This window comes from Baaleninema sp. (assembly GCF_049974805.1).
Classification (GTDB): domain Bacteria; phylum Cyanobacteriota; class Cyanobacteriia; order Cyanobacteriales; family Geitlerinemataceae; genus Baaleninema.
The window spans coordinates 1-57,671 of the sequence record NZ_JBNGCO010000009.1; the positions used below are offsets into that span (position 1 = coordinate 1).

The 57,671-nt window shown below is 53.7% G+C and carries 46 protein-coding genes (1 of these 46 running past the window's edge); 25 read left to right on the top strand and 21 right to left on the bottom strand.

Annotated features, from left to right (window positions below; genetic code table 11):
• Positions 1-471 precede the first annotated feature (471 nt).
• The 3 genes from ACP5D4_RS03285 (at position 472) to tftA (ending at position 4,258) form a co-directional block, all read left to right on the top strand.
• Positions 472-1,032 carry an adenylate kinase gene (locus tag ACP5D4_RS03285; RefSeq protein ID WP_428010197.1) on the top strand — a complete coding sequence of 187 codons (561 nt, stop codon included), beginning with the start codon at positions 472-474 and terminating at the stop codon, positions 1,030-1,032.
• 78 nt (positions 1,033-1,110) lie between these two features.
• Positions 1,111-2,865, top strand: coding sequence for an arginine--tRNA ligase (gene argS / locus ACP5D4_RS03290; RefSeq protein WP_428010198.1), 1,755 nt, complete (start codon positions 1,111-1,113; stop codon positions 2,863-2,865).
• Between the two features lie 46 nt (positions 2,866-2,911).
• Entirely contained in the window at positions 2,912-4,258 is a 1,347-nt protein-coding gene (gene tftA, locus ACP5D4_RS03295; RefSeq protein WP_428010199.1) for a hormogonium tapered terminus morphoprotein TftA, read from the top strand.
• Between the two features lie 47 nt (positions 4,259-4,305).
• On the opposite strand, the gene ACP5D4_RS03300 is transcribed toward tftA, so the two are convergent.
• From ACP5D4_RS03300 to ACP5D4_RS03315, 4 genes are all read right to left on the bottom strand, one after another.
• Complete coding sequence (locus tag ACP5D4_RS03300; protein WP_428010200.1) at positions 4,306-5,088, bottom strand: hypothetical protein; 783 nt, start codon at positions 5,086-5,088, stop codon at positions 4,306-4,308.
• 188 nt (positions 5,089-5,276) lie between these two features.
• Entirely contained in the window at positions 5,277-5,804 is a 528-nt protein-coding gene (locus tag ACP5D4_RS03305) for a hypothetical protein (protein WP_428010201.1), read from the bottom strand.
• An 80-nt stretch (positions 5,805-5,884) separates the two neighbouring features.
• Positions 5,885-6,793, bottom strand: a complete 909-nt coding sequence (gene truB, locus ACP5D4_RS03310; protein WP_428010202.1) for a tRNA pseudouridine(55) synthase TruB — start codon at positions 6,791-6,793, stop codon at positions 5,885-5,887.
• Between the two features lie 110 nt (positions 6,794-6,903).
• Entirely contained in the window at positions 6,904-8,694 is a 1,791-nt protein-coding gene (locus ACP5D4_RS03315; RefSeq protein WP_428010203.1) for an aspartate kinase, read from the bottom strand.
• A 269-nt stretch (positions 8,695-8,963) separates the two neighbouring features.
• Between ACP5D4_RS03315 and ACP5D4_RS03320 the strand changes: the two genes are divergently transcribed.
• On the top strand, positions 8,964-10,268 hold the full coding sequence (locus tag ACP5D4_RS03320) for an LCP family protein (protein WP_428010204.1): 1,305 nt from the start codon (positions 8,964-8,966) through the stop codon (positions 10,266-10,268).
• A gap of 462 nt (positions 10,269-10,730) precedes the next feature.
• On the opposite strand, the gene ACP5D4_RS03325 is transcribed toward ACP5D4_RS03320, so the two are convergent.
• The 3 genes from ACP5D4_RS03325 to ACP5D4_RS03335 all read right to left on the bottom strand — a co-directional run bounded on the left by ACP5D4_RS03325 (position 10,731) and on the right by ACP5D4_RS03335 (position 13,272).
• The gene (locus tag ACP5D4_RS03325) at positions 10,731-10,934 is read right to left on the bottom strand and encodes a hypothetical protein (protein ID WP_428010205.1); all 204 of its coding nucleotides are present in this window, start codon (positions 10,932-10,934) and stop codon (positions 10,731-10,733) included.
• A gap of 194 nt (positions 10,935-11,128) precedes the next feature.
• Complete coding sequence (locus tag ACP5D4_RS03330; RefSeq protein ID WP_428010206.1) at positions 11,129-11,890, bottom strand: DUF6816 family protein; 762 nt, start codon at positions 11,888-11,890, stop codon at positions 11,129-11,131.
• A gap of 146 nt (positions 11,891-12,036) precedes the next feature.
• On the bottom strand, positions 12,037-13,272 hold the full coding sequence (locus ACP5D4_RS03335) for a D-alanyl-D-alanine carboxypeptidase (RefSeq protein ID WP_428010207.1): 1,236 nt from the start codon (positions 13,270-13,272) through the stop codon (positions 12,037-12,039).
• Between the two features lie 105 nt (positions 13,273-13,377).
• Here ACP5D4_RS03335 and plsX point away from each other — a divergent pair, with 105 nt between their 5' ends.
• The 9 genes from plsX (at position 13,378) to rfbB (ending at position 22,088) form a co-directional block, all read left to right on the top strand.
• A complete protein-coding gene (gene plsX / locus ACP5D4_RS03340; RefSeq protein WP_428010208.1) occupies positions 13,378-14,388 on the top strand; it encodes a phosphate acyltransferase PlsX in 1,011 nt (336 codons plus the stop codon).
• Between the two features lie 157 nt (positions 14,389-14,545).
• Positions 14,546-15,547, top strand: coding sequence for a beta-ketoacyl-ACP synthase III (locus ACP5D4_RS03345; RefSeq protein ID WP_428010209.1), 1,002 nt, complete (start codon positions 14,546-14,548; stop codon positions 15,545-15,547).
• A gap of 180 nt (positions 15,548-15,727) precedes the next feature.
• Positions 15,728-16,615, top strand: a complete 888-nt coding sequence (gene fabD, locus ACP5D4_RS03350) for an ACP S-malonyltransferase (RefSeq protein ID WP_428010210.1) — start codon at positions 15,728-15,730, stop codon at positions 16,613-16,615.
• A gap of 601 nt (positions 16,616-17,216) precedes the next feature.
• On the top strand, positions 17,217-17,855 hold the full coding sequence (locus ACP5D4_RS03355) for a lysophospholipid acyltransferase family protein (RefSeq protein WP_428010211.1): 639 nt from the start codon (positions 17,217-17,219) through the stop codon (positions 17,853-17,855).
• 108 nt (positions 17,856-17,963) lie between these two features.
• Positions 17,964-18,704 carry a 6-phosphogluconolactonase gene (gene pgl, locus ACP5D4_RS03360; protein ID WP_428010212.1) on the top strand — a complete coding sequence of 247 codons (741 nt, stop codon included), beginning with the start codon at positions 17,964-17,966 and terminating at the stop codon, positions 18,702-18,704.
• A 94-nt stretch (positions 18,705-18,798) separates the two neighbouring features.
• Entirely contained in the window at positions 18,799-19,395 is a 597-nt protein-coding gene (locus ACP5D4_RS03365) for an FHA domain-containing protein (protein WP_428010213.1), read from the top strand.
• Positions 19,396-19,468: 73 nt separating this feature from the next.
• Complete coding sequence (locus ACP5D4_RS03370) at positions 19,469-19,921, top strand: FHA domain-containing protein (RefSeq protein WP_428010214.1); 453 nt, start codon at positions 19,469-19,471, stop codon at positions 19,919-19,921.
• Positions 19,918-20,853 (top strand): type IV pilin-like G/H family protein, encoded by a 936-nt coding sequence (locus ACP5D4_RS03375; RefSeq protein WP_428010215.1) that lies wholly within the window; start codon positions 19,918-19,920, stop codon positions 20,851-20,853. The genes ACP5D4_RS03370 and ACP5D4_RS03375 overlap by 4 nt, the downstream gene beginning before the upstream one ends.
• Before the next feature lie 155 nt (positions 20,854-21,008).
• Positions 21,009-22,088: a dTDP-glucose 4,6-dehydratase gene (gene rfbB / locus ACP5D4_RS03380; RefSeq protein WP_428010216.1), complete on the top strand. Its 1,080-nt coding sequence runs from the start codon at positions 21,009-21,011 to the stop codon at positions 22,086-22,088.
• A gap of 23 nt (positions 22,089-22,111) precedes the next feature.
• Here the strand turns inward: rfbB and ACP5D4_RS03385 are convergent, their stop codons facing one another.
• Positions 22,112-22,609: a hypothetical protein gene (locus tag ACP5D4_RS03385; RefSeq protein WP_428010217.1), complete on the bottom strand. Its 498-nt coding sequence runs from the start codon at positions 22,607-22,609 to the stop codon at positions 22,112-22,114.
• Positions 22,610-22,838: 229 nt separating this feature from the next.
• Between ACP5D4_RS03385 and ACP5D4_RS03390 the strand changes: the two genes are divergently transcribed.
• Entirely contained in the window at positions 22,839-22,997 is a 159-nt protein-coding gene (locus ACP5D4_RS03390) for a hypothetical protein (RefSeq protein ID WP_428010218.1), read from the top strand.
• Positions 22,998-23,006: 9 nt separating this feature from the next.
• On the opposite strand, the gene ACP5D4_RS03395 is transcribed toward ACP5D4_RS03390, so the two are convergent.
• Positions 23,007-23,447 (bottom strand): ATP-binding protein, encoded by a 441-nt coding sequence (locus tag ACP5D4_RS03395; protein ID WP_428010219.1) that lies wholly within the window; start codon positions 23,445-23,447, stop codon positions 23,007-23,009.
• 58 nt (positions 23,448-23,505) lie between these two features.
• Between ACP5D4_RS03395 and ACP5D4_RS03400 the strand changes: the two genes are divergently transcribed.
• Complete coding sequence (locus ACP5D4_RS03400) at positions 23,506-24,651, top strand: PP2C family protein-serine/threonine phosphatase (RefSeq protein WP_428010220.1); 1,146 nt, start codon at positions 23,506-23,508, stop codon at positions 24,649-24,651.
• Positions 24,652-24,708: 57 nt separating this feature from the next.
• Here ACP5D4_RS03400 and ACP5D4_RS03405 read toward each other — a convergent pair whose 3' ends face one another.
• On the bottom strand, positions 24,709-25,038 hold the full coding sequence (locus tag ACP5D4_RS03405) for an STAS domain-containing protein (RefSeq protein WP_428010221.1): 330 nt from the start codon (positions 25,036-25,038) through the stop codon (positions 24,709-24,711).
• Positions 25,039-25,435: 397 nt separating this feature from the next.
• Here ACP5D4_RS03405 and gap point away from each other — a divergent pair, with 397 nt between their 5' ends.
• Positions 25,436-26,452 (top strand): type I glyceraldehyde-3-phosphate dehydrogenase, encoded by a 1,017-nt coding sequence (gene gap, locus ACP5D4_RS03410; RefSeq protein WP_428010222.1) that lies wholly within the window; start codon positions 25,436-25,438, stop codon positions 26,450-26,452.
• 243 nt (positions 26,453-26,695) lie between these two features.
• Here gap and ACP5D4_RS03415 read toward each other — a convergent pair whose 3' ends face one another.
• A complete protein-coding gene (locus ACP5D4_RS03415) occupies positions 26,696-27,457 on the bottom strand; it encodes an ABC transporter ATP-binding protein (RefSeq protein WP_428010223.1) in 762 nt (253 codons plus the stop codon).
• Between the two features lie 533 nt (positions 27,458-27,990).
• Between ACP5D4_RS03415 and ACP5D4_RS03420 the strand changes: the two genes are divergently transcribed.
• A complete protein-coding gene (locus tag ACP5D4_RS03420; RefSeq protein ID WP_428010224.1) occupies positions 27,991-30,462 on the top strand; it encodes an ATP-dependent Clp protease ATP-binding subunit in 2,472 nt (823 codons plus the stop codon).
• 617 nt (positions 30,463-31,079) lie between these two features.
• Here the strand turns inward: ACP5D4_RS03420 and purH are convergent.
• Positions 31,080-32,627 (bottom strand): bifunctional phosphoribosylaminoimidazolecarboxamide formyltransferase/IMP cyclohydrolase, encoded by a 1,548-nt coding sequence (purH, locus tag ACP5D4_RS03425; protein ID WP_428010225.1) that lies wholly within the window; start codon positions 32,625-32,627, stop codon positions 31,080-31,082.
• A 263-nt stretch (positions 32,628-32,890) separates the two neighbouring features.
• Here purH and uvrA point away from each other — a divergent pair, with 263 nt between their 5' ends.
• Entirely contained in the window at positions 32,891-35,836 is a 2,946-nt protein-coding gene (gene uvrA / locus ACP5D4_RS03430) for an excinuclease ABC subunit UvrA (RefSeq protein WP_428010226.1), read from the top strand.
• 528 nt (positions 35,837-36,364) lie between these two features.
• On the opposite strand, the gene pip is transcribed toward uvrA, so the two are convergent.
• On the bottom strand, positions 36,365-37,312 hold the full coding sequence (gene pip / locus ACP5D4_RS03435; protein ID WP_428010227.1) for a prolyl aminopeptidase: 948 nt from the start codon (positions 37,310-37,312) through the stop codon (positions 36,365-36,367).
• 90 nt (positions 37,313-37,402) lie between these two features.
• On the opposite strand from pip, the gene ACP5D4_RS03440 reads away from it, so the two are divergent.
• The 4 genes from ACP5D4_RS03440 to ACP5D4_RS03455 all read left to right on the top strand — a co-directional run bounded on the left by ACP5D4_RS03440 (position 37,403) and on the right by ACP5D4_RS03455 (position 45,566).
• Positions 37,403-39,733, top strand: coding sequence for an ATP-dependent helicase (locus ACP5D4_RS03440; RefSeq protein WP_428010228.1), 2,331 nt, complete (start codon positions 37,403-37,405; stop codon positions 39,731-39,733).
• Between the two features lie 245 nt (positions 39,734-39,978).
• Positions 39,979-40,518, top strand: a complete 540-nt coding sequence (locus ACP5D4_RS03445; protein ID WP_428010229.1) for a PadR family transcriptional regulator — start codon at positions 39,979-39,981, stop codon at positions 40,516-40,518.
• A gap of 266 nt (positions 40,519-40,784) precedes the next feature.
• Positions 40,785-42,335, top strand: coding sequence for an efflux RND transporter periplasmic adaptor subunit (locus ACP5D4_RS03450; protein ID WP_428010230.1), 1,551 nt, complete (start codon positions 40,785-40,787; stop codon positions 42,333-42,335).
• Positions 42,336-42,470: 135 nt separating this feature from the next.
• Positions 42,471-45,566 (top strand): efflux RND transporter permease subunit, encoded by a 3,096-nt coding sequence (locus tag ACP5D4_RS03455; protein ID WP_428010231.1) that lies wholly within the window; start codon positions 42,471-42,473, stop codon positions 45,564-45,566.
• A gap of 81 nt (positions 45,567-45,647) precedes the next feature.
• Here ACP5D4_RS03455 and ACP5D4_RS03460 read toward each other — a convergent pair whose 3' ends face one another.
• The 5 genes from ACP5D4_RS03460 to ACP5D4_RS03480 form a co-directional block, all read right to left on the bottom strand.
• The gene (locus tag ACP5D4_RS03460) at positions 45,648-47,903 is read right to left on the bottom strand and encodes a transglutaminase family protein (protein WP_428010232.1); all 2,256 of its coding nucleotides are present in this window, start codon (positions 47,901-47,903) and stop codon (positions 45,648-45,650) included.
• Positions 47,904-47,912: 9 nt separating this feature from the next.
• Positions 47,913-48,485, bottom strand: coding sequence for a zinc ribbon domain-containing protein (locus ACP5D4_RS03465; RefSeq protein ID WP_428010233.1), 573 nt, complete (start codon positions 48,483-48,485; stop codon positions 47,913-47,915).
• A gap of 538 nt (positions 48,486-49,023) precedes the next feature.
• The gene (gene lysS, locus ACP5D4_RS03470) at positions 49,024-50,280 is read right to left on the bottom strand and encodes a homocitrate synthase (protein ID WP_428010234.1); all 1,257 of its coding nucleotides are present in this window, start codon (positions 50,278-50,280) and stop codon (positions 49,024-49,026) included.
• Positions 50,281-50,573: 293 nt separating this feature from the next.
• Positions 50,574-50,804: a methyltransferase domain-containing protein gene (locus ACP5D4_RS03475; RefSeq protein WP_428010235.1), complete on the bottom strand. Its 231-nt coding sequence runs from the start codon at positions 50,802-50,804 to the stop codon at positions 50,574-50,576.
• 497 nt (positions 50,805-51,301) lie between these two features.
• Complete coding sequence (locus tag ACP5D4_RS03480) at positions 51,302-52,252, bottom strand: TIGR01212 family radical SAM protein (protein WP_428010236.1); 951 nt, start codon at positions 52,250-52,252, stop codon at positions 51,302-51,304.
• Between the two features lie 124 nt (positions 52,253-52,376).
• On the opposite strand from ACP5D4_RS03480, the gene acsF reads away from it, so the two are divergent.
• Positions 52,377-53,453 (top strand): magnesium-protoporphyrin IX monomethyl ester (oxidative) cyclase, encoded by a 1,077-nt coding sequence (gene acsF / locus ACP5D4_RS03485; protein ID WP_428010237.1) that lies wholly within the window; start codon positions 52,377-52,379, stop codon positions 53,451-53,453.
• A gap of 447 nt (positions 53,454-53,900) precedes the next feature.
• Here acsF and ACP5D4_RS03490 read toward each other — a convergent pair whose 3' ends face one another.
• Positions 53,901-54,116 carry a hypothetical protein gene (locus ACP5D4_RS03490; RefSeq protein ID WP_428010252.1) on the bottom strand — a complete coding sequence of 72 codons (216 nt, stop codon included), beginning with the start codon at positions 54,114-54,116 and terminating at the stop codon, positions 53,901-53,903.
• On the bottom strand, positions 54,116-55,963 hold the full coding sequence (locus ACP5D4_RS03495) for a S8 family peptidase (protein WP_428010238.1): 1,848 nt from the start codon (positions 55,961-55,963) through the stop codon (positions 54,116-54,118). The genes ACP5D4_RS03490 and ACP5D4_RS03495 overlap by 1 nt, the downstream gene beginning before the upstream one ends.
• Positions 55,964-56,151: 188 nt before the next feature.
• Here ACP5D4_RS03495 and ACP5D4_RS03500 point away from each other — a divergent pair, with 188 nt between their 5' ends.
• Both ACP5D4_RS03500 and ACP5D4_RS03505 read left to right on the top strand, forming a co-directional pair.
• Positions 56,152-56,556: a hypothetical protein gene (locus ACP5D4_RS03500; protein ID WP_428010253.1), complete on the top strand. Its 405-nt coding sequence runs from the start codon at positions 56,152-56,154 to the stop codon at positions 56,554-56,556.
• A 396-nt stretch (positions 56,557-56,952) separates the two neighbouring features.
• Positions 56,953-57,402 carry a late competence development ComFB family protein gene (locus tag ACP5D4_RS03505; RefSeq protein WP_428010239.1) on the top strand — a complete coding sequence of 150 codons (450 nt, stop codon included), beginning with the start codon at positions 56,953-56,955 and terminating at the stop codon, positions 57,400-57,402.
• A 68-nt stretch (positions 57,403-57,470) separates the two neighbouring features.
• Here ACP5D4_RS03505 and ACP5D4_RS03510 read toward each other — a convergent pair whose 3' ends face one another.
• Positions 57,471-57,671 carry the final stretch of a DUF445 domain-containing protein gene (locus tag ACP5D4_RS03510; RefSeq protein ID WP_428010240.1) on the bottom strand. Its footprint extends 1,044 nt past the window's final position, so the window shows 201 of its 1,245 coding nt (coding positions 1,045-1,245); its start codon lies beyond the right edge, outside the window; the stop codon is at positions 57,471-57,473.

Sequence of the window (57,671 nt, forward strand, 5' to 3'; positions counted from 1 at the left end):
CTTTTTGGAAAGTCGCCCTAAAAGGGGCGAGGCTTTAGACCCAATTTTTTGGTAATGTTTGCTTCGCCAATGTTCAGAGTCGGTACTTTCCAAATTGCACGTCCTTAAACCCCTTAGAGATGTTTAACAATTCGGTTCTAGAGCCTGGAACTAGCAAGCATTCCAGGGTAGGACTTTAACTCTTGCTCTGAACGTAGCCAGTTAAGGCGATGGCTGGTCAGCTACCTGAAAGGGGGTACGAAGCCCCCGTGTTTCAGCCGGGGGTGCTGACTGCTTCGAGAGAGTACCCAGCAACTTACTAGGATATCGCGTTGGAGATCGCTTTTGACGATCGATTTTGGGGAAGAACGAGTTTTGGTGAAATCGCCCGGTCTCGGGTCGCGGTCGATTTCGTTACGAGATCGATCGTATACTTGACGGGGACACGCGCTCGTCTGAAACGTCCGAGTTGTCTAGTGTAGGAGAGAATTTGTGAGATTGGTCATTTTGGGCGGCCCTGGTGCCGGAAAAGGGACGCAAGGTCGGATGTTGTGCGAAAACTTGGGGATTCCCTGGATTGCGACGGGGGAAATTTTTCGCGCGGCGATCGAAGCGGATACGGAACTCGGTCGTCAAGCGGCGCCCTATGTGGAAAAAGGCGATTTAGTCCCCGATCCGATTACCATCGAACTGATTCGCGATCGCCTCACGCAAGCGGATACGGAAAATGGCTGGCTTCTCGATGGCTACCCGAGAACGGCGTTTCAAGCTGAAGAACTGGATTTTCTGTTGGGAGATCTCGGACAGGAATTAGATTGGGCGATTTGGTTAGACGCCCCGGTTCCGGTGTTGATGCAGCGATCGCTCGATCGCTCCCGCGACGACGACGCCCCAGAAATCATCCGACGGCGGATCGATTTGTTCCACCAGCGCACGATTCCCATTACCGGCTACTATAAACCGCGCAACAAACTCCTTCGCATCGACGCCGATCGCTCTCCAGAAGTCATCCAACAGGATTTACTCGATACCCTGGCGGCGAAACAGGTGTAATATCTCCGTTTCTCTCCTCCATCTCTTGAACGTCTCGATTTCAAGTCTCGATTTCAGGTTTCGATTTTTTAACGCTCCATGTCTTCCATTCCCGAACAGCTTCGTTTAAAGTTCGATCGCGCTCTCGTAGACGCCTTCGGTGAGGAACTCGCCGGAACCGATCCCCTGTTAGCCTCGACAAACAACCCCAAATTTGGCGACTATCAAGCTAACCTGGCCATGTCGCTGGCCAAACGCCTCAAACAGAAACCCCGCGACATCGCCCAACAAATTGTCGATCGCCTCGAGGTGTCAGATATCTGCGAACCGCCGGAAATCGCCGGACCCGGATTCATTAACCTACGCTTGAAACGGGAATTCCTCGAAGCGCAACTGCAAAAAATGCAAGGGAGCGATCGCCTGGGAATCGACCCCACAGAAACCCCTCAGACGACAGTTGTAGACTTCTCCAGTCCCAACATCGCCAAAGAAATGCACGTGGGACACCTGCGATCGACCATTATCGGCGATGCGATCGCTCGCGTTCTCGAATTCCACGGCGATAACGTCCTCCGCCTCAACCACGTGGGCGACTGGGGAACCCAATTCGGGATGCTGATTACCTACCTACGAGAAGCCTATCCCGACGCCCTCACCCAACCCGACGCCCTCGACATTGGCGACTTAGTGGCGTTTTACAAAAAAGCGAAAATCCGCTTCGACGAAGATCCCGAATTCCAAGAAACCGCCCGCAACACCGTCGTCAAACTGCAATCGGGAGATACCGAAACCCGTCAAGCTTGGGAATTACTCTGCGATCAGTCGCGGCGGGAATTCCAGAAAATCTACGATCGCCTGGACGTGCGGCTTCAGGAACGGGGCGAATCCTTCTACAACGAAATGTTACCCCAAGTCGTCGAAGACCTGGAAAAACAGGGGTTAGTTGTCGAAGACCAAGGGGCGAAATGCGTCTTTCTCGAAGGCTATAAAAATAAAGAAGGAAACCCCCAACCGCTCATCGTTCAGAAGTCTGACGGCGGTTACAACTACGCCACCACCGACTTAGCCGCCTTGCGCTACCGCATTCGCGAAGACGGGGCGCAGCGGGTAATTTACGTGGTGGATGCGGGACAAGGAACCCACTTCGACCAAGTGTTTCAAGTGGCTAAACGGGCGGGCTGGATTCCCGAAGGCGTCGAAGCGACGCACGTTCCCTTCGGTTTGGTACAAGGGGAAGACGGGAAAAAGCTGAAAACCCGTTCTGGGGAAACGATTCGCCTGAAAGATTTGCTGGACGAAGCGGTACGTCGCGCCCGTGCGGATTTGGAAAAACGCCTCCAAGAAGAAGGACGCCAGGAAGGCCAAGAGTTTATCGAAAACGTGGCGAACGTGGTGGGACTCAGTTCGGTGAAGTACGCCGATTTGAGTCAAAACCGCACCAGTAACTACATTTTCAGTTACGACAAGATGCTCTCGTTGCAGGGGAACACCGCCCCCTATTTGCTGTATGCGTTCGTGCGGGTTCAGGGAATCAGTCGTAAGGGCGATATCGATTTCGAGAATTTGGGCGAGGTGTCGATGTCGTTACAGGAAGAACCGGAATTCGTCCTGGCGAAACACTTGCTGAGTTTGTCGGAGATTCTCGACGAGGTCGCTTCGGAGTTGTTACCGAACCGTCTGTGTCAGTATTTGTTCGAGTTGAGTCAGAAATTCAACCAGTTTTACGATAAATGTCCGGTGTTGCAAGCGGAGGAACCGTTACGCACCTCTCGCCTGGTGTTATGCGATTTGAGCGCCCGGACGTTGAAATTGGGATTGTCCTTGTTGGGAATTGAGGTGTTGGAACGGATGTAAGTTGAGATGAGGGGATGATGGGATGATGAGGTGAGGGATCGAAATCATGGGACGAGTTTTTATTTCCGCAGGTCACGGGGGATACGAGAACGGACAAATCGATCCCGGAATTACCGCAGGCGGTACGACTGAGGCGCAGGAGATGATTTTGTTGCGCGATCGCGTGATGAGCGAACTCCAAGCCCGAAAAGTAGACGTTCTCTCGGTTCCCGACGACCTCAGCCAGCAGCAAACCATCGATTGGATTAACAGTCGCGGTCGTTCCGACGATGTGGCGGTGGAATTACATACGAACGCCGCTCTCAACTCGGAAGCGAAGGGAACGACGGTGTATTACATCACCAATAACGCCGAACGCCATCAGGAAGCGGAAAGGCTACTTCGCGCCCTGTTACAGCGGGTTCCGCAACTGACGAATCGCGGGGCGCGTCCGGATGCGGTAACGGGAACGGGGAGTTTGTTGTTTTGTCGGGCGATTTCAATTCCTTCGTTGTACTTGGAAGTGGGGTTTCTCACGAATCCTGAAGATCGCTATTTGATTCAAAACCGTCGCGATGAGATTGCGGCGGGGTTGGCGGATGGGTTGCTGTCTTGGGTGAATCGATCGCCCGAAAAACCCCCGGATACTATCGTGTACTCGCAGATTAACATCCGCGTCAACGGTCACGAGTACGGGGAACCGGGAATCGCTGTTAATGGAAACTCCTATATTCCTATTGCGATCGCGGATAGTTTTGGGGTGGATTTGACGCAGGCGCCGTTCGTGCGTCGGATTTACTATCGCAATATTGTTTATGTGAAAGCGGTGGATTTGCGCGAGTTCAATATTGCGGTGGGATGGGACAATCAGAGTCGGGCGGTGACGCTGCGATCGGTTCTTCCGATTTGTAAGGGACAGATCGATCGCATCATGGGAATTGGAAACACGACGGACGTTCAACTTCTGGTGTTTCTGAAGAAGGACAACCCTCAAGCTGCGACGCAGTTTCCCGATATCGCTACGTTATATCGTGAAGAGGCCAGTATCGAAGGGGTTAATTACGATATTGCTTTTTCGCAGATGTGTTTGGAAACAGACTATCTGCGGTTTGGAAAGGGCGTTAGTGCGGCGCAAAACAACTTTGCGGGATTGGGAGACGCCGCCGGAAGTGCGGGTGGGGCGTCTTTCCCTAGCGCCCGCATCGGCGTCCGCGCCCACGTTCAGCATTTGAAAGCTTACGCCAGTACGGAACCGCTGGTACAGGAAATTGTTGACCCTCGATTCCGCTTTCTCACGCGAGGAATTGCGCCTTTAGTGGGTCAACTTTCGGGGCGTTGGTCTTCTGATATCACTTACGGCGATCGCATTATGGCGATTCTCCGCCAACTTTACGAATCCGCCGGGTTGCTATAAAAAACTCCTGAAAATTTACCACTCTCAACTATTAACTATTAACTCCCCTAGGCTTCTTTGAAAAAGCGAATGAGTTCGCGGACGCGATCGAGGAATTGGGCGTCTGCACTCAGTTGAGAAATGGCGTTTTGGGCGTCTCTCGCAATCCGGGTATGTTCGGCGTGGTTCTCGGCTTTCAGGGTTTCGTGAGAACTCGCCAGACGGCTTAAGTCGTGGCGAATTCCGTCGAGTTGACGCTGTTGAGTAGAAACCACAGAATCGGGGTTTTCGGGATCGAGGCGATCGCACAAAGACTTGACATTTTCTTCGATTTGTGCTATATGTTCTCGTAATTCGATGATATCTTGACGAGGATATTTGAATTCTCGCCCGATCGCCGTGAGACGATAAGCCAAATATTGATAAAAGGCGACGGCGGGGCGCAATCCGGTAAACAGCAGCGTGGCGACGGAACTGATGTAGCCGATGGCGCTGATTCCGGTGGCGGCGAGGAGATACAAGCCGAGGGCAGAGATGACGTGAAGTCCGAGGGCAATCCAAAGCGATCGCCGCACGACGACTTTCACGTAACGGATTTGTTTTTCGTCGAGGGGAATGCCTCTTTCGCGAGATCGATCGGCGTCTGCAAGGACTTGTTTGGCGTTGAAGTAAACGTTCCAGGGAATGGTGACGATGGCGACTAACCACCAGAAACTGGCGACGCCGACTATCCAATCGACAAAGTTTCCGGTGGGAATCCCCAACCACTGCAAAATCCCGAAGGTGAAGAGAACGAGGATAACTAACAGGATCGTAAATCCGGCGAAGTTATTGATTTCTCTGGCGTTCATGGCACTTATGGAGGAAACGAGATTAGTTCGATCGTGGCTGCGGTTTGGCGATCGAACCCCGTTTCCTGTGCCAGTTTCTCAGATGTTCTCCACTGATTCTATGCGGCTAATTCTGGCCTCGAGATCCCCGGCATCTCCAAGATGCCGGGGATCTTATAGTATGTCAAAGATGTCAAAGTCTAGTTCGGCTAATTCTGTAACGACGCTTCCACGCGACGGCGCAATTCGAGGAGTTGTTGGCGAACCGACTCGTGAGTATATTCGTCTTCGGGATGGGGGGATTGGTGAGGACGTTGAAAATGGGGGCGTTCGTCGTTCATTTCGCCCCACTTGACATCGACTTGTCGCACGAATTCGTACAGCATTTCAGAATTGTTCGTGAGGGAGTCGAGGAGTTCTAACAACGCCTGTAAGGGGGTTTCGAGATTTCGCGCGACTCGGATGGTGTCCTCGTCAACCCACCGTTGCAGAATCGCTTGTAACGCGCCGGAAATGTCCGATAAGTTTCGATCGATAAAATTATGAATCGTCGCCTTCGCCCGTTCCAACCGGGGAACGGGGGAATCTCCTTTGAAAAAAGAACCCCCCTCCTTGGCGATCGCATCGGCTAAGGTGAATTTTCGACCCCGGAAAACGTCAAATTGAAACTGTTCCTCTTCTTCTTCGGGGTTGGGTTGGGAATTGCGGGGTTCCTCGGGGGAGTTTTGGGAAGTCATCGATTGCGGCCAGAAAGACGATAGGCTTTACTGCTAAGCTAACACACTCGAAATTACACGAAACCCAGTTTCTAGAAATATTACCGATCGAATACCATTTTCGGGGCGAGAACCGGGAGAGCTTGGTTCGGTTTCCAAGTTCCCACGCCGAGGAAGGTTCCCATTTCGTCAAAAACTGCGACGAATTCACTTTCCGGTTGAACGTCGTCGAGTTGCAACCGTTGTCCTTGACGCCACCGTTGCGCCAACGTTTCGGGAAGCGAGAGAGAGGGGAGGTGTTTCAACGCCGATTCCGGGGGAAACAGTTGCAACTCTTGATTTTCGACGGTTTCGGCGAGGCGATCGATCGTCCAACTCTCCGCAATCGAAAAGCCGCTGCTGTGGGTTCGTAGCAGTTGCGCCAGGGTGGCGCCACATCCGAGGACTTCTCCCAAATCTCGAGCGATCGCGCGAATGTAAGTTCCGCCGCCACAGTCGATCGCTAAATCCACTTCCGGAAATTCACCGTTGCGCCAATCGAGAATCTCAATTTGGGAGATTTCCACCTGTCGCGAAGGAACCTCAACCGCTTCTCCCGCCCTGGCTAAATCGTACAGCCGTTTTCCGTCCACCTGAATGGCGCTGTATTTCGGCGGAATTTGTTCGATCGATCCGATAAATTGCGGAATCACCTGACGCAGGGATTCCAACGTCACCCCCGAATTCGGATTAACTGAAATCGTCTCCCCATCGAGATCGTCGGTTGTGGTTCGCACCCCAAAGCGCACCGTCGCGTTATAAGCTTTCCCCGACGGGAGATATTGAATCAACCGCGTCGCTTTTCCCACCGCGATCGGTAAAACCCCCGTCGCCAGGGGATCGAGAGTTCCCCCATGGCCGACTTTTTTCAATTTCAACAGACGCCGCACCTTGGCGACGCAATCGTGAGATGTCCAACCTTGAGGTTTATCCAGGTTGAGAAATCCCGCCAGAGATTTAGTATCAGTCATCGATCGATCCGAATTACTGCGATGAGGAGGTGATGAGGTGATGAGGTAATGAGGTGAGGAGGTGGTGAAATTTCTCAGTCATCCCATCATCCCATCACCCGGTCATCCCCTCATCCCTTCGACAAGCCAAAGGCTGCGTGAACCGCTTGTAAAGCCTTCACGCCGTCTTCTTCAGGAACGACGCAGCTAATTTTGATTTCCGAGGTGGCGATAGTTTGGATGTTGATTTTTTCCTGGGCGAGGGCGGCGAACATTTTCGCAGCCACCCCAGGTTGTCCGATCATCCCCGAACCGACGATACTCACTTTAGAAATGGATTTGTCAACGACTAACTCGCCGCATCCCATTTCCTCCAACAAGGGCGTCAAGAGTTCCCGCGCCGCTTCCGCGTCGGTTTGGGCGACGGTAAAGGCGATGTCGCGGGTGGGGATGTTGTTGAGGATGCGACAGCGTTGGGATTGGATGATGGTATCGATGCTGATTCCGTGTTCGGCGAGGAGTTGGAAAATTCGCGCGGCGCGTCCGGCGAGATCGGGAACTTGTAAAATGGCCAGGCGAGCTTGTCCGCGATCGAGCGCCACACCCCGCACCACGGGCGGTTTCACGGCGTCGGTATTGGCGATTTCCCGTTCGCGCACGGTGGAGATGTGAACGTCGAAAGTCTCGCACAGGGCTGCAATGGCGCGATCGCCGTCTGAAGCATCAATCACGCAACTGACTTTGACTTCCGAGGTGGAAATCATTTGAATGTTGACCCCGGCTTTTCCGAGGGTACTGAACATTTCCGCCGCCACGCCAGGACGTCCGATCATTCCGGCGCCGACGATGCTGACTTTGGCGATGTCGCGATCGACGATGACGTCGGTTTGGTTGTTCTCGCTTTCCGGAGACAGGGCGGGAACGATCGCCGCCGCGACAGATTCAGCGCGATCGAGGATGTTTTTAGTGACGGTAAAGGCGATGTCGTTGGTGTTTCCTTCGTGAATCGACTGCACGATTAAATCCACATCGACCCTTTGACGGCCGATTTCGCCGAAGAGCGTGGCGGCGATACCGGGGCGATCGCACACCCGCAACAGCGCCACTTTCGCCTGATCGGCGTCGAATTCCACCGCGTCCACCGGATGCACCAGTTCCAACCCTTCTAACTTGCGCGGGGTACGTTCCGGGGCGACGACGCGAGTACCGGGATCGTCGGTCCAACTCGATCGCACCACCAACGTCACGCCGTAATTGCGGGCGATTTCCACGGCCCGAGGATGCAAGACTTTCGCCCCCAAACTGGCCAACTCCAACATCTCGTCGCAGGTAATTTCGTCCATGAGTTGGGCTTCGGGAACCAAGCGAGGATCGGTGGTGAGGATACCGGGAACGTCAGTATAGATTTCGCAGCGATCGGCGTTGAGGGCGGCGGCTAACGCCACGGCGGAGGTATCGGAACCCCCCCGCCCCAGGGTAGTAATTTCTAATTCTTCTCCGAGGGCGATTCCCTGGAATCCCGCCACGACGACGACTTTACCGGCGTTGAGGTGGCGTTCGAGTCGATCGGTTTGAATTTGCAGAATGCGGGCGCGACTGTGGGCGGCTTCGGTGACGATTCCCACCTGCGCCCCCGTCATGGAAATGGCGGGAACGCCCCGTTCTTGCAATGCCATACTCAACAGGGCGATGGACACCTGTTCCCCGGTTGACAGCAGCATATCCATTTCTCGCCGACAGGGATTCGACGAAATTTCGTTGGCCATTTGCACCAGGCTGTCGGTGGTTTTCCCCATCGCCGACACCACCACCACGACAGACTGTCCGTCTTTGGCGGTATTTGCGACACGCTGGGCAACCGCTTGCAGTCGTTCGATCGATCCGACAGAGGTTCCCCCGTATTTTTGGACGATTGGCGCCATACCCTCACCCCATTAAACTTCCGTTGGCGATCGGCTATTCTCTCATACTACTCGCTGGATTGGGGGGCGATGTGGTGATGTGTTGACCTGACGATCGCCGGGATAGCCCGGATCGAATCCCAAGCCGCAGCGATCGCCACCGATCCGGATTTGGCGTTGTCTTGAGGAATGGTCTTAACAAAGAAAGCCGCGATCACCCCCTCGACTTCGCCCCCCCACTGAGCCAGAGATGGCAAAATCGATAGTGTCTGACCCTAGAGGAAATTGTGGTGAAAGTCCCCCCCTCGCGACCTGGAAACGTTTCCGCCTTGCTGTGGTGGAGTGTCATCGCCACGGTCGCCATTCTAACTTCTGCCATTTTGGGAGCGGTGACAGCCTTAGTGATGCCCGCTTCCTCCTTTGTGCGCTCTCCCTGGCGTCAAGGGCAATTGTGGGACAATTTCGGGTACGAACTCTCGCGTCCGGTTAATATTCTCTTGTTGGGGGTCGATCGCGACCCGGAAATTGCCGACGATTCTCCGGAACTCTTCAACGGACGCAGCGATACGGTGTTAGTGATGCGCTTCGATCCCAACGACGACAGCCTCAACGTCGTTTCTCTGCCTCGGGATACGCAAGTGGAAATTCCCAGTTACGGCGTCGCGAAACTCAACCAAGCCAACGCTCTCGGTGGCGTCGAACTGGCGGAAGCCACGGTTCGAGGGCTGACAAACGATTTGACCGTCGATCGCTACGTGCGCGTCAATACGGATGCCCTCGTCGAACTGGTGGATATGCTGGGGGGAATCGAGGTCTTCGTTCCCTATCCTATGTCTTATCTCGATCGCACTCAGCAACTCGTTATCGATCTCGATCCCGGTTGGCAACTCCTCAACGGCAGACAAGCTCAGCAGTTCAGCCGTTTTCGTCAGGGGCGTTACGGGGATGTGGGACGGGTGCAACGACAGCAAATCCTCATCGAGGCGTTGCGAGATCGCCTCACCAACCCCACTGTCATTCCTCGCCTTCCGGCGATCGTGCGCGTCATGGAAAAGTACGTCGATACGAACCTCACCCTCGAGGAAATGGTGGCGTTAGCAGGCTTTGGCGTACAACTCGACCCGCAACAGTTTCGCATGGTCTTGCTTCCGGGGCGTTTCAGTACCGCCGCCGAAGCCGACCGCAGTTATTGGCTTCTCGATGAGGCGGAACGCGATCGCATTGTGGCGGAATTCCTCGATCGCACGCCCTCCGACGCCTTTATCGATCGCCCCAGTTCTTCGACGGCGTTCAACCAAACCCCCAGCATTCCCCGCATCGCCATTCAAAACGCCAGCGGAAACCCGCAAACCCTCGAGAGCGTGCGATCGCAACTCCAACAACTCGGGTTTACCGATGTCTATGTCGCCCCCAGTTGGAACGAAGTTCGACACCATACGGAAATTGTCGTTCAAACGGGGAATCTCGACGCCGCCAAACGGTTACAACAGGCTTTAGGCTTCGGACAAATCGAATCCCTCTCCACTGGCGATCTCGATTCCGATTTGACGCTGCGCGTCGGTGCTGATTGGATGTCTGTCTTCTCAAGCCCGTAAGCTCTGTAAATCCCTTCAGACGGGAATTTACGCCTCGACGAGCTTCGAGGTTCGCCATGTTGATTTTTTATTCTATTTCAAAATGTTAAAAAAGCCTCGGTCGGGTTGACAGTTGAGCCAACCCAGGGCGATACTAATATCGTAGCCATTTTATTTCTTTTGTCTATATTATTGATTTTTTATTCAACACTCTCGAGTATCGAATCTCTAGTCTCTAAAAAAAGACGATATCTTAAATATCTTAAAACTTAAAAAAGATAAGCTTTCAAGCGGTCTTTTAAAAAAGAGTATTGCAGGCAACAAACCCAGTTTAAACTGCCACGCGATCGCCTTAATCTTGTTCAGTTAAAAAACGGCAAGCGAACGCGGTGTGAGGGGCGATTCAAACCCTTAAGAATCTCCCACCCCTTAGCCCCAAAAAACACCCAACCCAACCACCGAGAGCGAGAAACTCTCAGGAGTTTAGCCAAGAATAGACAACTCGTTTTCAACTTTCACTTTGCCTTTGAGAACCGCTCTCAGCAATCGATCGATAGCCCGTCGTTCCTCTTCAGAGAGTGTTTCATCCAAAATAGCTGTCTGCAACCCGTATCGATCGGCAACCGCAATTTTGCCAGTAGTTCGGGCTGACACGAGCATTTCACCGATCGCTCCGGGGATGAGCATCGCTCGTTCAAACGTATATTCACGCATTCTAAACTATGACCCGGAGAAGACACTTTAATTGTGAAGAATCCAACTCAAGATTTCTGTGATTTCCGGCGACTTGCCCGTGTGAGTTCGATCGAGATTTCGCGCGATCGTAAGTACCACCCGAAAGCGATCGCGATCGCTGCAAGTTTTAGAAAATTAAGCTATGGCTAAAAGAGAAAAGAGGTTCGATCGTCTCCGCCCGTCTCGCGCTCGAGTTGTAGGCGATAGCGATACAAGGCAACGGGGCGTCCGTTGGCGCGAAAATAATTCGGATCTTTCGGCGACAAATAAATCGCCGTCATTTGATTTCCCTCGAGGCGAGTCGGAGACTTGCGATCGTAAACCGTCGTCGTTTCGACCTCGTTGAGATAAATTTGTGACTTCGTGCGAAACACCTGGTAAGAAACCTCAGTCGCCACAAAGCGATCGGGGGTGGGCCGTTCGCTGCTGCGGCCTCTCACCACCGAAACTAACTTGCGGTTAGGCGGAATCCGGGTAATTTGACGGTTGGGATCGTCAGGATCGACGCGAACCGAAACGTCGCGTTCGGAACCCAAATAAGCGCGGGCGATACTTTCACCGTTGAAAGCGCGATCGGCAACAATCCGAGAACGGCCGTCTGACTCAGACGCCGATGTTTGAGTTGATTTCTCAGTCGATTTTCCGGTCGATTTCGCTTCAGAGGGCGACTGAGGTTGAAAGCGAACCTGAAAGTTCAGCGATCGATCCAAATAACGACGGTTCACCTCGTATCCCGGCGTCACGATCTCCGGCGCCAAGGGCGCCACCGCATCCACGAGGGTACTGGTAACGTTCCAAGTGCCTTCCATCCATGGCGGATAACCCAAATCGCCTCGGACTGGGCGAACCGGGGGTTTTTCCTGCCAGTGGGGAAACGCCGCCGCGCGATCGCTCAAAACCCCAGCCATCGCCATTGGCATCCACAGACACCAAAGTCCAACAATCCCAAAAATTCCTCGAAACACGATCTTAGTAATTGACAGTTGACAGTTGATAATTGATAACGAAAGGTGACGAGGCGAGTTTCCCCTCATCTCCCTATCTCCCCCTCTCCCTATCTCTCTATCTCCCCATCACTGTATTGCGTGGCGAGGCGATCGAGGAACTCGTCTTGAGCTTGTCGGAAGGGGAGAACAAAATCCTCGCCGCTGTTGATGATGGCGAACCACACCCAGCCGCGATCGCCAGTGGGAATCGCCCCGGCGAGGGCGCTAACGTTCCACAGCGTCCCCGTTTTGACGATCGCTCCTTTGGGAATCCGGCGGTCTTCGAGAGTTCCCACATCGAGACCGGAGACGGGAAACACATCGGCCACCGTCAACCCGTCAGCCGCGAGGCGACGTTGAATCGCCGCAAACAGAGCGCAAACCGCGCGGGGGGAAATGCGGTTGTCTTGACCCAATCCCGAACCGTTAACCAGTTGAATTTCAGCCGGGGGAACCCCAGCCAACCCAGCGGCGCGACGTGCCACCGTCGCCCCACCCCCTAATTGCGTCGCCAACATCTCCGCCATCGCATTGTTGCTGTAGACGTTCATCAGTTTGAGGAGCGATCGCAAGGGCTGCGATCGATGGCGGTATCGTAGGTTCCCCGCCGAACCCTCTGCCTTTCCCGGCCGGATTTCCCCAAGAATTGCCAATTGGGGCGGAGCAGCAGTTTCAGAAGACGGCGTCGCCAAACGCTGGTAAGCGTCCCGAATCGCTGGCGTCCACTGTGCCTCGTCGAAAGCCTGTTTGAGGAGCGTTCCGGCCGTGGTGGGGTCGTCCTTCCCATTCATCGAGAACGCACCTTCAACAATTAAATCTCCAGTAATCTCTTGAATACCTTGACGGTGTAACGCCAGGGCGACAGCGATGGCGTCTTCCCAAACAAACAACGGATCGCCGCCTCCCACAACGGTCAAATCGCCATCGAGGATGCCGTTGTCCAGAGAACCCACCGTATAAACAGACGTATCGAAAGTGCGATCGACCCCCCAGGTTTCCAAGGCTACCAGAGACGTAGCCACCTTCGTAATCGAGGCGGCCGGTCGAGGCACCGTCCCGCGATGGGAGGCTAAAACGCGAGTTCCCGTTTGCAGCCAAATGCCCTGATTGTCCGCCGCGATCCCTCGGGAAGAGAGCCGTTGTAAATAGCGATCGAGGATCTCTTGGCTGGGCGGGTCGCCTTGGCGGGAAAAGGTCAAACCGGGCGCCTCGAACAAGGGCGAGAGCGATCGCCGAGACGGTAAAGACATCCCCGTAGTTTCTAACCAAAGGGCTAAAGTCCCCGACGCTACCAAACTCAGCATGGTTGCCCCCTCCGTCCGATTGGAGAACGCTTGTTTTCAATCCAGTGACTCATTGCAGTTAAAGTGGTCTGGTAAAATTTGGGAGGCTTATACAAGATTCGATCGATGGCATTGAACAGGGCAAGGATTGCAGTAGATGCGATGGGCGGTGATTATGCCCCAGATGAAATTGTTTCCGGGGCATGGCGAGCGCACGAGGAACTCGACGTAGAGGTTCTGCTCGTAGGCGACCCGGAAACTATCGAAGCATCCCTAGAACGACAAGGTCTGTCTTCCGATATTCAGATTATCCCCGCTGATGGGGTCGTCGAAATGCACGAAGAGGCGTTAACGGGGATTAAGCGCAAGCCCAAAGCATCCGTCAACGTTGCCATGGAGTTGGTCAAACAAGGGCAAGCCGATGCGGTGGTGTCCGCCGGCCATTCCGGGGCATCGATGGCGTCAGCTCTCTTGCGCTTAGGACGGCTTTCCGGGATCGATCGTCCGGCCATCGGCGCGGTCTTTCCCACGATGGAACCCAACAAATCCGTCTTGATTTTAGACGTCGGCGCGATCGTGGACTGTCGCCCCAAATATCTCGAACAGTTCGCCCTTCTCGGCACGATTTACAGTCAATACGTCCTCGGACGTCCCGAGCCGAAAGTCGGATTGCTCAATATTGGCGAAGAAGCTTCCAAGGGTAACGACTTGGCCGTTCGCACCTATCAAATGCTTCAAGATAACCCTCGCATTCCCTTTGTGGGGAACGCCGAAGGTCGCGATGTCTTATCCGGTAACTTCGACGTCATTGTTTGCGACGGCTTCGTGGGCAACGTTTTGTTGAAATTTGCCGAAGCGATCGGCAACGTCCTGTTGCAACTGTGTCAAGAAGAGTTGTTGCGGGATCTTGACGAGCGCGATCTGGCTCACCTCAACCCCAACCTCAAACGGCTCCGACAGCGTATCGATTACGTCGAACACGGGGGGGGCTTGCTCTTGGGGGTTAACGGCATCTGCGTGATCGGACACGGTAGCTCTCACGCGATGACGATTTTCAACGCCGTTCGTTTGGCGAAAGACGCTGTAGATAACCGCGTCATCGAACGCATTCAAGAAAAACACCTCGTCGAACAGTAAACGCCTTCAGCGCCAAGTTCGTCGAGGCGTTTCTCGTACCAACACTGGAACCCGAGCCAAGTTTTCGATGACACCGACCGAACTCAGTTCTTTCTCTCCGAGAGTTTGACCTCGCAGCGAGGACGGTGAGGGACATACAAAAGAGATCGAATAGCAGATGACGACATTGGGTATAGCAATTACGGGTAGTGGCGGGGCAACCCCGGACACGAGTTTAGACAACGATACGTTAAGCCAAATCGTAGAAACCTCAGACGAGTGGATTGCCACGCGCACGGGAATCCGCCAGCGGTGTTTGTCCGGTCCGGAGATGCCTCTGTCAGACCTGGCGGCCGCCGCCGCCAGGGAAGCCTTGGAGATGGCAGGGTTGAATCCGTCCGAGGTGGACTTGGTGGTTCTCGCGACCTCGACGCCGGACGATCTCTTTGGAAGTGCCAGTCGCGTCCAACACAGCATCGGGGCCTCGCAAGCGGTGGCGTTCGACTTGACCGCCGCCTGTTCGGGATTCGTGTTTGGCTTGGTGACGGTGGCGCAGTTTCTGCGGACGGGAGTGTATCGCAACGCCGTGTTAATCGGCGCCGATATTCTGTCCCGTTGGGTCGATTGGTCGGACCGCCGGACTTGCGTGTTGTTCGGAGACGGTGCTGGGGCTGTGGTGTTGCAAAGCACGACGGAAGAGGAGGGTTTGCTGGGGTTTGAGTTACGGAGTAACGGCGCCCAAAACAAGTCTCTGACGCTCGGTTACGAACCTCAAGCTCAAGCTTTGGTGGAAGGACTCGAAGTCAGTCAGGGGAACTACGGCCGCATCGCGATGAACGGGCAGGAAATTTATAAGTTTGCGGTGAAGAAGGTGCCCGAGGCGATTGAGAAGGCATTGTTCCGAGCGCAGTTAACGAACGCGGATCTCGATTGGTTGTTGCTTCACCAGGCGAACCAACGTATCTTAGATGCCGTGGCCAAGCGCTTGAACGTTCCGAGCGAGAAAGTGATTAGCAATTTGGCTCGCTATGGCAATACGTCGGCGGCGTCGATTCCGTTGGCGCTCGACGAGGCGGTGCGATCGCACCAAATTCAAACCGGAGATACCATCGCTGCCTCGGGCTTTGGTGCGGGTTTGACTTGGGGCGCGGCCATTTTGAAATGGGGCGGTTCCGTTTAGGGACTTGCGAAGAGGAGGAGAGCCAGACGAGCGAGTTCGGACGAGGTTCGAAGCGTTTCGCGATCGCTCGCCGGGGGCGAAGCGGTTTGGGGGCGATCGCGCCCTCGAGGGCGACCTCTGTGGAGAGCTATCAACGGCGAAGACGAAAAAGATTGAAGTCGAGAAGTTTAAAGTAAAACGATGAAAACAGCTTGGGTATTCCCGGGACAAGGGTCGCAAACAGCCGGAATGGGGGTCGATTTAGCCGAACTTCCCGCCGCCGCTGCGAAATTTCAGCAGGCTGAATCGATTTTAGGGTGGTCGGTGCTAGAAAACTGTCGCACGGGCGACAATTTATCCCAAACCCTGTACACGCAACCTTGTTTGTATACGATCGAATGTATTCTCGTGGATTTGCTGCGAGAGCGGGGACAGCAACCGGATGTTGTGGCCGGCCACAGTTTGGGAGAGTACGTGGCGCTGTACGCTGCTGGTGCGATCGATTTCGAGACGGGGCTGAAGTTGGTCAAACGCCGCGCCGAATTGATGGACGAAGCAGCGGACGGGGCGATGGTGGCTTTGATGAAGTTCGATCGCTCACAGTTGGAAGCGGCGATCGCCGAAACGGACGGCGCGGTTCTCGCTAACGATAATAGCCCCCTTCAGGTGGTGATTTCGGGAACCGCCGAGGCGATCGAAACGGTATTATCGAAGGTGAAGGTTCGCCGCTCGGTGCGTCTCGATGTCTCGGGTGCGTTCCACTCGCCCTTGATGGAGAAGGCTTCGGAAGCCTTTGATGCGGTTCTCGCCCCCGTGAGCTTTTCTGAGGCGACGGTTCCCCTGTTGTCGAACGTCGAACCGACGCCGGAAACGCAAGCCGAGGCTCTGAAATCTCGTTTGCAACAGCAAATGACGGGGCCGGTGCGCTGGCGGGAAATTTCTCTGCGTTTACCGGAAGAGGGGATCGATCGCGTCGTCGAAGTCGGCCCCGGTAAAGTTCTGACTGGCTTGATCGGTCGCACTTGTTCCGATCTAACTTTAGAAAATATCGGAACTCTCGAACAGCTCGACGCTCAAATTCAAGCTTGAACAATTGAGTTTTTCTAGAGCTATTGGGTGGGAGTTTCCCACCCCTTCGATTTAAGCTAAAAATTTTATCCCGAAAGTCCCCAAACTTCAAAACAACTAATAAATAGAGGTATTTTTTATGTAATTAAACTCTCAAAAAATAAGTTTAAAAATTAGGTAAATCTTATTTTTTGAATTGTCTTTTTTTGATTTTTTTGTGAATTTCTAAAAACTCCAATAATTCAAGATACCCGTTTTTTTAAAAGGCTATTAATAAATAAAAAAATATGCAGCAAACCAGTTTTTAACGAGCTTCTGTTATGTTATTACGAAGGTAAAAAAGTTTTTTTAGCCCGTTCGTAACCTATAGTAGAACCCCCAAAAATATAGGTTTTCTGAGCTTAGGGTGTAATTTGTTAATTTAGATACCCGATCTGGGTCGGCAGAAAAATTTGCACTACTTAGTCCAATCCGCTTATGGTTTCAAAATCAGAAGATCCCAAAAATATCGAAAATAAAATATATATTTTTCATTGATTGATGTCTCAATTGAGTGCTTGCGATCGAGTGATTTTTTTAGAATCGATCTTCCTTCCCTTCCATCAATTACAGCGAATTTACAATGGGTCGAAACCGCGAACCTGGTATTAGTCTTGCCCTGTACCACCTCTTTAAATGGTCGGTGGTCAGCCCGATGTTACACGGCTATTTTCGAGGCCGGGTGCTGGGAACAGAAAACGTTCCGAAAAGCGGTCCGGTGGTGGTGGCCAGCAACCACGCCAGTTTCTTCGACCCGCCCATCGTCGCCTGTAGCGTACAGCGTCCAGTGGCGTTCATGGCGAAAGAAGAGCTATTTTCAATTCCCGTTTTCAAAGAAGCCATCCGGCTGTACGGCGCCTATCCCGTCAAGCGAAAAGCAGTCGATCGCCAAGCGATTCGCCAAGCCTTAGACTATCTCGAGAACGGCTGGGCGACGGGGGTATTTTTATCCGGAACGCGCACTCGCGACGGGAAAATCCCCGATCCCAAACTCGGGGCGGCTCTTATTGCGGCCAAAGCCCAAGCGCCCGTTCTCCCAGTGTCTCTGTGGGGAACCCAAGATATTTTTCCCTCGGGGTCGAAACTTCCCCGCCCCGTTCCCGTCACCGTTCGTATCGGCGAAGCGATCGATCCGCCCAAAAACAGCGATCGCGAGATTTTACAAGCCCTAACCCAAGACTGCGCCGAACGTATCGAACGCCTGCACGCTCTGGGACGTTAGCCCCGTTGTTTTTGGGGCAATTTTTGCGTCCCAACGGGGGTACTTTAAAATCGGGAGGAACCGTTCAGACAAACCGTTCAAACGCTACCGTTCACCGGCTGAATTTTTATGAGCAAGCACGTCGAAGTCCTCCCCAACTCGTCCGCCCTGGTCGATCGCACCTTACAAGTCGTTCTCGAGGAAATCCACCGCGCTCTCGAACAGCGCGATCGCGCGACGGTGGTTCTCTCGGGTGGAAACACCCCCAAACCCCTGTACGAAGCCCTAGCCGCCCAGGATCTCCCCTGGTCGAAACTTCACGTTTTCTGGGGAGACGAACGGTACGTTTCGGCCGGCGATCCCGCCAGCAACCAGCGCATGGCGCGTCAGACGTGGCTCGATAAAGTACCGATTCCCGCCGAAAACATTCATGGGATGGCCACCGACGGCGAAAGTCCCGAAGCCGACGCGGAGCGTCACGAAGCGCAGCTGCGGGACTTTTTCAAACTCAATCCCGGCGACTTTCCCGTATTCGATATTATGCTGTTGGGTATGGGAGACGACGGACATACGGCATCGCTGTTTCCTCACACCGACGCCTTACAAGTGTGCGATCGCGCCGTAACCGTTGGTCACAAAGACGGACAGCCTCGTTTGACCCTAACCGTTCCCGTGCTGAACCTGTCTCGCTGCGTTATCTTTATGGTAGCGGGCGCGAACAAACAAACCGCGCTGTCCCGTGTTTTGGCGCCATCAGGCGACGAAGACACTTACCCCGCCCGGCTCGTACAGCCCCTTAACGGAACGTTGTGGTGGCTTCTCGACTCGGAAGCCGGATCGAGCATTTCCGTTACCGATACCGATAGTTAAACCCTTGCCTTTCGGTCGTTGTTCTCTGACAGTGTGGCTGCAAGCGAAGCTTGCTTCGAGCCGCTTCCCCCTCTGTCCCGATCCTCGACACACCATGATCGTTTGTCCGAACTGTAACCATCAAAATCCCCAGGGTGCGGCTCAGTGCGAAGCCTGTTACACGCCGCTTCCTCAAGCGGATGCTTGCCCCGAATGCGGTGCGTCCGTTCCCTTGGGGGCGAGCTTTTGCGGTCAATGTGGCGTGGCGCTCTCGGCGCGAGAATCTGATGCGAACTCGTCTGGGGGCGTGACGAACGGGAATTTAGCCCCGCTGTCGGTTGAAACCTCTACAACCTGCGTCAGTCAAAAGACGAAACTTCAATTTCCCGCCGCGCGATTGGTTCACGTGCAAACGGATACGGTTATCGAGTTGCCCCCTCATCTCGAGGTGGTTCGTATCGGCAAACCCAACGATCGCCTTCCTCCCGACCTCGATGTATCGGGTTTTCCCCATTGCGAATTTGTCTCTCGGGTTCACGCCGAAATTCGTCTGGAGGCGCAAAACTACTATATTGAAGATGTCGGGAGTTCTAACGGGACTTATATCAATCACCTGCCGTTAGCTCGGGGCAGCCGCCACCGCCTTCACCCGGGCGATCGCATCGCACTTGGTAAGGGCGATTTGGTAACGTTCGTGTTTCAGGTTACTTGACCTCACGAAGATTTACTCGACTCACCTTGGATTTCCTGTTTAGGTTGCGTCTATCTCTACCCCTCTGACCCGCGTGATTACTTTAACTTTGCTTCACCCCCATCAGCCGCTGCCGCTCAAACGCTGGACGTTCGATCGCGAAACGATCGTGCGCGTCGGTCGCGCTCCGGACAATCACGTTGTTCTTTACAGTGCGGTGGTGTCCCGCCACCATCTCGAACTGCGCTATCAAGACCCTCACTGGATGATGGTAAATTTGGGAACGAACGGTACCTATCTCGACGATAAGTTAATTACGACGAAGCGGGTCGAGGATGGGGCGATCGTGCGTTTGGCTCGCACGGGGCCGAAGCTGCAAGTTCACGTGACGGCACCGCCGCCGCTTTCTCCGGCCAAACAACTCCTGCAAATGCTGGAAAAACCGACCGCTGAGGACGAAGAGACGACGGCGGAAAAACTCGTCCATTACAAAACCCGCGTTCTCAAAGACCATCCCGCTAAAGTCCCTCCAGAAAAAAACGAATGATAGGCTCGATATTGCGATCGCTCTCTGACTGTTTCCCCCGTTGGACTCGCGACGTTCCCGGGCTGGCTGTGGCGAGTGCTGCGGCTGCGGTCAGTCTGACGGCAACCGCAGAGGCGAGACTGCCGGAGCGATCGCTCGAGGCGTCCCCCTCCCACGTCGTCCAAACGGAATCTCAGCCCAGCGATTCGCCCTCGACCCCTTCTCGAGCGGTTTGGGGACAGTGGTTCGCCTCCGGCGGCCTGGCCGGACAGGATCTTACCTTCGTCTTTACCCCCGACGGTACGCTACATTTTATCGTCACGTTACCGCGCGGACGCATGGCCGCTCAGGAGTTCGGCTATCGCATCGCTCCCGGTTCGCCTCTGCAACTCGATTTGACGCTTCCCGACGGTTCCGTGGTGCCGACCATCGCTGAAATCACCTCAGAGGGTCGGCTGCGGGTGCAAATGGACGGTACGAACCCCGACCAACCACGACCGCAACAGTTTAGTGAGACGGCGGTGGTGTTCGATCGCATCTCGGACTCGACGGCCTTACCTGCCCCCCTCGTGGAAGCCAATACCCTCGACGCTCTGTTTGCCCTCAGTCGCCGACAGCGCACCTACTATCTGGAATTTCGCACCTTTGCCGATTCGATCGCCGCCTTAAATCTGGAGGTTCCCCCGGAAACTGACGATTACCGCTTCGCCATGACTTTCGAGAGCGATCGCACCGACAGCGTTCGCATCACCGCTACCGCCAAACGCCCCGATCTCCACAGCTTCACCAGTGGCGTGTTCATGGTTCCCAACGAACGGGGGTTAGAAATTTCAACTATGGCGGTCTGTCGCAGCGACGACCCCACCACTGAAGCGCCGCCGATGCCGGTTCCACCGCCGGACAGTTCCGGGGAAGTCACCTGTGCGCCGGGTTCTCATCGAATTCGCCGCTAACGCAAAAGGTCCCGTTTCGAGTTATCCTCGATGGGGCTGCGATCGCGGGAAACTTAGGAAACCCGAGATCGAGATTTCAGTTTTTTCAATTCAGTTTTTTCAATTCAGTTTTTTCAATTCAGTTTTTTGACAATTCAAGGAGGACTCGAACGACGATGACTCATGAAGAGCGCCAATCCCGTCGGTTGCTGGTAACGGGTGGGGCGGGATTTATCGGCTCGAACTTCACGCGCTACTGGTGCGATCGATACCCCGAAGATCGCGTCGTCGTTCTCGATGCCCTCACCTATGCCGGAAATCTCTCTAATCTCGAAGGATTAGCCGACAGCGGAAATTTCCGGTTTGTTCGAGGCAACATCTGCGATCGCCCTCTCCTCGAAACTCTCCTGGCCGAAGAAAACATCGATACAGTAGCTCACTTCGCTGCCGAGTCCCACGTCGATCGATCCATCCTCGGCCCCGACGCCTTCATTCAAACCAACGTGGTGGGAACTTTCACCCTCCTGGAAGCCTTCCGCAACCACCTAGCCAACCGTTCGGAGGTCGATCGCTGTCGCTTCCTCCACGTCTCCACAGATGAAGTGTACGGCAGTCTCGACCCGGACGACCCGCCCTTTTGCGAAACCACCCCTTACGCCCCCAACAGTCCCTATTCCGCCTCGAAAGCGGGCAGCGACCACCTGGCTCGCGCCTATTACCACACCTATCAGGTTCCCACTGTCATCACCAACTGCTCGAACAATTACGGGCCGTATCACTTTCCCGAAAAGCTGATTCCCCTGATGTGCCTTAACATCTTGCTCGGAAAACCGCTTCCGGTTTACGGCGACGGTCAAAACGTTCGCGATTGGCTGTACGTCATCGATCACTGTTGCGCCCTCGATGCGGTGATTCATCGCGGAACATTGGGAGAAACCTACAATATCGGCGGCAACAACGAAGTCAAAAATATCGATTTAGTGCGGACGCTTTGTCGCTTGATGGACGAGATGGCGGCGGATTTACCCGTGAAACCGAGCGAAACGTTGATTACCTTCGTCAAAGACCGTCCCGGTCACGATCGACGCTACGCTATCGACTCGACTAAGCTGCAAACCTCCCTCGGTTGGGAACCGTCAGTGACGGTAGAAGAAGGATTGCGGAAAACGGTGCAGTGGTATTTGAACAACGAGGCGTGGTGGAAACCCCTGCTATCTGAGGAATATCAGAGCTATTACGCTCAGATGTACGGCTAGTAACGCAACTCGCTCGAGAATTGTCAATTGTCAATGGTCAATTGTGGCGACACCGAAAGGGTGTACGTCCACTCTTGTCCGGGGTCGAGGGTGCCGACCCAAATCTCGTAGGTGCCTGCTTCCCAGTCGGTATCGCTGAGAGCGGCGTCGGGGTTGCCGTTCCAGTCGTCGGCGCAACGGATCGTATCGTCTTGGGGACCGCGCACGACGAGGGTGGTATCGCGGCCGCCACTTTCGACGGCGATGGAGAGTTCGGGAAAGTCGCGATCGAGGATGAGTTGGTAGTCCGGTAAGGCGTCGCCAAATCCCACGCAGCGATTGCCGTGGAGATCGCGGGCAGCCACGAAACTGGGCAGCGATACTGACCCGCCCGTGTAGCCTCGGGAGACGGCCGCCTCTTCGAGAGAGGGTCTCAGGACGCCGAAAAAGGAGTCTTCGGCGGAAACCGCCAAACGGTTGGCGACCGACAGTAACAGGACGATCGCGATGGGGTCGATAAGGGAGGCTAGGCGGTCGAACATCGCAGGTGGCAGCGCGTGGCGATGGCGGAGGCGATCGCGCCAACGCCGGTTTGTGTAAATCTATCTATCCTTAGCATAGAAGGCGCAACCGGCCGGCAAAACTTTGCAGTGACAATTTCTCGGGCGACACATCGAAACCCATCGAAGCGAAACGACGTCTGAGAGCGACTTGTGGGTGCGATCGCCTAAAATATCGATCGCAAGTCGCCTGTGGAGGAAAAGGGCTTTAATGGCAATTCTTTTAGCTGTGGCGTTGACGATCGTGGGATGGCTCTTGTTCGTCTTCTCGATCGACGTGCCGTTGGCGATTTTTAACGCTTTGCATTTACCGCGATGGTTGGCGATCGCCTTGCTGGTGGCAGTGGTATCGTGGTGTTTCGGAGATTGACAGTACGGCTTAGGCGTCGCTTTCGTAATATTTCAGAATCGAGAGACAGTTTCGGCCGTCGTCGAGCCGTTGGTAACTCAAGCGATCGGCAATGCATTGCATGAGTTTCAAGCCGCGTCCCCCGGTAGCGTGTAAATCTGACGAGGTGGGGAGGCTGTTGAGCTTTCCTTCGAGATCGAACGGCGGTCCGCTGTCGAGAATTCGCAGTTCGATATAGGTCGGCGTCCGCTCGAACTCCACCTCCACTTCGAGATCTTCGTGGCGATCGCGGTGGGCGTGACGCACGGCATTAGTAAAGCCTTCGGCTAACGCCGTTTTACACTGTAACCAAATTCGTTGGGGTACAGCAGAGGATTCGAGTCGATCGAACCACTCCAAAACCCGAACTAAGGCGTTAAGATCCGTGGGGACTCGTAGAGATGCGTGCTGAGATTGGGGTGATTTACTCAAATCTTCCAACGCAATGACATCCTCGCTTGCAATTTGACTTGTGCTATGTTTTCGATCTATGACTCCAATTTTACTGATTGATGACGACTCCACCACCCGCTTGGTGTTGAAACGCGCCCTTCAGCGCCAGGGGTACGAAGTTACTGTCGCAAACAACGGGGAAGACGGGGTTCGCCTAGCCAAGGAAATCAAGCCGGGTTTGATCGTTTGCGATTGGATGATGCCCGTAATGGATGGATTGGAAGTTTGCCGTCAGGTCAAAGCAACGCCCTATCTTTCCACAACCTTTTTCATTCTACTCACAGCCCGGGGAGCCGTCGAGGATCGCGTGACGGGACTCGATACGGGGGCTGACGAGTTTTTAGCTAAACCCATCGAAATCGACGAGTTACAGGCGCGAGTGCGGGCGGGGTTGCGCATTCACCAGCTCAGTCAAGACTTGCAAAAGCAAAAGCAGATGCTGGAGACGGAGCTTTCGGAAGCGGCGCGATACGTGCGATCGCTGCTGCCCTCTTCGGTGTCTCAGGGGCCGGTTTGGATTGACGCTCGCTTTGTTCCCTCGCAACAACTCGGGGGCGACTGTTACGATTTCCAATGGCTCGACGATGAGTCTTTGGCGATTTATCTGGTGGACGTTTCGGGTCACGGGGTGGGGGCGGCGTTGCTGTCGGTGTCGGTTCTGAACGTGCTGCGATCGCGATCGCTGCCTCACGCCAATTTCCACGAGCCGAGCGAAGTTCTCGACGCTCTCAATCAAGCTTTTCAAACCACCACGTCGGCGGATTTCTACGAGGGTAAGTATTTTACGATTTGGTACGGCGTTTACCACCGCCCAACCCGCCAACTCGTCTACGCTAGTGCGGGACATCCCCCGGCCTTGTTGCTCTCGGTCGCCAAGTCGGGAACGGTCGATCGTCTCAACACCCCTAGCATTCCCATCGGCATGTTTCCTGATGCGGACTACGAAAGTCAATGCTGTGAAATCGCTCCCTCGAGTCAGCTTTATATTTTCAGCGATGGCGTTTATGAAATTCCTCAACCGGACGGGACGGTTTGGGGACTCGATGCGTTCGCCGATTGGCTTTCGCAAGAGAGCGACGGAGGCGGGGTTGACTTAGAACGCCTGTTGGAGGAGATCGAGCAGTTATCTCCCGATTGCGTGTTAGACGACGATCTGTCGCTCTTGCAACTGACGTTTCTTTGACCGCCCGGGTTGGAATTTCAGGGACGACTGTTTTTCTGACAACTTGCAGCGGTTGAGTTAGGGGGAGGAGAGGACGTTACGCTCGAATTCTTCGCGATCGGCGTACACTTTGAAGACGCGGTTCATGCTCGTTAGCTCGAAGAGTATCTTGACTTGGTCGCTAATGGAGCAGATAAACATTTTGGCATCGGCGGCTCGAACGGTTTTCAGCGCGGAGACTAACGCCCCGAGTCCCGAACTATCGATAAACGTCACGTCTTTTAAATCGAGCAAGACGATCTTCGCGCCAGTTTCGAGGCACTCGCTGATGTCGCGTCGTACCTGACTCGCTTTTACACCGTCGAGAAGACCTTCCGGTCGAACGATTTTTACCTCATCAGGGTTCATAAGACTTTGTCGATTCGCAGAGTAGGGGACACAAAACAGGGCATATTCGCCAGGATAGCTATATTTAACCGGGTCGCGTTCGGGGCTGGGTCTCGAACGCTAACTATCCGCTTGGCAATTGCGATCGTCTGGGTCGATGAAATTTGGGTTCGATCGCCTTTGTTCTCGATAGTAAGGTAAATCCATGGATTTCAGCAAAAGCCACACATCACCGTTGTTAAAACCTTTCTAAAGCTGACTCCTTCTAGAATATCCTGCCTTGGGAGTGCGATCGGGCATCAGCGGCTCGATTTCCGCCTCGAAACTGCTGTAAAGCCTGACGTTATACTAACTCCAGCTTTATTCCGTGCCGTTCGTGCGAAACGGCATCGCTAAAGCACCCACAAGGAGGATTTTTATGGCAACCCTGAAAGTCGCCATTAACGGATTCGGTCGCATCGGGCGACTGGTGTTCCGGGCGGGACTGGAAAACCCCAACATCGAGTTTTGCGGGATTAACGACCTCGTTCCCCCGAAAGCCCTGGCCTATTTGCTCAAGTACGATTCGACCCACGGACGCTTCAAGGGAACGGTGGAAGCGACGGACGATAGTATCGTCGTCAACGGGAAATCGATTCCCTGTTACTCCAACACCGATCCCGCTCAACTTCCCTGGGGGGATTTGGGCGTTGAGTATGTGGTGGAATCGACGGGACGCTTCACGACTTACGAGGGCGCATCCAAGCACCTGGCGGCGGGGGCGAAACGAGTGGTCATCTCGGCTCCGACGAAAGACCCCGATAAGGTGCCGACGCTGCTGATGGGGGTCAATCACCAGACTTACGACCCCAGTCAACATACGGTCGTCTCTAACGCTAGTTGTACGACGAACTGTTTGGCGCCCATTGCGAAGGTGATTCACGAAAACTTCGGTTTGGCGGAAGGGCTGATGACCACGGTTCACGCCATGACTGCGACTCAACCGACTGTCGACGGTCCGAGTAAGAAGGATTTACGGGCCGGACGCAGTGCGGCTCAGAATATTATCCCGGCTTCGACGGGGGCGGCGAAAGCGGTCACTTTGGTCTTACCGGAGTTGAACGGACGCTTGACGGGGATGGCCTTCCGGGTTCCGACGCCGGATGTTTCGGTGGTGGATTTGACTTTCCGCACGGAAAAAGCCACTAGCTACGACGAGATTTGTGCGGCGATGAAGAAAGCGGCTGAGGGCGAACTCCAAGGCGTTCTTGGCTATACGGACGACCCGGTGGCTTCGACGGATTTCACCACCGACCCCCGATCGAGCATTTTCGACGCTACGGCCGGAATCGAACTCAATTCTCAGTTTTTTAAGGTAGTGTCTTGGTACGACAATGAATGGGGTTACTCTAACCGCACGATCGATCTGATGTTGGCCATGGCTGAGAAATCTTAGGGATTTGAGGGGATTTTCTCTCTCTGAACTCGTTTAGATCCCCCTGAACTCGTTTAGATCCCCGGCATCTCGAAGATGCCGGGGATCTAAAGTCCAATCTTTTTGGCGATGTTGACTAAAAAATCAATGTAGATGCTAAAATTCCCATTATCTAATAAAATTATTCTAGCGCTTTGGAATTCCCCAGTCAACCCCTCTCGATCGATCCGCGACGGATAGATATTGTTTTTTTAAACAACATGCCTAAGACACGGCCAAATGTAACTCTTCCGGGTGTAGGCGATCGTGAACCACCTGTCCGTCGCGGAACCAAATGACGCGCTGGGTCAAGCGGGCGACTTCGGCTTCGTGGGTGACCATGACGATGGTAATCCCCGAGGCGTTCAACTCGTGGAAAATGCCCATGACTTCCTCGGTGGTGTGGCTGTCGAGGGCGCCAGTGGGTTCGTCCGCCAGGAGTAAAACGGGTTGGTTGACGATCGCCCGTGCGATAGCCACCCGTTGCTGTTGTCCTCCCGAGAGTTGGGCGGGTTTGTTGTGGAGGCGATTTCCCAAGCCGACGCGGGTGAGGGCGTCCGTGGCGCGATCGACCCGTTCTTGGTGAGAGACGCCGCCGTAGACCATCGGTAACATGACGTTTTCCAAGGCGCTCATCTGGGGTAACAGGTGGAACTGTTGGAAGACGAAGCCTAACTTTTGATTGCGGACGCTGGCTAAGTGGGATTCCGAGAGTCCCGCCACGTCTACGCCGTCGAGATAGTAGCGGCCGCGAGTGGGTCGATCGAGACAGCCGATGACGTTCATGGCGGTAGATTTTCCCGAACCCGACGGTCCCATGATGGCGCAGTATTCGCCGGGAAAGACTTCGATCGAAACGCCGTCGAGGGCGCGAACTTCGGTGTTTCCGGAACCGTAAATTTTAGAGATGTCTTCGAGACGAACGATCGCCCGATGCGGGGAGGGCGAGAGGGGAGAAATGGTTTCGGGGTGGTGAGTCGAACTCATAATGAATTGTCGATCGAGATCGGAAGAGGGAAAAAGCGCCAAGACGGTTAGATTAGAGACGTTGAAATCCCAAGATTCGATCGCACAATTGATGGAGATGGCGACCGCGACCCCAGCGAATCGCAGCGAGTTTCAAGGGATTTGCCACTTTTTTAATTATAAGAAGCCTGAAAAATTTCCGTCGTCAAGGCAGGCGATCGAGCCAGTTTCGTTTGCACCAAGCTGCGATCCTGTAATAGGCTGGAAGCGAGAGCCTGACCCCCATGGCCATACCTTCAGGGTAAGGCTGGCGTTCCCGAAGCCGGACTCGTCAAACCGAGCGAGTCCGAACCGACCCTCAACCATACGGCTCTCCTCACTGGGCGGTTGGCTTCGCGCCGATACATTATATTAATGTAAGTACACAAAAGTTCATAGATTCTCCCTCCCCCTTCGAGGCGGATCGCGCCCGAAGACTATCGAAGTCCCTTTGAGGACGACAAGCCCAGAGTCCCCGCAGACAACTAGCTACCTCAGTCGATCGCACGCGAATTATGTTCGAACACTTTACAGACAAAGCTATCCGAGTCGTCATGCTGGCGCAAGAAGAAGCGCGTCGGCTCAAACACAACATGGTCGGGACCGAACAAATCCTGCTCGGTTTAGTTGGCGAGGGAAGCAGCATCGCCGCCGAAGTCCTCAACAAATTCGGGGTCAGCCGCGAAAACGCCCGACAAGAAGTCGAACAACTCATCGGTCGCGGTTCCGGATTCGCCTCCGCTGAAATTCCCTTTACCCCCAAAGCTAAACGGGTGTTCGAGTACGCGGTCGAAGAAGCGCGTCAACTCGGCCATAACTATATTGCCCCGGAACATATTTTATTAGGGTTGACCCGAGACGAAGAAGGCGTCGCGGCGACGGTTCTTCATAACTTAGGGGTGGATTTAGCGGATCTTCGTACCCAAGTGATGAAGCAACTCGGGGAAGTTGCAGGGGTGGCCGTGGGCGATCGACCCTCGGCGAAAACCGGAAAAATGGCGACCCTCGAGGAATTCGGAACCAACCTCACCCAACTGTCCGCCGACGGAAAACTCGATCCGGTCGTCGGACGGGAACGAGAAACCGAACGACTCATTCAAATCCTGGGTCGTCGCACCAAAAACAACCCCATCCTCGTGGGAGAACCGGGAATCGGGAAAACGGCCATCGCCGAAGGTTTGGCGCAGCGCATCGTTAAAAACGCCGTTCCCGAAATGCTGGAAAACAAACAAGTCATCGCCCTGGATATGGGGTTACTGGTGGCGGGAACGCGCTTCCGAGGCGAATTTGAAGAACGTCTGAAAAACATTGTCGAAGAAGTACGCGGAAACGGAAATGTTATCCTCGTCATCGACGAAATCCATACCCTCGTCGGGGCGGGGGCGTTAGAAGGAAGCCTGGACGCGGCGAATATCCTCAAACCGGCGTTAGCCCGAGGCGAACTCCAATGTATCGGGGCGACCACCCTGGACGAATATCGCAAGCATATCGAACGGGACGCCGCCCTCGAACGTCGGTTCCAGCCGATTATGGTGGGCGAACCCAGTGTTGAGGAAACCATCGAAATCCTCTTCGGACTGCGCGATCGCTACGAACAACACCACCAACTGACCATTGCGGACGAAGCCCTCGACGCAGCGGCCAAATTGAGCGATCGCTATATTAACGATCGCTTCCTACCGGACAAAGCCATCGACCTCATCGACGAAGCCGGGTCTCGGGTTCACATCGAACACTTCAAATCCTCCCCCGCCTCTCGGGAGATGAAGAAAGAACTGACCCAGGCGGTGAAAGAGAAAGAAGCGGCTGTAGACGCCCAAGACTTCGAGAAAGCCGGACAGCTGCGCGATCGCGAACTGGAAATCCGTCGCGAAATCGACAAACTGGCCGAAGAACGCCAACACAAGCCCGGTCAAGCCCCCGTGGTCACTGAAGACGACATCGCCCACATCGTCGCCAGTTGGACTGGCGTACCCGTGACCAAAATCGAAGAAAGCGAATCCGAGAAGCTGCTGCACATGGAAGACACCCTGCACGAGCGTCTCATCGGACAAGAAGAAGCCGTTCGCGCCGTGTCTCGTGCGATTCGTCGCGCCCGCGTCGGCTTGAAAAACCCCAAACGTCCCATCGCCAGTTTCATTTTCTCGGGTCCGACGGGTGTCGGTAAAACGGAACTGACCAAATCTCTGGCGGATTACTTCTTCGGGTCGGAAGAGGCTATGATTCGGCTGGATATGTCCGAATTTATGGAACGTCACACCGTCTCGAAGCTCATCGGTTCCCCGCCGGGATTCGTGGGGTACGACGAAGGCGGCCAACTCACCGAAGCGGTGCGCCGCCGTCCCTACGCGGTGATTCTCTTCGACGAAATCGAAAAAGCCCACCCCGACGTTTTCAACCTGCTGTTGCAGATTCTCGAAGACGGACAGTTGAGCGATTCCAAAGGTCGCACGGTGGACTTTAAAAACACCCTGCTGATTATGACCTCGAACATCGGCTCTCGCGTCATCGAGAAAGGTGGCGGCGGTTTGGGCTTCGAGGTGGCCGACGACAAGACGGACGCCCAGTACAACCGCATTCGCAACCTGGTTAACGAGGAGTTGAAACAGTACTTCCGTCCGGAATTCCTCAACCGCGTGGACGATATCATCGTCTTCGGTCAGTTAAAGCGGGAAGAAATCAAGGAAATCGCGGAACTGCAACTGAAACAGGTGTTCGCGCGACTGACGGAACAAAACATCACGTTGCAAGCGACGGATGCTTTCAAAGAGCGGTTGGTGGATGAAGGATACGATCCTGCTTACGGGGCGCGTCCGTTACGTCGGGCGATTATGCGTCTGTTGGAAGACGTTCTGGCTGAAGAAATGCTGGCTGGAAAGTTAGAAGAGGGCGATAAGGCGATCGTGGATGTGGACGAGAACGGAAACGCCGTGATTTCCAAAGACGACGCTCGTTTGAAAACCCCCGAACTCGCTGGAGTCCGGTAGGGTGTGTGACTTCTAAGATCCTCGGAATTTTGGAGATTCCGGGGATCTAGTACCCTTGATAGCAGTTCGTCAAAATTTTGGTTAAACATCCAGTTTTTAAAAGCTGGATGTTTGTTTTTTTTATGATAATTAAAAAACTCTGTGTTCTCTGTTTCTTTCTGGTTAAACCTCTTCAGTAAACGGTTTTATGCTCGTTTCCCAATCCTTTCCGAAATGTGAAAGTTCCCTCGAAATCATCATTTTTTTAACTCGAAATACAATTTTTCCGTTATATCTGGAATCGTCGATCGAAAGCAGATAAAACCCAATTATAATTCCCCCAAAACGAGCCGGTTCTTTTTGCCCCGGATGTAAGTAAAGCTCTTTTCCTAAAAGCTCGAAAGCTTTCTGAGGCGTAACCCTCCAATTTCCCGTTTCCCATTCATTTCGTTCTGGACAAACTTCAGTTTCCTTTTCGGCTCGTTCGAGAAAGTGATTCGATAAAGTGAATCGCTTTCATTCAACTCTCCTTTCGACGGAACGAATCGCACTCTTTGTTTTTAAGTATAAGATCCCCGGAATCTTGGAGATTCCGGGGATCTCGCGAAACCAGAAAAGAACCGTTTCCCGAAGCTGAATTAGTGCAAGAAGTGGCGAACTCCCGTGAGAACCATGACGACGCCTAACTCGTTAGCGGCTGCGATCGAATCCTTATCGCGAATGCTTCCACCGGGTTGAACGATCGCCGTAATTCCCGCCGCCGCAGCCGAACGCACAGAATCGTCAAAGGGGAAGAAACCATCGCTGGCTAACGTCGCCCCCTGACATTGTTCTCCCGCTTGTTCGATGGCGATTTTCGCCGCCCCGACGCGGTTCATCTGACCCGCTCCAATTCCTAACGTGGTGCGGTTTTTGGTGACGACGATCGCGTTGGATTTCACGTGCTTGCAGACTTTCCAGGCGAACAGCAATTCCTCTAACTGTTCCGGTGTCGGCTGTTTTTCGGTGACGATTTCCCATTGCGTGGTGTCTTCGACTAAATCATCGGCGGTTTGAACCAGGAAACCCCCAGCGATCGCTTTAATCGTTTCGCCCGTTCCCTCGTTCAAATCAGACATCGTCAACACGCGAAGTTTGGACTTTTTCGCCAAAATTTCCTTCGCCTCGTCCTCGCAACCGGGGGCGACGACGCACTCTAAAAAGGTCTTCGTCAACGCCGTCGCGGTGGGGGCGTCGATGGGGCGGTTCAAGGCGACGATTCCCCCAAAGGCGGAGACGGAATCGCCGTTAAAGGCGTCTTCATAAGCTTGAACTAAGGTTTCGCCCACGGCGACGCCACAGGGATTCGTATGTTTCAACACCGCTGCGGTTGGGGGTTTGTCGTCGCCGAGGAATTCCGCGATGATGCGACGGGCGGCTTCTAAATCGACAAGGTTGTTATAGCTGAGTTCTTTTCCTTGCAACTTCTCGGCGGCGCCCCAACCGCTGGCGTTCTGGCCGATTTGATACCAGGCGGCTTTTTGGTGGGGGTTTTCGCCGTAACGCAGGGCTTGAATTTGCGACCCCGCTACGCCGAATTGTTCGGGAAGGGTTTCGGATTCAGCTTGGGTTTCCAGGTAGGTGGCGATCGATCGATCGTACTGACAAGTATGCCAGAATCCGGCTTTGGCGCATTGGCGACGGAATTCAAAGGAGGGTTCGCCTTTCTCGCGCAGTTGCGTCAAATAACCGTCGTATTGGGCGGGGTTGGAGAGGACGGTGAGATGTTGGAAGTTTTTCGCCGCTGCCCGCAACATGGCGGGGCCGCCGATGTCGATTTTTTCTACGGCGTCGGCGAGGGTGGCGTCGGGATTGGCGATGGTGGCTTCAAAGGGGTAGAGGTTCACCACCACTAAATCGATGGGGCGCACGTCGTTGGCTTCCAAGTCTTGCAAGTCTTCTTGCAGGTTGCGACGGGCGAGGATACCGCCGTGGACGCGGGGGTGTAGGGTTTTGACGCGCCCTCCTAAGATTTCGGGAAATCCGGTGTAGTCGGATACTTTGGTGACGGGGAGTCCGGCCTCTTGTAAGACTTTGGCGGTTCCGCCGCTACTGATAATGTCAAATTGGAAGTCTTCGACGATCGATCGAGCGAATTCGACCAATCCGGTTTTGTCCGATACACTTAACAGAGCTAGACGCGCCACGGTTTCTAGATTTCCTAATCGCACAACCCGTTTATTTTACACAAAAGGGAGCAAACCTCCGCTTCGCTCTGACGGCGTATTTGCGCCTGCGTATTTTGGTCCAGGTTTTTCACCTGGCATCTTTTTGGCTGAGGTTTTGAGGCTACCTTGACATTCTCCTCAGGTTGGTTAAGTATTGTCCGGGTCTCGCGATTCTCCCGGCTTCTTCGCTCGCCATATCCCACTCTGACAGTAAAATGTAAACGATTGTATCGAAGGGCGATATGGCACGACGCGCGAAGACTCCCGAACCCCTCAGCAACGTTTCCCAAAACGGTCTGTCTCCGAGATTAGACAACGCGATTCGCATTCGAGGGGCGCGACAACACAACCTGAAAAATATCGATCTCGACCTCCCGCGCGATCGTCTCATCGTTTTTACGGGCGTCTCGGGTTCGGGGAAATCCTCCCTCGCCTTCGATACCATTTTCGCGGAGGGACAGCGGCGCTATGTGGAATCCCTCAGCGCCTACGCCCGTCAGTTTCTCGGACAGTTGGACAAGCCGGACGTGGAATCGATCGAAGGCTTGAGTCCGGCCATTTCCATCGACCAAAAATCGACCTCTCACAATCCGCGATCGACTGTGGGAACGGTGACGGAAATTTACGACTACCTGCGCTTACTCTTCGGACGCGCGGGGGAACCCCACTGTCCTCACTGCGATCGCTCCATCAAACCCCAAACCATCGATTGGATGTGCGATCGCGTCCTCGAACTCCCCGATCGCACCAAGTTCCAAATCCTCGCCCCCGTCGTCCGGGGGAAAAAGGGAACTCACAAAAAGCTCCTCTCGAGTTTAGCCTCCCAAGGCTTCGTGCGAGTGCGAGTTAACGGGGAAGTACGGGATCTCAGCGAGGGAATCGACCTCAACAAAAACCACAGCCACGATATTGAAATTGTGGTCGATCGCCTCATCAAAAAAGAAGGAATTCAAGAACGCCTCACCGACTCCCTCTCCACCGCCCTCCAACAGGCCAACGGCGTCGCCGTCATTTCAGCGCAACTCCCCAACGAAGAGCGTCCCCAGGAAATCGTCTTTTCCGAAAACTTCGCCTGTCCCGAACATGGGGCGGTGATGGAAGAACTCTCGCCCCGTCTGTTCTCCTTCAACTCCCCTTACGGGGCTTGTCCGGCTTGTCACGGTTTGGGAAGTTCGCGGATGTTTTCGGCGGAACTGGTGGTTCCCGACCCCACCGCCCCCGTCTACAGTTCGATCGCCCCCTGGTCGGAAAAAGACAACACTTACTATCTCTCGTTACTCTACAGCGTCGGACAAGCTTTTGACTTCGAGTTAAACACCCCTTGGAACCAGCTGACGCCGGAACAGCAGAAGGTGATTCTCTACGGCGCCCCCGATCCCATTTGGATTGAAACCGACTCGCGATATCAGGAAAATCGCGGTTACTATCGCCATTTCTCGGGAGTGCTGGCCATGTTACAACGTCAGTACGAGGAAACCTCCTCCGACTCGATTAAGGACAAACTGGAACAGTACCTTGTAGACAAACGCTGCGATCGCTGCGGCGGAAAACGCCTGAAACCGGAATCCCTGGCGGTGCGCGTCGGACAGTACAACATTACCGATTTAACTGGGATTTCGATCGAAACCAGCTTGGAACGAGTCGGACAACTGGAATTGAGCGATCGTCAAGCGAAAATCGCCGAGTTAGTCTTGCGGGAAATCCGCGCCCGTCTGCAATTCCTCATCGACGTCGGCTTAGAATACCTAACGTTAGATCGATCGGCCACCAGTCTTTCCGGCGGAGAAGCCCAACGCATCCGTCTCGCCACTCAAATCGGGTCGGGATTAACTGGCGTTCTCTACGTCCTCGACGAACCCAGCATCGGACTCCACCAACGAGATAACGGTCGCCTGCTGCGAACCCTCACCAAACTTCGAGATTTAGGAAATACCCTGATTGTCGTCGAACACGACGAAGAAACCATCCGCAGCGCCGATCGTATCGTCGATATCGGTCCGGGGGCGGGAGTTCACGGCGGCGAAATCGTCGCCCAAGGGGATTTAGACGACCTCCTCAAAGCGGAAAACTCCATGACGGGGGCTTATCTCTCGGGTCGCCGCGTCATTGAAACCCCCGCCGAACGTCGCCCCGGAAACGGGAGATCGATCGTTCTCCAAGACGCCCACCGCAACAACCTCAAACATATCGACGTCGAAATTCCCCTCGGAAAACTGGTTTGCGTGACGGGAGTTTCCGGGTCTGGAAAATCCACCCTCGTCAACGAACTGTTTTATCCGGCTCTGCAACACCATATTACGCGCCGCGTTCCCATGCCCAAAGGTCTCGGGGAACTGAAAGTCAAAACCGGGAAAAAGAAACCCCTCAAAGAAGTCATCGATAAAGTCATCGTCATCGACCAATCTCCCATCGGACGCACCCCCCGTTCCAACCCCGCCACCTACACGGGAATTTTCGACAGCATCCGCCAAGTCTTCGCCGAAACGGTGGAAGCCAAGGCGCGAGGCTACAAACCGGGGCGGTTTTCTTTCAACGTCAAAGGCGGACGCTGCGAAGCCTGCGGCGGACAGGGGGTCAACGTGATTTCGATGAACTTTCTCCCCGATGTCTACGTGCAATGCGACGTTTGTAAAGGGGCGCGATACAACCGAGAAACCTTGCAAGTTAAATATAAAGGTTATTCGATTTCCGACGTTCTCAACATGACGGTGGAGGAGGCGTTAGGGGTATTCGAGAACATCCCCCGCGCCGCCAGTCGCCTGCAAACTCTGTTAGATGTGGGATTGGGATATATCCACTTGGGACAACCCGCCCCGACGCTATCGGGAGGCGAGGCGCAGCGGGTGAAGTTAGCTTCGGAGTTATCCCGCCGCGCTACGGGGAAAACGTTGTATTTAATCGACGAACCGACGACGGGGTTATCGTTTTACGATGTTCACCAGTTATTGAACGTGATGCAGCGTTTGGTGGATAAGGGTAATTCGATTTTGGTCATCGAACATAATCTAGATGTGATTCGCTGCGCGGACTGGGTGGTGGATTTGGGGCCGCAAGGCGGGGAACGGGGCGGTGAAGTGGTCGCCTGTGGGACGCCGGAAGCGGTGGCGGAGGTGACGGAATCCCATACGGGGCAATATTTACGGGAAGCGTTGCAACAATATCCGGCGAAGGCGCAGGAAGAAATGTAGAAATGTAGGGTGCGTGACGCGGCGGGAAATCCTGCCATCGAAGTTAAATAAATCTCGTTCTTGCGTCACTCAGGGGGCATCTCAAAAATGTAAATTCATCGGATATAAGCTGGCCTACTCGATTGAGTGGCTGTGGGTTTCTGTAAACAGTCTTCCTCAAATAAAACGCCGTACTCAGTTGTTAAATAGGCTTCTAATTTGTTCGTTTTTTTAATTTTTGAGACTCAAAGCGTCGATCGCTATTTAAATTTAAAGAAAGTTGCGGTTCTGCTTTCATCGTTAAATTGAGACGATAAATTGAGACGATCTGTAATTTTATTACATCCAATTTTAGAAATTGGGGTATCTCAAAAATGTCAGTCGAGCGGAGCGAAGTCTCTGCAATAAATGGGTCTGTTGTTGGGTTTCGCTCTCGCTCCACCCAACCTAGCTCAAACTTGCGAAAAAATCGCTCGAAGGTGGGCAACGCCCACCCAAGTTTCTGCCCAAAAAAGATGCACCCTTTCAATGGCGACTGTGAATCGATCGCTACAACTCAGCAAAGCGATCGGTTGCGTCCACCAAAGCACTGAGAACGCCCGGTTCGCTCACGGAATGACCCGCGTTCGGAACCACCACAAACTCCGCTTCGGGGAACGCCTTGTGTAACTCCCAAGCTGACTGCATGGGACAAACAACATCGTACCGTCCCTGCACGATAAAGGTGGGAATATGACGGATACGATCGACATTTTCCAACAACTGTTCTTCGCTCTCAAAAAAGCCGCGATTCATGAAATAATGACACTCAATTCGAGCGAAGGCTTCGGCAAATCCCTCCCGTCCAAACTTCTTCTTCACCGAGGGATCGGGAAAGAGTTTGCTCGTACTCCCTTCCCAAATTGCCCAAGCCCGCGCCGCCTTCAACCGCGTCCGCTGGTTCCCACTCGTCAACCGCTTGTGATACGCCTGCATTAAATCGCCGCGTTCGTCTTCAGGAATCGGTTTCAAATACTCTTCCCACGCCTCGGGAAAAATGTAACTGGCACCCTCTTGATAAAACCAGCGCAATTCCTTTTGTCGCAACATGAAAATGCCGCGCAAAATCAACCCCGTGCAGCGATCGGGATGGGTTTCGGCATAGGCTAAAGCCAGGGTGCTGCCCCAACTTCCGCCGAAGACTGTCCATTTTTCGACACCCAAAGCTTCCCGCAATTTCTCGATGTCGCTGACGAGATCCCAAGTGGTATTTTCCCGCAGTTCCGCATGGGGTCGGCTGCGACCGCATCCCCGTTGGTCGAAGAGAATCAACCGCCATTTGTCGGGGTTAAAATATTGGCGATAGCTGGGAATCGAACCGCCGCCGGGCCCCCCGTGAAGGAAAACCGCCGGTTTGCCCTCGGGATTGCCACACTCTTCGTAATAAAGGGTATGAAGGTCGGACACCTTCAAGGTTCCAGTTTTGAAAGGTTCGATAGGTGGGTAAAGTTCTCTCATGAAATCGAGGAAAGCAGGCTACAGAGGATAAACGATACACTCAAAAGATATCGATCGTCATGTATTTTTTGACAAACGGCTTCGCAAGTTATGACTTCTGTTGACTCCCAAACCCCGATGCTGCAAGAGAATACTGAGGCTTGGCGCGATCGCCAACTTCAGGAAATTCGCGATGGATTGCGCCCGGGACAACGGGAAATGGCGGATTGGCAAGGGGGTCCCCTGGCGGTGTCGGCGGTGCCGGGTTCGGGAAAATCGACGGGAATGGCGGCGGCGGCGGCCATCGCCATCGCCCGCCATCAACTCAACACGCTGCGTCAGATTGCGGTGGTTACGTTTACTCGGTCGGCGGCGGCGAATATTAAAGCGAAGATTCGCAGCCATTTGAGAAATCTCAAACTTCCGCTGTGGGGCTTTTCTGTTTACACGCTTCACGGGTTAGCCCTCAAAATTGCTTTGAACCATCGGGAACTGGCGGGGTTGGAGTTTGAGGATATTTCGATTGTTCAGGTCGATCGCAGTCACCGCATTATCCGTCAGTGTGTGGAACAGTGGATCGATCGATACCCTCTGCAATATGGCCGTCTCGTGGAAGGAATCCAGTTCGATGGGGAGGAAACGGAACGGTTGCGGCGTCAGTCGGTGTTGCGGACGGAGGTGTTACCCAGTTTGGCGGATACGGTGATTCGCGAGGCGAAATCTTCGGGGTTGCAACCGGAACAACTGGCGCAGTTGAGCGATTCGATTCCCGATACTTACGATATTTTGGAGATTGCGGCGTATTTGTATCGGGAATACGATCGACTCCTCCACGAACAGCAACTCATCGACTACGACGATACGATTTTGGCGGCGTTGCGGGTGTTGGAAAACGATAGCGCCCGCCAACTCTGGCAACGTCAGTTTTTCGGTGTTTTTGAGGACGAAGCCCAGGATTCTTCGCCGCTACAAACGCAACTCCTCGAAATCTTGGCCGGCGATCCCGAGGGAAAGGAACCGCCGAATTTGGTGCGCGTCGGCGATCCCAACCAAGCCATTAACTCCACTTTTACCCCCGCCGATCCCGTTTACTTCCGTCGCTTTTGCCATAATTGCGATTTTGAGGGGCGCTTGGCGACGATCGACCGCGCCGGACGCAGTAGCGCCATTATTATGGAGGCGGCGAATTTCCTCCTCGACTGGATTAACGATCGCTGGCGTCGGGGAAAATGGGGCGAGTCTCCTGACGAAACTGACGATATCCCCTTTGAACCGCAACAGATTCGCCCTGTCGCCGCTGACGATCCTCAAGCGAACGCCAATCCAGAGGCCCTTGAAGGAGGTTTGGAACTCCACCAACCGCCAACGGTCGAAGATACGATCGATCGCATTGGAGGGCGCATTGTAAAGCTGTTTGAGGACCACGAGACCCTCTCGGCGGCGGTGTTAGTCCGCACGAACGACCAAGGACGCTTTGTGTCCAAGACGTTACAACAAATTTACGGCGATCGAATCTCCGTTTACGACGTCGGGGAACGGGAACGGCTTTCGCGAGTTCCGGCGGAAATCCTGCTGTTATTGAAATTTCTCCATCGCCCCCACTCCCCAGATAACCTCAAAGCCGCCCTCAGCGTCTTCGTCGAACGCAAACTCATCCCCCGACAGGATCTCGATGCTTTGGTGGCGTTTCCCGAACGGTTTCTCTATCCCACCCCCCTCGATCCCTTGCATCCTCCAGAAGTCCGCCAAGCGCAGAAGTTTTGCTGCAACCTGTTAAAGGCGCGGTTGGAGTTACCTCAAATCCATATCATTCCGTTTTTAACCATGACGCTGCGCTACGAGGATACGGAACTGGCGACCGCCGACAAACTGGCTGAACGGATTCTGCGGGATACGGTAAACCGAATGTCGCTAACGGGATATATCGAAGTCCTCAGCGAAATCGTCCAAACCGAACGCTTTGAACCCGTGGAAACGGAGGATGCTGAGTCGAAATACACGCGATCGCATCAATTGACGGTGATTACCATGCACAAAGCCAAGGGGTTGGATTGGGACGTGGTGTTTCTGCCGTTTTTGCAAGAAGATACGATTCCCGGTGGTTTGCGAGTGTTGCTGCAAACGCAGTTTCTGGGGAATTTTGCGCTTCAGGAAGTGGCGCGGGCGCAAATTCGCCAGTATCTCTGGCATCGCGCCGACAACAGCAGTCGCTTTTCGCCGTTCGATTCGCCGCTGCGATATTGGCAAATGGCGGAACGGTTGAAGATTGCTGAGGAATTTCGGTTATTGTACGTGGCGATGACCCGGGCGAAACGGCTGTTGTGGATGTCTGCGGCGCAGGAAGCCCCGTTTACTTGGAGCAAAATCGAGAATTTACAGAAAAAAGAACCCTCTCCGGCATTTGTCGCCTTACAGCAGCAATTTCCCCAGTGCGGTGTTTAGAGTTGAGAGGGGGGCGCTGCGTCACTCTCCCTCTCTTTCCACATGGCTGCTGAAGATGCCGGGGATCTGTTCTGAATCAGGAATACATATTTTGTGTATTTTGTCAATACCAAATCTCGAAAACTTTTCTACACCACTGAGCCGAAACCTCTCAAGGGTCAATCATCAATGGTCAACTGAGGGGGTTTCTTTTTTGGAAAATGCCGCTATACTATATTTAATATTGATATATCAGTTTGATATATATGCTCGAACTCTCAGCTCTGGGACTCCTACAACGGGAACCGCTGCACGGCTATCGCCTGAAGCAGCAGCTAGAGCTGTTTATGAGCAGTTGTATCAGCGTCAACTACGGGGCGATTTACCCGTTATTGCACCGTCTCGAAGAGCGGGGCTATATTCACACCCTGACTGAAGAAGCGGGCGATGCGGGAACCCCGCGCAAAATCTACGCGATTACTGAGAAAGGGCGCGATCGATGGCGGGAACAAATGCTCGCACAGCCTCAAGACAGTTGGGTGAAGATCCGGGCGCGTTTTATGGTGAAGTTCGTCTTTTTCGGCGATATCGAGCCAGAAATCCGCGTCAAACTCATTCAACATCGCTTAAATGCCTGTCAGATGCGCCGCGAATACGTCGATACCCAGGCATCACCCGGCGATCGCTATGCTCAAGCTGCCCTAGACCGACATCTGGCAATGCTCGATCGAGAAGTCACATGGCTCAAACAACAGCTTGCCCAGGAATCTACTCGAGAGGTCTCAAAATTAAAGTCTTCTGCTTAAACCCAATGGGTTGAGTTTGGGTCTAAATTGAACGATCGCTCGGCGATCGCCAATTTGAAACTGGCCGTGCTGTCGGGCTGTTTTTTTTAATATTTTAAGAGGCTATGTTTTTATTCAAATATTTAGCCTCGAGCTGTATCCGAATCGACTATGCTACAAATTGTAGTATAGCAAGTTATTGAGTGGGTCGCCTCAGTGCGGTTCCTGTTAGTCGAGATGTAAATCTGTCTTAAACTTGTCCGTCCACGATCGAAGGTGCGATAGAGATGTCTACCCAATTTCCCGAACCTACAATTTCGACCGAAGATCGATCGTCGAATACCTCTTCCCCCGAAGAGTCCTCCTCGAGTCCGTTCGATCGCGATCCCTCCCCCAAACCGCCGCGCTGGGGGCTTATTGTTATCGCGATCGTGATTCTGGCCGGAGGCGGCGGCTATTTCGGTTGGCAGTGGTGGCAGTCGCGCCAAAGCGGACAAAGCGAACAAGCCTCCGGTCCGCGTCCGGCGCCTGTGGAACTGGACACCGTAGAAACTGCCAGCGTCGAAGATTCCTCCGAATTCGTGGGAACCCTAGAAGCGCAACAAACGGCGACGCTGCGGGCAGAAACCGACGGAGAAATCGTAGAAATTTACGTGCGTCCGGGGGATACCGTGGGACAGGGGGAAATCCTGGCGCAACTGGATTCCCGTTCCGTAGAAGCGGACATCGCCCAAAACCAAGCGGACGTGCGCCGCGCCCAAGCGGAACTGGCGGAGTTGCAAGCGGGAACCCGAGAAGAGCAAATCGCCCAAGCCCGCGCCCGGTTGCGACAAGCCGAAGCCGACTTGCGAAATGCCCAGTCTGGCGCGTCTCCGGCGGAAATTGCCCAGGCTCGATCGCGCCTCGAATCCGCCCGCGCCACGGCGAACCTGGCCAGCGATCGACTCGATCGATACCGCCTCTTGGAATCCCGAGGCGCGGTGTCTACAGACGAACTGGACCAACGACAAGAAGATTACCAGACGGCCATGGCGTCCCTGCGAGAAGCCCAGGACGCCCTAGAAGAGTTACAAGCCGGACAGGATGTCGATATCGATCGACTCTCGGCGTTAGTAGAACAGCGGCGTCAAGAGTTGCGAGAACTGGAAAACGGGGCGCGTATCGAAGAGATCGATCGCGCGAGAGCGGACGTTGAAATGGCGCAAGCCGACTTAGAAGCGGCGCGAGTGCGCTTGCAAGATACCGCCGTAATCGCCCCCTTCACCGGAACCATCGGCGACATTCCCGTGAAAGTGGGAGATTACCTCAATCGCGGTGATGTCTTCGCCACCCTCACCCAAAACCAAACCATGGAATTGCGCTTGTCGATTCCCCTCGAACGAAGCGACGAGTTGCGGTTGGGGCTTCCGGTGGAAGTATTCGACGCGGCGGGAAGTTCCACGCCGTTAGCCCTCGGACGAGTCAGCTTCATCTCGCCGCAAGTGAACCAAGACTCTCAGACGGTGTTGGTGAAAGTCACCTTTGAGAACACAGACGGAAAACTGCGCGATCGCCAGTTCGTGCGGGCGCGAGTCATTTGGCGCGAACGGCCGGGAACCGTCGTCATTCCCACCACCGCCATTGTTTTCCAAGGACAGCGCCGTTTCGTCTTCGTGGCGCAAGGAAGCGGCGAAAACCTCACCGCCAAACGCCAACCCGTCGAACTGGGGATTTCCCAAGGCGATCGCACCGAAGTTATCGAAGGCGTCCAACCGGGCGATCGTATCATCGTTTCAGGACTGCAAAAACTCGCCGACGGTCGCCCGATTATGCCCGTCGGTGGGGAGATGGGGAGATGACGAAGTGAGGTAGCGTGACGCGGCTAGGAAAGGATGTCGAAGTCCGGTTAATAGACTGTTACCGCGTCACGCACTCCCAGCCTTACATATCATATAAATCGTAATTTGTCAATATAATACAAAAAAATTACGCCGATGTTCTCTAACTTTTTTATTAAAAGACCGGTTTTCGCATCGGTGTGTTCGTTGCTGATCGTCCTGGTGGGATTGGTGGGATACGGTCGCCTTCCCGTTCAGGAATACCCCAGCATCGATCCGCCCGTGGTCAACGTCACCGCCGTCTATCCCGGTGCGAACCCTCGCGTCGTGGAAACCGAAGTCACCGAAATTCTCGAAGCCGAAATTAACGGCGTCGAAGGGATTAAAACCCTCACCTCCGAAAGCCGCGAAGGGGTCAGTTCCATCACCGTACAGTTCGACCTCGGCGAAGACGTAGACGTAGGCGCCCAGGAAGTGCGAAGCCGCGTTTCGCAAGCAGTGGGAGAACTTCCCAACGAAGTAGAATCTCCCATCATTCGCCAACAGTCCGGGGACGCTTCCCCCATCGTCTGGTTCGGACTCTACGGAAAAGAAGAAGGCGTCACGACCCTGGAATTGAGCGATTACGCCGATCGATTCCTCGTAGACGCCCTCGAAAGCGTCGATGGCGTCAGTAGCGTCATCATCGGCGGCGAACGGCGCTACGCCATGCGACTGTGGATCGACCCGCAACGGCTGGCCGCGCGGAATTTGACGATTTTAGACCTAGAAAACGCCCTGCGGCGGGAAAACGTGGAAATTCCCAGCGGACGCATCGAAGGAGAAAGGTCTGAGTTCTCCGTGCGGACTTTGGGACGGTTGCAAACGCCGCCACAGTACGAAGAACTGGTTATCGCCACCAATCCCGACGGGACGCAAGTGCGGTTTAAAGACATCGGACGGGCGGAAATCGGCGCCGAAGACGATCGATCGTTCGTGCGCTTTAACGGTCGTCCCGCTGTAGGGTTAGGAGTCGTGAAACTCTCGGCGGCCAACACCTTGGACGTGGCGGCCGGGGTACGCGACAAGATGGAACAGTTGCGATCGCAATTTCCCCCCGGTATCGATTACGAAGTGGCCGTCGATAACTCAGAATTCGTGGAACTGGCCATCGAAGAAGTGTGGACTTCCCTGTATATCGCCGTATTCCTGGTGATTCTGGTCATCTTCTTCTTCCTGCGAGATTGGCGGGCGACCATCGTTCCAGCGGTGACGATTCCCGTCTCATTGATTGGCGCCTTTGGCGTCATGTTCTTTCTCGACTATTCGGTGAATACCCTGACGCTGTTTGCGTTGACCCTGGCGACGGGGTTGGTGGTGGACGATACCATCGTGGTTTTAGAAAACATCGTCCGCTACGTGGAAGAGGAAGACATGAAACCCTACCACGCGGCGACCCACGGTTTAAAAGAAGTGGTCTTCGCCGTCATCGCCACGACGGTGGTGTTGGTGGCGGTATTCCTCCCGGTGGGATTCGCCACGGGAACCACCGGACGCCTGTTTACCGAGTTCGCCTTGACCCTGGCCGGGTCGGTGGTGATTTCCTCCTTCGTGGCGTTGACCCTGGCGCCGTCTCTCTCAGCGCGAATTCTCAAACATGACAGCCGACTTCACGGTTGGATTTTCGATAAAGTCGAAGATTTCCTCGAGGGAACGGCGAATTTTTACGCCCGCACTCTGCGCTGGGTGTTGTCCGTGAAAGGATTGGTCGTTATTGGCTTTTTCCTGTCGATGGCGTTAGTGGCGGTGTTGTTTTCCCAGCTTCCCAAGGAATTTCTCCCCACAGAAGACCGGGGACGGATTTTAACCTTTGTCAACGCACCGCAAGGGGTGACGATCGACTACACTGACGAGGTCATGCGTCAAGTCGAAGCGGTCTACGAAAACACCCCAGAAGTGAAATATTACTTCAGCGTCGGGGCGTTCGGTCGTGGGGCGCCGGGACAGGTGAACCAGGGGATTACCTTCGTGCGGTTGCAGCCTTGGGACGAACGAACTGAACCGCAACAGTCCCAACAGGCGCTCATCGGTCAGTTTTTCGGTAAATTCGCCGGAATTACCGGGGCGTTAGTGTTTCCCATCAACCCGCCGTCTCTTCCGGGGGTGGGATTCGGTCAACAGGTGCAGTTTGTGTTACAGGGAAGCGACCTCGAGGAGTTAGCGCGGGTGTCGGGGGACTTGGCGCAACAGGCGAACCAGCTTCCGGAGTTGGTGAACGCCGATACGACGTTGAAGCTGACGCAACCGGAACTAACCATCGAGATCGATCGAAAAAAAGCCGCAGAATTGGGAATTTCCGCCCGAGATATCTCCAGTACAATGCAAATTCTCCTCGGGAGTCAGGAAATTACCAACTTCAACCGAGGAAACCGCCGTTACGAGGTGGTGGTTCAAGCGGAAGACCGATTCCGCATGAGTCCCGAGGATATTAACGAACTCTACATTCGCACCCAAGACGGGGCGCTGGTTCCTTTGGGGAACGTCGTCACCATCAACACCACCACGACGCCGCCGCAAATCGAACATTACCAGCGGTTTCGATCGGCGACGATCGAGGCCAGTCCCGCCCCCGGATACAGTCTGGGTCAGGCGTTAGAGGCGTTGCAGGGGTTGGCTGAGGAAGTGGTTCCCGACAGCGTGACTACGGCGTTGGCGGGTCAGTCCTTGGAATTCGCTGAAGCGGGGGAAGCCACCTCGTTTATTTTCGCCTTGGCGTTGGCGTTTATTTTCTTGGTGTTGGCGGCGCAGTTCGAGAGTTATCTCGATCCGATCGTGGTGTTGTTGGCGGTTCCGCTGTCGCTTCTCGGGGCGTTCGGCGCGTTGCGCTTAGCTGGATTAGACCTCAATATTTACAGTCAAATTGGGGTCATTATGCTGATTGGTTTGGCGACGAAAAACTCGATTTTAATTGTGGAGTTTGCTAACCAAAAACGAGAGGCGGGGCTGTCGATTTCTCGTGCGGTGTTGGAAGCGGGTAAGATTCGCTTTCGTCCGATTTTGATGACGGCATTCTCGACGATTTTCGGGTTGTTGCCCTTGGCGTTGGCTTCCGGTGCGGGGGCAGCCAGTCGGGTCTCGATCGGGATGTCCGTGGTGGGCGGAATGTTTGTTTCGACGCTGTTAAGTTTGTATGTGGTTCCGGTGTTTTATGTGATTGCTAATGCGGCTCAAAAACGCTTGGTGAAATCGCTTCATTTGACGCCGGAAATGTAAGTTTAAGTGAAGTTTTGAAATTTGGGAATTTGTCTCAATTCTCCCCCTTTTTCGGGTGACAGAAGAAGGGGTTTTTCTTGTTCAAATTCCCACCCGCCGCAAATCCAAAGTGAGGGGAAATTCCTTCTCTGGTAACGGTTCGATCGCCTCAACGGGGTAGGGGGGCGATTGTTGTAAAACGAACCGTTCGCGGCGGCGCGATCGAGCCTCTTCGGCATTTTTCGGAAACTCCTCGTCCGACGATCGATCCGGCGGCGTCACATAATAGGTACAAGCCGCGATCGCTCTTCGGCTTTCCAACTCCACCACGGTAAAACTCAACGGCGCGTGGGGTGCGATCGCCGGATGAGAAAGGGTTTCGTAACTTCTAGCGCGAAACCGCACCCCCGCCACCAACTCGCCGGGTTTTCCCGACAACCCTAACGGAACCCGATAACCGTTACAGACGACGGCGTAGCGCCTCAGTAAATCTCCATCGCCAGACAGCTTCACCTGAACCCGTTCCATCGTATCGTCCACGTATCGCGCCGTTCCCGATTTCGACATCTCCTCCCCCAGAACGTTCCAGGGTTCGATGGCGTGGCGCAATTCCAGCGTTACCCCCTCCCGGGAAACGACGCCGTATGGCGGAAAGCGAAACTCGAAAAACGGCGCGAACCCGTCGAATTCAAAAGTATATCCGGCGTCGTTCAAGTCTTCGAGAACCGCCCGAAAATCCAATTCCAAATAGTGGGGCAACATGAAGCGATCGTGTAACGCCGTTCCCCAGCGCGTCAGGGGTTCGCGGTAGGGAGTTTCCCAAAACCAGGCGACGAACGCCCGCACGAGTAACAGTTGCAACAACCGCAGTTGCGGCGTGGGAGGCATGGCGATCGATCTCAACTCCAGCAATCCCAACTGTTGGCGGGGATTGTCTACCGGAAACAGCTTATCGATACAAAAGGCGCTGCGGTGGGTGTTTCCCGTCACGTCAATGAGGAGGTTTCGCAGCAGGCGATCGATCGCCCAGGGGGATAAATTTCGATCCCGTTCCAAACGCGCAAAGGCAATTTCCAATTCGTACAAACTCTCGTGTCGCGCCTCGTCAACCCGGGGCGATTGGCTGGTAGGACCGACGAATTTCCCCGAAAATAAATAGGAGAGACTGGGATGATTTTGCCAGTAGCTAATCAGACTCCGCAGCAAATCCGGGCGACGTAACAGGGGGCTTTGTTGCGTCGTCTCGGCGCCGAGGGTAATGTGGGCGCCGCCTCCGGTACTCACCCGCCTCCCGTCGCGATCGAACTTTTCCGTTCCCAACCCACATCGCCACGCCTCTTCGTACAAAATCGCCGTGTGATCGACCAATTCCCGCCAAGACGCCGCCGGGTGAACGTTGGCTTCGATGACACCGGGATCGGGAGTGATGCAAAATCCCTCAATTCGGGAATTTCCCGGCGGCGGATAGCCTTCGATGGCGACTTTGAACCCCGTTGCGGCGGCGGTGGCTTCGATCGATTCCAACAAATGCAGAAAACACGCCGCCCCCGTCAACGGCGGTATAAAAATATAAAGCGTTCCCTGGCGCACTTCCACCCCAAGGGCGATGCGAATGCTGTTATCCGCCACTTCGATGGGCGTTTTGGCGACGGTGACTGTTTCCCCCAGGGGAAGAATCGCTTCTTGGAGGAGTTTTTTCGCTTCGGGGAGGTTCTGCAACGGCAACCGCAACCCCAAGGGCGAGTTTCCTTCCAACAACGTCAGTTTGGGGTGAGGAAACTGCCAGCGACAGGAACACCAAGAGACACCCGAACCCCGACACAGGGGCAACAGGGGCAAAACGTATCCGGCAATGTCCGAGGAATCGGGATTGTAAGCGGGACGAATACAGGTTTGAGAAACCCCCAGATGTCGGACGAGGGCATCGACAAATCGCGTCGCGGCGTCCATGTCGTACCCGTCTGATTTGCCGTCTTCGGAAAGCAAAGTTCGATCGCGCCATATGGGAACGCCATCTTCTCGCCAATAGTAGCCCAACGCCCAGCGAGGATACTGTTCGCCGGGATAGAGTTTTCCCAAACCGTAGTGCAGCAGTCCCCCCGGCTTATCAAAGCGCAGGGCGAGGCGTTGCAACAACTGTCCGGCGAGGCGGCGTTTGTCCTCTCCCAGCGCCTCCGTGCGCCACTGAAGCGACTCTCTATCGGTCCGCGAGACGAAGGTGGGTTCTCCCCCCACCGTCAACCCCACGCCGAGGCGTTGCAGTTGGGTTTCAACGAACGTTCCCAGGCGATCGATCTCCGGATTTAGCCAAGACGCGATCGCCTCGGCGTTCAACTCCTTCTCAGGTGACGTACCCACCACGACGCACTAACTCAGGCGATTGCCGCAACTTCCACAGAATCGATCGCCCGCTTGCACGGGGGCGCCGCACTGACTGCAAAACCGCCGCTGGCTGCCCGTTTGACCGCCCGTTTGACCGCCCATCGACGGCGGCGAACCCATTTTCATTTCCATGTTCCCCATCCGCATTTCCATGGGATTGGCGTTCATTTCCATATCGCCCATTTTCATCGGTTGCATGGGCTGCATGGGCTGCATCGGTTCCATCGGTTTCATCGGTTCCATCGACGGTTCAGAGGCAGCGGGCATTTCATCGACTTCGTTGAGGGGAATCCGTTCCGGTTGTGCCGCCGTTTGGCTTTGCATTTGCTGCCCCTGAATTTGAATCGTGCGATCGCCCCGTTCGGTGCGGACTTGCAAAACCACCCCGTCCGGCGTGCGGTACATCATCGGCGGCGAAGTCCAAGCCCCCGTGTCGAAACCGCTACTCGACTGCTGTTGTTGTCCCGCACCGCTGCTGACGGTGGTGACGACGGTTTGCGTGCCTCGGTTGTCGAGATAAACCCTTTGGTTGCTGCCGAGTTCGCATACGTAAGCCATAGTCTTTAACCTTGACCGTTAACTCGATAGGCATAATTTTTATATCGTTATTTTAGGCTAAAAGCTCGGTTAATTCTCAGTTTTTTAAGATTAATATCAGATTTTCTCGCAAAATGTTATGGTTCGATGATAAACCCGATTCTATTCGGTTGAAGACTTTTTTCCTCAAAGGTTGTACCCCAGCCAAAGCTTTTTTGACTCCCTAGGATCTGGTTCTCAAGGGGAGACGATTTCAAGGGAGCTAGAGGCGAGTTAGAGAAACGTGAAAGCCAGTTCAGCTAACGGTTAAAATCCGTCGCTTACGGGTATGCCAAGATGCGATGAGGTTGGGGTGAGAGTTTTTCGCCAAAATCGAAGGATATTTCTCTATTTTTCGGCTATAGCAGTCCCCAAGGCGTCGTCAAAAATTAAAACACCCGAAAAAATCTGATTCCCTGTTCTCGATTCCCGGGTTGTCCCGATTTTGTGTACAACTGATTTGGGGTTGCTATGGGATTTGCGGACATCGATAAGTTCGATCGAACCCCAACCCAATCCATTAAGATTGAGAAAACTCCACCAGAATTCGATCGATCCCTTCAAGGGAAATCTGACGAGTATAGGCTAAATCTTTGATTTTTTGAGTCGCGACAACGAGTTTATCGGGAGACAAATTTAAGCCAAGCTGATGACAGCGATGGGATATGGCGTATTTTCCCGTCAAGGGATGGTCGATTAACATCGTGCGTTCCAAGCCGAAATCTTCCGGGGCGATAATTTCGTAAGTCCGAGAATTCTTCAAAACTGCTTTCGTGTGAATTCCCGCTTTGTGACTAAAAGAAGCCGAGCCAACGATACATCGATCGAACGGAATTTCGACTCCCACTTTATCGGCGACCAACTTACAGATTGAACCGAGAGATCCCAAAGCATATTTACGCTCGATCGCCTCGGGATTGAGGACGTACAATCGAGCAACAAGTCCCTCTAACGGTGTAATCCCATTCCGTTCGCCAATACCTAAAACCGTCGTATTAATATGAGTCGCACCCGCTTCTAGGGCAGTATAACTGTTAGCAATGGCGCATCCCGTATCGTTATGGCCGTGAAATTCGATATCTTTCTGAGTGGTTTGTCGCAGAATTTTGACCAACTCAAAAACCTGACTCGGCGTCGCAATTCCCACCGTATCAGCAATCCCAAATCGATCGACCAGTCCCAATCGATCGATTTCCAAATAAACCCGGAGTAAATCCGACAAGGAACTACGAAACGAGTCCTCAGTCGAAAAACGCAGTTCAATACGAGGATTCGCTTGTCGAATAAACCCAAGTACTTTAGATGCAATTTCGATAATTTCTTCGATGCTTTTTCCGTGACTAAAGTATCGCAATAAATCGGAAGTTCCGATAACAATATTAATTCCATCAACTCCCGTATCTACCGCCACTTTAGCATCTTCCAAATTACAGCGAATATGGGTTAAAACCTTCGACTTTAACCCCAATTCAGCAATCTGGTGACAGTCCTTCCTAGAATAAATCGAAACCCTGGGAGAAGTCAGTTCGATATATTCAACACCAAAACTGTCTAGAGCTTTGGCGATTTCAACTTTATCGGAACTGGAAAAACGAGCTTTGCAAAATTGCTCGCCTTCTCTGAGGGTTGTTTCAACAATCGAAAAGTCGTGAAGTGACATGGCATTTGTGGGGTTCGTGTCCGAAGTTAAATCGAACGGTAACGGCTGACTCATACAGATAAAAAACCGTTCGATATCGAATGCAAATTTGACCCGATCGAACGCAATATTTTTCATAAAAAGCATCTAACTCTTGCCCTAGAGTTTGACGCTCTGGGTCGCGATTAGTAAAATAGGATATAGAAGTACTCAAGTCGATTATACGGGGATAATTTAAGCAGTACTGAAAATAAAAACAAACTCCATCGATATCATTGAATATAGAGTAATTTTTTATATATCCAGGGATACACCGGAAATTCTCGCCCCAAATTCCGATAATTTTGCCGTAAAATGGACTAACCCCATCGGTTCGATCGTGAGAGGTCCAAATCACCGTCAACCCTCCTTTCGGTTTTAAAATATCCTGACTAAAAACCCGTGACAATATCCACCGAAGCATTGGGTAAATTCGTATCTTCAGCAGTAGCTTGCTGGAGTTGAATTAGCAGGTGAATCTGAAAATTAGCCGCCATAGTCCGATTCGGTTCCACAGCCATGACATCGAGACGCCGTTCCGCCATTAAATTCGCACCAATCCCCGTTCCCGAAGCCAGATCGGCGAGGTTATGGGTTGAGGATTTCAGGTTTCGTGAAATCAAATCGATCGATTCCTGAGGATAGCCCGGTCGATAGCTAGAATAACTGACGAGACAGAATCCGGATTTCAGATCGCCTGTGAAGATTGTCTCGATCTCCGCATTTCATAACAACGCCGCCACGGAATTTCCAGCAGGATTCCCAAACACTCGATCGGATTTAAGATGAAATCTCAAAAGGGTCAACCCCAGGTTCTACGGGCTGAGTCCCTGATGAAACTTCGACAAAAACCTTAATTTACCAATTTTTTTAGGTCAATCCATTGTAGTATAAACCCCTAAAAACAGATTCGATCGACCTTAAACCTTAAGTTTTTATAAATCCAACAGATAAATAAAAGATAAATCTAATGAATTCATCAATTACTACAAAAATAAAAAAAAGTATCTCCAAAAGCAGTTTTCAGCCCTAGAGTGTGTTACGCGGCCGAAAAATGTAGCTGAACTCAGCTTGATAGATTTTTTCCACGTAACGCACCATTTACTCTAACCGATCGCTCTCAATTCTCAACTATCTCCTCATGCCTTCCAACCAACGCGCCGGGATGACTGTTGCGGGATTGAAACTCCCGTTCGATCGACTGTAAAACCTGAGATTTCGTCACCTCCCAATGGGGCGCAATCAGCGTATCTCCCAACGTATCCCCCATAAACCGCTGTATCACCGTATTTTCAGGAAGCCGTTCCAACGTATCGCACACCAGCGAAACATAAGCCTCCGGCGTCAGCGTCTCCACCCGTCCCGCATTGTATTCCCAAGCGAGTACCGTTCCCTTCACAATATGGAGATGGTGCAGCTTAATCCCAAACGTAGGTACATCCACCTGCATTATCAACTCTCCCAACCGCTGCGCCGTTTCCCGCATCATCGTCGGCGTTTCCCCGGGAAGTCCCAAAATCAGGTGAACGCACAAATTAATCCCCCGTCCCGACAGGCGACGCACCGCATCTTCAAACTGCGCCCAGGTGTGACCGCGATTGATGCGATTTAACGTACCGTCGTGACTGCTTTCGAGTCCCAATTCCAGCCAGAGATGAGTCTTTCGAGCGTACCCTTGTAGCAAATCGAGAACCTCATCGGGAACGCAATCAGGACGAGTGGCGATATCCAACCCCACCACCCCCTCAACGCTGAGGGCTTCCTCATACAGACTTTGCAACACCGCCACCGGGGCGTAAGTATTGCTGAAAGACTGAAAATACGCCAAAAACGCATCAGTATTGTGGCGACTCTGACGGACTCGATCGATCCCCCCTTCCACCTGTTCCCGTACCGACTGGAAACGGTAAGCAGTTCCCTCACTGAAACTGCAGTTGTTGCAGAACGTACAGCCCCGTTTCGCCACCGTTCCGTCCCGGTTGGGACAAGTGAACCCCGCATCGATAGAGATTTTGCGAACCGGCTTCCCAAACGTCTGTTTGAGGTATTTTCCAAAGCTGTACAGCGTCATTTAGCGTCCCCTCCCATGAAGCATTGTTACAATTTTAGCCTTCCCCTCTAGCCGAAACCGGGTCAGCCGTTATAACTTAATATAACCATGTTGCGATTAACAAAACGGATAGTAACGAACGGATATGACGAACACGGCGATTAAACCCCAGATCGAAGAACTCAAGCCCGGTGTCAAAGCCCCAGCCAAAGAAACCCTGCTCACGCCGCGCTTTTACATCACCGACTTCGACGCGGTAGCGGAGATGGATTTATCTCTCCAAGAAACCGAACTTCAAACCATGTTGGACGAGATGCGGGCGGACTACAACCGCAATCACTTCGTCCGAGACCAAGAGTTCGAGCAATCCTGGGACCACATCGACGAAGAAACGCGCCTGGCCTTTATCGACTTCCTCGAGCGGTCTTGCACCTCCGAATTTTCCGGTTTCCTGCTGTTTAAAGAACTCTCTCGCAAGCTAAAAAACCGCAATCCGCTTCTCTCGGAAATGTTCCACCTGATGGCGCGGGACGAAGCACGTCACGCCGGATTCCTCAACAAGGCGATGGCGGACTTCAACATCTCCCTAGACTTAGGATATCTCACCAAGAACCGGAGCTACACCTTCTTCAAACCGGAATTCATCATTTACGCCGTGTATCTCTCCGAAAAAATCGGATACTGGCGTTATATCACCGTGTTCAACCACCTGGAGAAACACCCCGAACATCGGTTCTATCCGCTGTTCAAGAAATTCGATAGCTGGTGTCAGGACGAAAACCGCCACGGCGACATTTTCAAAGCCTTGTTGCGCTCTCAAGAGCCGATGTGGAAGAGTTTAAAAGGTCGTCTGTGGGCGCGGTTCTTCCTACTGTCAGTGTTCTTCACCCATACGTTAACGGTGTTGGAACGGGCAGATTTCTATCAATCCTTGGGTATCGATCCCGTGGAATACGATAAAGAAGTGATTCGCCAAACCAACAACACCTCCGCACGGGCGTTTCCCCAAATTCTCAACGTCGAACATCCTCAGTTCTTCAAGCGCCTGCACCAGTCTGCGGAACGCAATAAGAAACTGAAGGAAATTGAGGAAAGCAACAGTCCGAAATTCGTGAAATCGCTGCGGAAGTTGCCGTTGATGGCGGGAATGTTTGCGGACTTCGTGAGTCTGTATTTGATTAAACCCATCGACGCTGAAGCGACGCGGGGACAAGTTTGTTAGGACGAGTTGTTTGAGGGAGAATTGGCTATTTTCCTGTATTGCGATCGCATCACGTTCTAGCAAGTTTTAGCCATTTAAACTAGCAAGTTGAAGTTTTGAGACGTGGAAGACGTACCGTTCGGTACGTCTTTTTTTTAGGGTTCACTACAGAAGACATAAATTTTTGGGGTCTTCGGAGATTATGGTGTAATTTTTAAATTAGAATACAAAATTTGGGTAGAGGCGAACGGCAACCAGGTATTAAATATGCTTATAACCTCAAACTACGAAGACCCCAAAAAACACACATAGGACTTACGCAAAAACCGGGTTTCGTGACCCAAGTGCGTAACTCCTGAGGGGAACGAAAAACCGGGTTTCTTGACCGACAACTGCATCACTCCAGCCAAGGAAAAACTCCCCGCCCAAAGACGGAGAGTCCCGTATTGCAAACAAGAGGAAGAGAAGTTATCGCTTCTCGAACGACTGAACTTCCAAAACCGGCCCGATCGCGGCAAGCGTCATCACATCGTCGCGTACCGAACCGTTAACCTCTACCTTCAGGCCGTCTTCCAGTAATTCCGGGGGCGCACCTTGGTAAATTTCGTAAGTCGTGCCGTCCTCTGCCTCGATCGACCAGGTGCCAGTACCCATCGCAACCCGTTTGACCGTTCCCGTTACCATCATGATGTCACCCCTCCGGGTTTAACCGCTAAACGCGCCAGCGCAACACAGGCGAGGGCGTTCGCAGCCAAGAAGCCGCGAGCCACCCAACCGCTACCGAGCCACACCAACGCCGGATCGACAGCAGCACTCACCGCCAAACAACTGGCCACGCCCAGTGTAGAACCGATGGCGAACCATTTCCAATCGCGATGTCCCAGCAGCAGAACGATTAACCCAGCCGGAACCAACACGCTGGCAAAAATGGGGTTGAGGGCGGCGTTCCCTTGAATCGCCGTTCCCAACTCCGGTAACGAACTCCCCATGACCCGCAGCGGCCATTGGGGCAAATCGAAAACGTACAGACTCCGCAACAGGAAGACGCCGGAACTGCCCATCACCAACCCCGTCGCCAGGTTCCAGTTCCAACGGAAGGGGAAATAATTCCGCAGGAACCACGCCAGGAGATAAGAACCCACGACCATCGCAATTTTCGGTAACAGGGCGATGGTGCCGCCGTCAATCCAGAAGCGGGGGTTCAAATAGCCGTTGTCTCGCAGCCAGCGGAAGAAGTCCCGAAACGTCAGTTGACCGTTCACCGCCAGTTCCACGGCGGATTTGGCATCGAGTTGTCCTGCGCCAAAATGGTTCAGGGTGTCGTCTTCGACCGGACGGGCGGATTCTTTGAGAATGCGAACCACGTCTTCGTTACGGTCTACGCCGGCCGCTTTAACTAACGCCGCGACGCCCGCCACGTGGGGGGATGCCATGCTCGTCCCTTGGAAGGCGGCGAAGACGGGCGTACCATTTTGGGGGTCGATGGTATGTTGCAGGATACCGCCGGATTCGCCGTTTTTCGTGTTCCCGCCGGGGGCGGAAAGATCGACGCCTGCGCCGAAGTTGGAATAGGGGGCTTTGTCGCCGGAGGCGTCTACGGCAGAAACGCCCACGACATGGGGATAGCGGGCGGGATATCCGGCGGAGTTTTGGTTGGCGTTTCCGGCGGCGGCCACGATGACCGCACCTTTGTTATAGGCGTAGTCGATCGCTTCTTGCATGAGTTGGCTTTCGCCGTTTCCGCCCAAGCTGAGGTTGATGACATCTGCGCCGTTGTCGGCGGCGAATTTGATGGCTTCGGCGATGTCGCTGACGGTGCCGCCGCCTTGGGCGCTGAGGACTTTCAGGGGCATCAGTTTGGCGCTGTAGGCGATACCGGCGACGCCGAAGTTGTTGTTGGTGGATTGGGCGATGGTGCCGGCGACGTGGGTTCCGTGGCCGTTGTCGTCGTCGGCTTGTTGTCGATCGTTGACGAAGTCGTAGCCGGGAACCAGTTCTGTGGTTTCGAGGTCGGGAACTTTCGTGATTCCGGTATCGATGACGGCGACGGTGACGTGGGTGCCGTCGCTGTCGAGCCACGCCCCTTCGATGTTAATGGCTTGTAGGTTCCACTGTTTGCTGTAGAAGGGATCGTTGGGGCGGTTGGGGGAGAGGGCGTTAGTCTCGCCGGGGGGGGAAGTGGAACAACCGCTGTCTCGGTACAGTTCGGGGGCGGGTAAGCCGTAGATGTAGTTGGGTTCGATGGATTCGACGAATTTACCGAATTCTTTTTTGAGTTGGCGTAGCGTCTCGCGATCGCCTTCGACGATATAGACGCTATCGGCGCGGGAAAATTCGCTGTTGAGACGCGGTTCGAGGTGGTATTGGTTGCGAATCGCGTTGAGTTGCTGTTCGACTTGGGCGGGGGGAATATCTTCTCGAAAATCGAGAACGATCGAGTCGTAAGTCCCTTGGGTGGCGAGTCCTTTGAAGGTAAACAACGCCCATCCCAAGCCGAGGAAAAATAGAAAGGTCAGTAAAAGCTTTTTCATAATGCTGTCGTCCTGTGGTGGAGCGCGACGGTTTGGGTTTGTTCCACGATAGCGCATGGCTGACGGGCGATCGACTGGGAGGATAAACTGGAAGAGATAGAGAGTTATTGAAGAAACTCCTCGATCGAGAGCCAAACGGCGCCATCGTCGCACAGATTTCGATCGCTGAGTTACGGGACGCAGAGATTATGGAACGGGGTTTGATTTGGTTGCCGCTGTTGGCCTTGTTTTTCGGTTTAGCCTGGGCGGGTTGGAACGAATTTCAGAAGGTGGAGGCCTATCGAACTTGGGCGGAAGGATTCGAGCGAGCCAAGTACGATATTTTGGCGGTTTTGGGTCAAAAAGACCATCAAATCACCTGGGGCAAGGCCACTCGTCGGGGCATGGTGGATTTACAGACGTTTTCGTTGCGAGATGTCAAAGAGATTCGCTTACTTGTCAACGGAGAAGTTATCGATGAGGAGAATTTACCCCGTAAAGGTAAATCCATCGCCATCGAGTTTATATTTCCCGAGTGGCAACCGTCGGTCAACGTGCCGTTTACTGACGTGGAGTTAGCGGCGAAGTGGTGTCGAGTCTTGAGAGGGATTTAAAGAAGATTCAACCCCTGAAAACTGGAGGGGATCGCAGGCGATTGCCGATTGCGCGATACCTGGTTATCGCCCTTGATGCTTGCCTGAAAACATATAACTACCCCCAAGCTCTGGAAATTACAGCTCGATATTCTTAAGATTGAAGCCAAGACAAGCGTTCGGGTTTAGATTCCCTTAATTTTGGGGAATCCTTGGCGATCGCATTGAATCGAAATAAAGAGTAAACTCTCGGCGATCGAACGATCGTTTGCCAAGGGAACTTGTTGCAATTGATTCCCGTCAGAACAGAGTAAATATTTGCGATCGAGACGAAAAAATTCCTGAGTTGAAGCCTCACTGCGAACATCTCAGGTTTTGCTGGCGAATTCCGATTCAGCGTTCACGAAGAGGAAGATTATGACGACAACACCCTATCGCTGCGCCATCTACCGTAACGCGATGGAACCCCTTGCCATCGAGGAAGTCCAGCGACAACTCGGCGAACTTCCGCCAGAGGTGGCCCGATCGATCGATACCAGCGAGGCCATCGCCTACGCTCTCAATCGCTTACCGCCGTTATACGCCACCACCGTCGAAGGATGGACGTGGAATCAAGAGCGGGGACGAAACAGCCTCGGCGAACTCATTCAAATGGCAGTCAGTTGGGGCATTCGCGAAGCCCAGCGCAAGCGAAAACCCTTTGTAACGCCATTAGGGAAACCGGACGAATCGGAAACGGCTTTGCAAGCCCTGCAACATTTGCTCGGATGCCCCGATCTCGGTTGGCCTGAGATCGTTCCCATTCTCGAACAAAGACTCCACGATCGCCGGGTTAGACCTTCGTTCGATCGTCGCCGGGTGAGTTGATGGGATAATGGGATGGTGAGGTGGCGCAGACCCGAAGCGAGTCCGAACCTCTGAGCCACCAGGACTTCCTATAACCCAGAATTTTGGAAAAAGAGCAATCCCGACTGTAACAGACCGATAACAACCCCGAGAATCCCGCCGAGGTTGACGATCGCTTGCAGTTCGCTTTTCACGATGCCTTCGACCGCTTCTTCTAAATTTTCCGGAGAGGTGGCGTTGACACGATCGACAATCACGCGATCGATGGCCAAAATCGGAATCACTTTAGC

Excerpts from the sequence above, each read along its gene's own strand:
- lysS (WP_428010234.1), bottom strand. The coding sequence starts at position 50,280 with ATGAAAAATATTGCGTTCGATCGGGTCAAATTTGCATTCGATATCGAA.
- argS (WP_428010198.1), top strand. The coding sequence starts at position 1,111 with ATGTCTTCCATTCCCGAACAGCTTCGTTTAAAGTTCGATCGCGCTCTC.
- ACP5D4_RS03480 (WP_428010236.1), bottom strand. The coding sequence starts at position 52,252 with ATGACGCTGTACAGCTTTGGAAAATACCTCAAACAGACGTTTGGGAAG.
- ACP5D4_RS03420 (WP_428010224.1), top strand. The coding sequence starts at position 27,991 with ATGTTCGAACACTTTACAGACAAAGCTATCCGAGTCGTCATGCTGGCG.
- ACP5D4_RS03375 (WP_428010215.1), top strand. The coding sequence starts at position 19,918 with ATGATAGGCTCGATATTGCGATCGCTCTCTGACTGTTTCCCCCGTTGG.
- ACP5D4_RS03305 (WP_428010201.1), bottom strand. The coding sequence starts at position 5,804 with ATGACTTCCCAAAACTCCCCCGAGGAACCCCGCAATTCCCAACCCAAC.
- acsF (WP_428010237.1), top strand. The coding sequence starts at position 52,377 with ATGACGAACACGGCGATTAAACCCCAGATCGAAGAACTCAAGCCCGGT.
- ACP5D4_RS03390 (WP_428010218.1), top strand. The coding sequence starts at position 22,839 with ATGGCAATTCTTTTAGCTGTGGCGTTGACGATCGTGGGATGGCTCTTG.
- pip (WP_428010227.1), bottom strand. The coding sequence starts at position 37,312 with ATGAGAGAACTTTACCCACCTATCGAACCTTTCAAAACTGGAACCTTG.
- ACP5D4_RS03505 (WP_428010239.1), top strand. The coding sequence starts at position 56,953 with ATGACGACAACACCCTATCGCTGCGCCATCTACCGTAACGCGATGGAA.
- ACP5D4_RS03315 (WP_428010203.1), bottom strand. The coding sequence starts at position 8,694 with ATGGCGCCAATCGTCCAAAAATACGGGGGAACCTCTGTCGGATCGATC.
- ACP5D4_RS03490 (WP_428010252.1), bottom strand. The coding sequence starts at position 54,116 with ATGGTAACGGGAACGGTCAAACGGGTTGCGATGGGTACTGGCACCTGG.
- ACP5D4_RS03385 (WP_428010217.1), bottom strand. The coding sequence starts at position 22,609 with ATGTTCGACCGCCTAGCCTCCCTTATCGACCCCATCGCGATCGTCCTG.
- ACP5D4_RS03330 (WP_428010206.1), bottom strand. The coding sequence starts at position 11,890 with ATGGCTGGGGTTTTGAGCGATCGCGCGGCGGCGTTTCCCCACTGGCAG.
- ACP5D4_RS03450 (WP_428010230.1), top strand. The coding sequence starts at position 40,785 with ATGTCTACCCAATTTCCCGAACCTACAATTTCGACCGAAGATCGATCG.
- truB (WP_428010202.1), bottom strand. The coding sequence starts at position 6,793 with ATGACTGATACTAAATCTCTGGCGGGATTTCTCAACCTGGATAAACCT.
- tftA (WP_428010199.1), top strand. The coding sequence starts at position 2,912 with ATGGGACGAGTTTTTATTTCCGCAGGTCACGGGGGATACGAGAACGGA.
- fabD (WP_428010210.1), top strand. The coding sequence starts at position 15,728 with ATGAAAACAGCTTGGGTATTCCCGGGACAAGGGTCGCAAACAGCCGGA.
- ACP5D4_RS03455 (WP_428010231.1), top strand. The coding sequence starts at position 42,471 with ATGTTCTCTAACTTTTTTATTAAAAGACCGGTTTTCGCATCGGTGTGT.
- ACP5D4_RS03300 (WP_428010200.1), bottom strand. The coding sequence starts at position 5,088 with ATGAACGCCAGAGAAATCAATAACTTCGCCGGATTTACGATCCTGTTA.
- pgl (WP_428010212.1), top strand. The coding sequence starts at position 17,964 with ATGAGCAAGCACGTCGAAGTCCTCCCCAACTCGTCCGCCCTGGTCGAT.
- ACP5D4_RS03415 (WP_428010223.1), bottom strand. The coding sequence starts at position 27,457 with ATGAGTTCGACTCACCACCCCGAAACCATTTCTCCCCTCTCGCCCTCC.
- gap (WP_428010222.1), top strand. The coding sequence starts at position 25,436 with ATGGCAACCCTGAAAGTCGCCATTAACGGATTCGGTCGCATCGGGCGA.
- ACP5D4_RS03445 (WP_428010229.1), top strand. The coding sequence starts at position 39,979 with ATGCTCGAACTCTCAGCTCTGGGACTCCTACAACGGGAACCGCTGCAC.
- ACP5D4_RS03465 (WP_428010233.1), bottom strand. The coding sequence starts at position 48,485 with ATGGCTTACGTATGCGAACTCGGCAGCAACCAAAGGGTTTATCTCGAC.
- ACP5D4_RS03365 (WP_428010213.1), top strand. The coding sequence starts at position 18,799 with ATGATCGTTTGTCCGAACTGTAACCATCAAAATCCCCAGGGTGCGGCT.
- plsX (WP_428010208.1), top strand. The coding sequence starts at position 13,378 with ATGGCATTGAACAGGGCAAGGATTGCAGTAGATGCGATGGGCGGTGAT.
- ACP5D4_RS03400 (WP_428010220.1), top strand. The coding sequence starts at position 23,506 with ATGACTCCAATTTTACTGATTGATGACGACTCCACCACCCGCTTGGTG.
- uvrA (WP_428010226.1), top strand. The coding sequence starts at position 32,891 with ATGGCACGACGCGCGAAGACTCCCGAACCCCTCAGCAACGTTTCCCAA.
- ACP5D4_RS03325 (WP_428010205.1), bottom strand. The coding sequence starts at position 10,934 with ATGCTCATCCCCGGAGCGATCGGTGAAATGCTCGTGTCAGCCCGAACT.
- ACP5D4_RS03440 (WP_428010228.1), top strand. The coding sequence starts at position 37,403 with ATGACTTCTGTTGACTCCCAAACCCCGATGCTGCAAGAGAATACTGAG.
- ACP5D4_RS03500 (WP_428010253.1), top strand. The coding sequence starts at position 56,152 with ATGGAACGGGGTTTGATTTGGTTGCCGCTGTTGGCCTTGTTTTTCGGT.
- ACP5D4_RS03345 (WP_428010209.1), top strand. The coding sequence starts at position 14,546 with ATGACGACATTGGGTATAGCAATTACGGGTAGTGGCGGGGCAACCCCG.
- ACP5D4_RS03335 (WP_428010207.1), bottom strand. The coding sequence starts at position 13,272 with ATGCTGAGTTTGGTAGCGTCGGGGACTTTAGCCCTTTGGTTAGAAACT.
- ACP5D4_RS03495 (WP_428010238.1), bottom strand. The coding sequence starts at position 55,963 with ATGAAAAAGCTTTTACTGACCTTTCTATTTTTCCTCGGCTTGGGATGG.
- rfbB (WP_428010216.1), top strand. The coding sequence starts at position 21,009 with ATGACTCATGAAGAGCGCCAATCCCGTCGGTTGCTGGTAACGGGTGGG.
- ACP5D4_RS03355 (WP_428010211.1), top strand. The coding sequence starts at position 17,217 with ATGGGTCGAAACCGCGAACCTGGTATTAGTCTTGCCCTGTACCACCTC.
- ACP5D4_RS03405 (WP_428010221.1), bottom strand. The coding sequence starts at position 25,038 with ATGAACCCTGATGAGGTAAAAATCGTTCGACCGGAAGGTCTTCTCGAC.